Origin of the sequence: Enterococcus sp. FDAARGOS_375, assembly GCF_002393265.1 — a bacterium.
GTDB lineage: Bacteria > Bacillota > Bacilli > Lactobacillales > Enterococcaceae > Enterococcus_D > Enterococcus_D innesii.
In genome coordinates this window covers 922,746-980,416 of the sequence record NZ_CP023515.1, presented here as the reverse complement: position 1 = coordinate 980,416, position 57,671 = coordinate 922,746, and the positions used below count along the sequence as shown (strand labels likewise).

Sequence of the window (57,671 nt, the reverse complement as noted above, 5' to 3'; positions counted from 1 at the left end):
GCAAATATAATGCAGATGGGTCGCGCTATCGACCGCTGTATTCTAAGATAGGCAACGCTAATTATTCAACGATCGGTGTTGAAATGTGCTTGGATAAAAACGGCAATATCACTGAAAAAACATTCCAGAATACTGTTAAAGCTGTCAAAGAACTGATCGCAAAGTATCCAAACATCACTCGAAATAAGATTTGGCGCCATTATGATGTTACTGGCAAGAACTGTCCAGCTCCATGGGTAGCGAAACCAAGTGAGCTAGAACGCTTCAAAGATGCAGTGTTTGGCAAGACTAGCGGTTCTAATTCAGCAGCTAAACCTAGTACACCATCTGCAAAACCAAGTACCAATAAAATCCAAGAAGATGGCATGTTTGGTCCAAGCACTGCCAATAAAGCAATGAAATATGAGGGGATTACGCCAGATGATGAAATCAGCCACCAATACCGGCAGGCGTGCAACAAGAACCTTTATGCCGCACAATTCGATAATACACTAAAAGGATCCACGCTGATTCGTACATGGCAGAAACGGTTGAAAGCAAAAGGTTTATACAATGGTGCGATCGATGGACTATGCGGAACAGAAATGATCAAAGCTATGCAGCGAGCCTTGAAGACTACAGTTGATGGATTTATCAGCCCTGTATCTAATATGGTCAAAGCATTGCAAGTAGCATTGAACAACAACAAGCTTCCGTGGTAAACAAATAGCCCGCTTTGGCGGGCTTGTACATAAGAATTTTGGAGGTGAGAACATGGGGAATTTATTTGTATCAGCGTTTACTAGTTTTATCGTTTGTACCGTTTACTATACCTTATTCAAAATGGAGATGAACAAGTGGCTAATCAAGTTTTTTGAAGAAGAGACTAAGACAATTAAAGATTACCTAATTAAAGACAAGCAGCGCAAAAGTTGACTCCATAAGGGGTAACTTTTAAAATACCCTTCTGTAATTCTGGTCCTGTTAATACGGGTAAATCAGTACTAGTTATCTGTGGGTTTCGAGAATTAATCTCTCTAGTTCGGTCATGTTCGGCATTGGTTCTGATAATATATTCTGCTGCAGAAGAAAATTCTTCGGTATTTTTGAATATATCGTATACTGCTTCATTTGTATAAAATTCTTGGTAATCTATTTTAATCAATCCCATTCTTTTTAAATTTTCCAATGATGGACCAATAAGACTTTGATTACGTTGGTTGGGATTTCCTAAATATATGTTAGTGTAAAGTTTAAGGTAACCACCAGTTGATAAATCTGCTTTGATTTCGCAAATGCTTCCTTCATTGCCATTAAGATGAATATTCAGCATGTTATCCGCATCTATAGGGTTCATTTGTTTAATAATTTCAACAAATGAAGGGTGGATATAACTATCTTTTGAGGAATCCATAGATGACGCAATTAATTTAGCGAACATTATTCTGAGTGGCTCATCTTCAATGAAATATCTTGATGCTTCAAGTGCTGGTCCAAGAATATTAAGTTTAGGCTCTTTAATGTTTTCTGGCTTAATTTTGGAAGCTTCTTCTAGAAGTTCTCGTTTAAGTTTTTCAACACTTACTTCCCTTTCTACTTTCAGTAAATCTGCTGTTTTGCTAATATCATGTCCATAATTAACATACCACCAATCTTCAAGTGAGGTAATTGGACCTTTAAATACGCCAGCGGATACTGCACCACCTAAGAAACCTTGAACTATTGGCATAAATGATTCTACATTCATTTTCTTTCTCCTCTCTTCCAGCGTTGTAACACTGATAATAAGAGTATAATATTTTACACATACGAACAGAAAGAGAACAAAGAAACCCCTTTACTCGTTTGAGTAGGGGGCTTTTTTTGTTGCTCTAATTTCCACCGGGCTTGTAATTAATGCTTGGATCATACTTACGCAATATTTTGTCTTGGGTCCTAACATGATCAAAAATATAGTTTTCGCCCTCTATTTTGAAGACAAACGCTATTTCCTCTGGATAGCCGCTGTAGCTTGAGGGAACGGTGAAATAAGGCTTACCGAAGTTTTCCATAGTTTGTACAAACTGCTCATAAAGAAAGTGAGCTGGTCCCATTCTTTGAATGAACTCGTAATAGTATCTTTCTAGTGCATACGTCCGTTTATCTGCAAGTGGTATTTGCATATCAATCACTCCTTACCGAGAATATACGAACGTTTGTTCTTGTTGTAAAGCCATAAATAACAAAAATAACTACGTATCTATGGGCAGAAATGTGGGCATGATGTAAATAAAGTTAGATAAAACCTGTAAATATAAGGTTTGATATTTGCGATATACCAACGATATCTATCATAAAATAATTTATTTTTCTTTCTCGTAACGCGTAGGTCGTAGGTTCGATCCCTATAGCTGGCATAAGAAATGAAAAACCATGAATCTTCTTTTAGAGGATTCATGGTTTTTCTTTTGCAGGCGATAAGTAATCTAAATTTTTCCTGATTTACCCGACAACTGTTCTTATTCGCCCATTAGCATTACATGGCATGTCCTATTTCGCACACGATTTTGATCGAAATCAACAAAATAGATATAGCCTACAGAGCCGATCTCTAGCTTGCCATTACTTAAAATAAAGCTTTCGCTTGCACCGAAAAAACTCGAGCGAATATGTGCATCGCCGTTTAAAATCGTTGCTGGATCTGTTGGGTAGTTTGGATCGTCCAGACTCATCAAAAATTCTAAATGCTTTGGTCCAGGATAACGATAATCGGTATTTTCTGATAGTTCACGAGGAATAATTTTATCGAGAATTCGGTTTAAATCAACTTGAAGAAATTCATCTCCGTTAAAGTCTGTATCATGCATGTATTCTTCAAAGATAACAGAACAAGTCGTATGGGGAGACTGTACGAGACAGATTCCATTTGAAATTCCGCTTTTTTCAACCATTGCTTTCACTTCTTCTGTGATGTTGTGGTAAGACACTCGATTCCCGTTAGAAGTTAACGTCAGTTGCTCTTTTAAAAATTTCACAGTCTTAATCCTCCTTTTTGTGCTTCACCGCTTGTTTGATCATTTCTGTAAGGGTTTGAACTGGATCATCTGCTTGCACAATACCGCTTGTCCCTCCGGTACCATCAGCACCTGACGACAAAGCTTTTTCAACATCGGCAGCACTAGATATACCAGCAGCCTGCAAAATCAGGATTTCTGGATCAATTTCCCGAACAACACGATTTGTTTCCGTCATGTATTGAAGATCACTGGTTTGTCCTGTCCCAATTAGTTCGGTTGGCTCGCAAACCATCACATCGGGTTTTAGGGAAGCCGCGGCTCTCGCTTCACTCAATGAATTCGCACAGACAATTGTTAAGAGACCCAATTCATTTGAGCGCTGAATCGCTTTAGTCAGTTCTTGCAATGTCATGGGGTGTTCAGCATGGTTTAAAAAGGTAGCTTCAGCTCCGGCTTCTGCCACTGCTTCGGGTAAAACATAGCCCATTCCACGACCAATTCCGATTCCGTCTAAATGTTGGACAGTGACGAATAAATGTGTTGTTGCCTGTTTAATTAAAGAAACGTCTGCATGCTGAACAGTAAATAGAATGTCGATGTCATACAAAGATGACAACTCATCAGCAGCTTTTGCCAATGCCAATGCTTGTTTTCCATAAAGATAGGCTTTGGGATTGATGACAAAGAATGGCGTTCTTAAAGTTCTTTTTTTCATTAGCTTTCTCCTTCACGGTAAGGTTTGGTATGAAAGACTGTAAAATAGTGCTCGAGTGTCTTGGACATTCCATTGCTTGCTGAATGAAGTAAATCGAAATAGTCATTTGGTTGATTTTTGTGAATTTCATTCATAGCAGCAGTGACAAAGTCAGTAAAAATATTTATTTTCCGGATACCTTCTAAGGCACATTTTTCAAGGTTTTCATCGCCAGAAGAGGATCCGCCATGCAGAACAAGAGGAACATTGTCGGCATGGTGTATTTCCTTTAAAACGTCAAAATTTATTTTGGGTATCCCTTGATAATGTCCGTGAGAGGTGCCAATAGAAACTGCCAACGAATCAACCCCGGTTAATTTGGCAAATGCAACAGCCTCAGAAGGTTCTGTGTAAATAGATTGACTATTTACGGCTGATTCCAGACTGTTTTCCGACCCAACGTGCCCGATTTCGGCTTCAACAACGACACCATTTTTATGAGCGTAATCGGCGATCTCCTTTGACCGACGGACATTTTCTTCGAATGACTCCTCAGAAGCGTCGATCATTACGGAAGTAAAACCTAAATGAATGGCTCTTTTGATGACCTCTTCATCGGTACCGTGATCTAAGTGCAAAGCGATAGGTGTAGTGCTTTTTTTTGCTAAAAATTTTCCAATCATGGCAGCCTCTTCTAAAGTCAACATGTTCATATGGGACTGAGCGAAGGCCAATATCAAAGGCTTGTTTAAACGTTCAGCAGTCTCCGCGTATGTTCTTGCACTAGTTAAGTCGAAAAAATTTGCTGCGGGTAATGCATAATTGTGTTTTTCTGCATGTGCGAATAGTTCTTTTGTTGTGACCAACATAGGGCATTCTCCTTATTCTTTGATTTTCTTTTCGATTTCCGCGTACATTTCTTCTGTACCAATCCCTGTTAAGAGTGGCAGCCCCATAATTACGCGATCTTTGATTGAGTCTGGAACAACCGTTGTACTCACCACGATGTCATAGTTATCAATTTTATTCATCTCATCTGCCACTTTGGATTGATACAGTTTCACTTGATCAGTCATCCCTTTTTCTTTCAGCCATTCTTTTACCTTATTTGTTACAATTGTTGAAGTTGCAACACCTGTACCGCACATAATCAATAGTTTTTTCATTATCATTTCCTCCTATAATTTCGATGTTTGTTTCTTGGGACGAATTTTATTTACATAAATCAATCCAAACAAAACAGAGACGCCAATTATGGCTAAACCGCCCCAGCTTAATATTTTTGTTAAGCCGACATAAAGGAATGTGGTCCATAAACCACCTTCAGCCATAGCAGTGATCATAGAGTTTCCTTGTAGATCAAAGTTTGCGGATCGAGCAGCAGTAGTGACAAGCGGTGCTGCCCACGAAGTAATATAGAGAATGCTTACCATATAAATCGTTCCAGCAATTACTGTTCGAATGATGTTTCCTCCAAAAACAGCAGCCATCAAGCAAATCAGAAAGGGAATGGTTGCTAAATCACCAAAAGGCAAGGTCGTATTGCCAGGTAGAACTACGGCTAACAAAATAGTGATTGGAACTAGTAGCAATGAGGAAGATAGGACAGCTGGATGACCAACCGATAATGCTGCATCCATACCGATGTAAAGCTCTCTTCCAGGAAACCGTTTTTTGACGAATTCATTTGCAGATTCAGAAATAGGCGTTAGACCTTCCATCAGTAAAGCAACCATTTTAGGCATCAAAACCATCACAGCGCCTGTTTGGACGGCTAATTGGCCGACACCTGCTGTGTCATATCCGGCAAGTATTCCCATGATGAGACCAATCAAAAAGCCCATAACAGTAGAATCACCAAAGACACCAAATTTTTTCTGAATGGTTTCTGGATCTGCTTTCCAATCTTTTAGTCCTGGAATACGATCAAAGAGCCAATTCATCGGAAGTGCAAAGATGAATCCTGGTGCGGCGGTACCATGAGGAAAAGTGATATTAGGAAATCCGTAGAACTTATTAATGATCGGACCTAAAATATCTCCCATTAAAAGAATCATCATCAAATAGATGACGGTGGCCGCGATCCCCATTGCAAAGTCTCCAGTGAGGGCATAAATCAGAGAAGAGATGAAGGCTGCGTGCCAAATATTCCAAATATCTACATTCAATACTTTAGTCAGCCCTAAAATGATGAGTAGAACATTTAGGACCACACCAATCGGAATGGCAAGACTTCCTAAAATCGTCCCGTAAGAAATTGCCGCTGCGGCAGGCCATCCGACATCAATCGTTGTCAAATTTAATCCTAGACGTTCAACCATATGCTGGGCGGCAGGACCCAAGCTGCTGCTTAGAAGGTCAATCACCAAATTCAATCCAACAAACCCGACACCAACAGTTAAGGCTGAAGTAAAGGCTTTGCCAGGCTTGGTTCCCAAAATTATTCCAAAAATAAAAATTAAAATAGGCAAAACAACGATTGAACCTAGATCAACGAACCACTGTAATGCATTTAACATAATTGTTCCTCCTTTTTATTGCAGGCCATTTTTTTCAATAATCGAAAGATACGCATCTTTAGTCGTTACTGAGGATAGGGCTTCCAAAACCCCTGGTGTTTGAAACATAGAGATAAGATTTTGTAGCATACCCAATTGCTCATGTGGTTCCTTCAATGCAAGCATGAACAACAGAGATACATTGATTTTCTTTTCTTGCGAACCCATTTCAATAAATGAAAGGGGAGAGGCAAGTGACATAAAAGCGACTTGGGATCGTAAAACAAATTTGCTGTCCGTATGTGGGATCGCTACCCCAATGCCGTTAATTTTTAAACCTGTAGGAAAGGTTTCTTCTCGCTGTACGATATTTTGATAGAACTGATCATTTACACAATGAGTTTTGATGAGTTCGTCTGCTAATAGTCGAAAAGCTTCCTCTTTTGTTTTAGAATCTTTTTCAAGTAACACGATTTGGTGATCAAAAAACATGATCAATTTCCTCCTCTTAACAATCTTTGATACAGTTCTTCTTGCGTTTGACTATTAACGATCCATTGAATTTCTTCGGCTGAGTTAAACAATCCGTAAATCGAAGCGATCAACTCTTTTGCCTCGATCATGTTTTCTTCAGCAATCGCAAGCAAAACAATTAGTTGGATTTTTGTGTCTCCCCAAGTAATTGGCGCATCGAGGGTGAGAAAAGCAAGTTTTGTTTCTTTCACTGTATGTGGATCAGCATGTGGAATGGCTACTCCCGTCTTTAAGCCAGTGCTTCCTAGTTCCTCTCGTTCAAATAGAGAATGCTTAAATTTTGTTGTAACAAGCTTTTTTTTCAGATAATCATCTGCTAAAAAATCCAGTACATCTTTTTTTGTTCGAAACTTGTTTTTGACAAAAAGGAAAGTAGGATCTAAATATTTTTGTAATAAAGTCGTTTTCTGGTATTTTTTTGAGTAAAAATTTTTCTCATTCTCATTAAGATTAGATATCTTTGCTGAGATTCTTCCTATTTCTTCGGTAGTAGGAAGCGGCGAAATATAAATAACTGGCGGTGCTGTAATGTCCAATGGAATAGTTGATATGATCAGATCAACAGCTTCAAGAGATGTACTGGCCAGTTTACTCAAAGGAATGATCTCCAATACGGTATCAGCAGCGATCGTCTGTTTGATACGGTTAAAAATCAACTCCGATGTAGCAAAACCAGATTGGCAAACAATTAGTATATGGTTAGTAATTTTTATCTTTTCAAAGGCTAGCTGAAAATGGATCGTCAGAAAAGAAACTTCGTCTTCTGTTAATAAGATTTGAAATCGCTCCTCTAAATCTCCAATTGCATATTTGGTCAATGTATACATTGTTGAGTATTGTTTTTTGATACTTTTTATCAGTGGGTTTTTCAATAAAATTCCTGTCTTTGATCGATGGATCATGGGAACGATATGAGCCAATAATGTTTGCAGCAATAATTTATCTTGTGTCAGATCTGCGTTTAACATATGTGACATTTTTTGAATAATTTGTTTCGTACAATTTGTGATAGTAGATTCGTGAGGCTCATCCATTTGACCAAAAGGTTCGATGCCGTGTGCTAATAACAAGGAACATACATATTGAATATCTGTATCACTAAATTGAACAGGTAGTTGCTGTTGGATCATTTCAGAAAAATCAACCGCGATCATATAGAATTTCATTCGTCTAAGTTCGTCAAATACTAGCTGCTCTTGTTTTTCAATGTGTTTATCTATAAGAAGTCTTGAAAGAAAAATTCGCAATGAAAGTTTCAAGGATTCAATAGAATAATTATTGACTGGATGGCCGATTGTTTGAGTCATGTCTGAGACAAATTTCTTCGTTAAATCGAGAACCTTAGAGTCAAAGAGATTGTTGACCAAAAGATTTTCACTGGCTTTGGCGTCGGTATACTTCTCTAAAAAAGATTTGAATACGTTTTGAGCAGCAGATTCAACTGAGGTTAGCTTGAGTCCGCTAGTAGTCATTTTTGTTGATACTTGATGGAATCGACAGAAAGCAACGATTTCATCAACATCTTTCTTTATTGACTGGTTGCTAATATAAAAATATTCAGAGAATTCCTGATAATGCATTGGTTTTACTGAAAACAGATAGTTAGCGAAAATAAAGATTTTACGATAATTAGGTGAAAATAGTTCGAGTTTAGTCTCTTTTTTTGCTAACAATCGATAACCATTCTGTTTTGCTGATTCAGAACCAGATAAAAAGATTCCTTTTCTTGGTACTTTTTTGATAGCTAGTCCCGAATCTTTTAGTTTCTTTTCTAAAGTCGTTAAATTGTTATAAACCGTTTTTTGGGATACATTTAACTGCTTTTGAAAAAAAGAGGCAGGGCGAAACTCCGTTTGTTCTAATAGTAGTTGCAACAGTAGTTGTTCTCGATTATTTAAAATCATTGGTTCACCTCCGGAAGCGCTTCCTTAATTGTATTCTAGTGAAATTATGTGGTGGCGTAAATAACATTTCATTACCACATTAATGTGGTAAATAGGCTCGTCTTGCATCAATTTATATTTTGGACAAAGTAGTTAAGAGTAGTCATATGTTGCTATATATTTGAAACGAAAACTAGGTGGCGATCTATCATGGAGTTAAAGTTGCTTTATTCTGTTACATTGAGGAAAGATTTATCAAAAATAAAGAAGAATACTTAGAATAAGATATTTTTATTAAGTAAGGAGAATAGACGAATTCAGCGAGTTTTCATTGAAAAGTATGTCGCTGAACTTCCTATCTAGTACATATACGATCGTTTTACTCTGATTGATCAGATATGAATCAGAATATAGCCCTTCTTTCATTGTAATTCTAAACAATTTCAGATTGTTTTTAACCCTCTTTTCCCGAAAATCATTAAAGTTTCTAAATTTTTTGTGAATGCTCGTGGACAATCCTTTCTTTTCTCCTCAAATATCACTATAATGGATAAAGATTCTACAGAAGAGAGTGTGGACATGGAAAATTCACGAATAAAAACGAACGATAATCGAATTGACTACGGTGTGATTCTACCCGTATTTTTATTATGTCTGATTGGTGTGGCGTCCTTGTATGTGGCGTTGACCCACGATCCAAATAACCCGAATATGTTGCGAACGTTAGGGTTTCAAGCTTTATGGTATGTGCTAGGTATTATTGCGGTGATTATTATCATGCAGATCAAATCAAAATGGCTTTGGAAATTGACTCCCTATATTTATGGAGCCGGATTAGCCGTCATGTTGGCGCTTTTGAAATTTTACGACCGGACAATGGCTGCCTCGACAGGGTCAAAAAACTGGTTCCGTTTTGGGGCCTTTACTCTCCAGCCGTCAGAGTTGATGAAGATCGCCTATATTATGATGTTGGCCTTAGTCGTCACACAGCACAATGTCAAGCATCGGGAACGAGATCTGAAAACAGATGGGTTGCTGATTGCGAAAATGTTGGCCGTCACGATTCCAGTACTGATCCTGATCACCTTGCAAAACGACTTTGGTACGATGTTGGTCTTTCTGGCGATTTTCGGTGGGGTCTTCTTGATGTCGGGGATCTCTTGGCGAATCGTTGTGCCAGTGATTGCGGCATTCGTGATTCTCGGCGGCGGAACGATTTTCTTAGTGACTACCGATGTTGGTCGTGAGTTGCTGTACAATACAGGGATCTTTAAAGAGTACCAGTTCGCCCGTATCGATTCGTGGCTAGATCCTTTTCATGATACCCAAGGGCAATCCTTCCAATTGGCGTACGCTCTGATGGCGATCGCCTCTGGCGGGATGTTCGGGAAAGGATTTAATGTCAGCGATGTGTATGTACCAGTCCGAGAATCCGATATGATTTTTTCGGTGATCGGTGAGAATTTTGGGTTTATTGGCAGCGCGTTTGTCATTTTATTGTATTTTATTTTGATCTATCGGATGATCCGCGTATGTTTCGATACCAACAATGAATTTTATGCTTACTTGGCAACTGGGATCATTATGATGATTCTCTTCCATGTGTTTGAAAACATTGGCGCAAACATCGGTCTTTTACCGTTGACGGGGATTCCACTGCCGTTTATTAGCCAAGGAGGATCTGCCCTATTAAGCAATATGATTGGGATCGGTTTGATTTTATCGATGCGCTATCAAGCTGAGACCGCACCAAAAACACTTTAAGGAGTTCACATGATTACATTTTATTGGTACCCAAAATGCAGTACATGCCGAAATGCGAAGCGTTGGTTAGAAGAGCACGAGATTCCCTTTGAAGCGATCGATATGGTTACCACACCGCCTCAACCGGAACAATTGCTGGCTTGGATCCAATCAAGCGAAGCACCGTTAACCCGTTTCTTTAACACAAGCGGCATGAAATACCGTGAATTGCAATTAAAAGAAAAAGTGCCGACCATGGCTGCCCAAGACGCAGCCGACGTGCTGGCAACCGATGGTATGTTGATCAAGCGCCCACTGCTAGTTAGCGGCGACCGCTTTTTGATTAATGGATTTAAAGAAAATGAATATGAAGGAGTCTTACTAGAATCATGGAAAAGAAATGCTTAAGAAAAAAAGATAATTTGTGGGTTTTGTTTAACGGGAAAGAATATTGTGTCGGTTTAACAAAAGAAGCGCAAGAAGAACTTGGTGCGGTCACGTTTGCTTCGATTCAAAAAGCAGGAACTGCTTTAAAACAAGGAGAGACCCTTGTTGAGCTGGAAGCGGAAAAAGCAGTCAGTGAATTTCCAAGTCCATTGACGGGCGTGATTTCTTCCGTAAATGAAAAAATCGATCAATCCATTGATACCTTAAATGATGAAGACGAAATGAACGCTTGGCTGGTCAGCTTCAAAGAGGTTGACCCAAGTCAATTTGAAGCCTTGTAAGTCAAATCTGTAAAAACGACTATTTTTTCAAAAAGAATTGACAGTCGGATAAGACGTTGCTATAATTTGCTCAATAAATGAATGCTTTGAAAAGAAGAGTACATGTTCTTAACGTACACAGAGAGCCCTGTTTGGTGCAAATGGGCAACGGAGAGAGGATGGAAGATGGTCTTTGAGCATGAGAGGTGAGTGGAAACAAGCCTATCACGGGAGGCACCCGTTACAGTGCAGCAGTATGCGAAGCAATTCAAGTACTGAGCGAGGCTGTTGATGTGAATCGACAGTAAATCAAGGTGGTAACGCGGAAGTTGTGCTTTCGTCCTTTGTAACAGTATAATGTACAGAGGATGAAAGCTTTTTTTGTGTTTAACCAACCAAAGAGGAAAGATGGGAATAACATGGCATTAATCGAATTGTCGCATGTAAAAAAGTCATTCGGCAAAAAGCAAACGGCTGTCCACGCCGTCAATGATGTTTCACTGCAAGTGGAAAAAGGCGATATCTATGGAATCGTCGGCTACTCTGGTGCTGGGAAAAGTACATTAGTTCGTTTGTTGAACGGCTTAGAATTGCCGACAGCAGGAGATGTAGTCATTAACGGTCAAAATATTTTGGCATTAAAAAACAAAGAATTGAGAAACTTCCGCAAAAAAATCGGCATGATTTTTCAGCACTTTAATCTATTATGGTCTCGTACGGTGGCGGAGAACATCGAATTGCCATTGGAGTTGGCAGGCGTTGAAAAAGCAAAACGCCGGCAACGAGCACAAGAGCTGATCAAGTTAGTTGGGTTGGAAGGACGGGAAACTGCCTATCCGGCACAATTGTCTGGCGGACAAAAGCAAAGAGTCGGGATTGCTCGTGCATTAGCGAATGAACCAGAAATTTTGCTGTGTGATGAAGCAACGAGTGCGTTAGATCCACAAACAACAGAAGAAGTGCTGGATCTCTTGCTTTCTATCAATAAAAAATTGCATTTGACGATCGTCCTGATTACCCATGAAATGAACGTCATTCGCAAAATCTGCAACAAAGTCGCGGTGATGGAGCATGGGCAGATCGTGGAAGAAGGATCAGTACAATCGGTTTTCCGTAACCCGCAGCAAGAAGTGACCAAACGTTTTGTTCAGCAAGATTTGGAACCAGAAGAAGATGTCGAAGAACTACGGCAAGCCTTCTTACGAGAAAATCCGCAAGGGCATTTAGTGACCTTAACATTCACACAAGACAACGCCAATGAACCAGTCATTTCACAAGCAATTCGCCGCTTCCAGATCGATGTCAATGTCGTTTATGGAAAGATCCAACAAACCAATGAAGGATCCTTTGGCGGCTTGACGGTCTTATTGACAGGTGAAGCAAGTGAGATCGAAAAAGCGATCGCCTTTTTCAAAGAGCAGCAAGTAGGCGTGGAGGTGATTGAACGTGGATAAGTCATTTGTAGAAACCTATTTTAATTTTGAAAAAGTCGATTGGGCCAACATGCAGCAAGCAACCCTAGACACCTTGTTTATGACTTTCTTCTCCATGGTTTTAGTGGTTGTGATCGGTTTGCTTCTAGGATTGGCGCTTTATTCACTAGGGCGTAAACAAACGGCGGGAGCCAACATTTTCTATAATGTGGTTTCCATCATCAGTAACGCCTTTCGCTCAACACCATTCATGATTTTAATGGTCTTGATCATTCCCTTTACAACGTTATTAGTCGGTTCGTTCCTAGGGGCAAAAGCAGCGATCCCAGCATTAGTATTATCGGCAGCACCGTTTTATGCTCGGATGGTGGAAATTGCTTTTCGTGAAGTCAATCCCGGTGTGATTGAAGCAGCAGAAGCGATGGGCGCTAGTTACTGGGAGATCATTTATAAGATCGTGATCCCAGAAAGTGTTCCGGCATTGATTTCAGGACTGACAGTCACAACGATCTCAATGATTGGTTATACCGCCATGGCAGGCGCGATCGGTGCCGGTGGGCTAGGCGCTTTGGCTTGGCAAGAAGGATTTCAACGTGGAAATTACACTGTTACCCTTGTCGCAACAGTGATTATTTTAATTATCGTTTTCATTATCCAAGGGGTCGGCGATTTCCTTGCGAAGGCCACCGACAAACGGTAAATGAAACGAAGAACAAAAAGTGGAAAATATGGGAGGAAATGGATATGAAAAAGATTTTTGGTATTGCAACAACGTTATTATTAACTGCCGCTTTAGCTGCTTGCGGAACAGGCTCAAATTCAGGAAGCTCTGACTCATCTGCGGCTGAGGGAGAATCAACAAAATTAGTGATCGGTGCATCAGTTACCCCTCATGCGGAAATTTTAGAACAAGCCAAACCTTTACTAGCAGAAGAAGGCATTGACCTTGAAATCAAAACCTTCGATGATTATGTGTTGCCAAACAAAGCATTGGAAAATGGTGATATCGATGCCAATTACTTCCAACACATTCCTTATCTAAACAAACAAATCGCAGACAATGGCTATGACTTTGTCAATGCCGGTGCGATCCATATCGAGCCAATGGGTCTTTACTCAAAACGAATCTCTGATATTTCAGAACTAGAAGATGGTGCAACGGTTCTTACCTCCACTTCTGAATCTGACTGGGGTCGTATCCTAACGATTTTACAAGATGCTGACTTGATCACCTTAAAAGACGGCGTTGATACAGAAACGGCAACCTTTGATGATATTGCTGAAAATCCGAAAAACTTAGAATTTAAACATGACGTCGATCCATCTCTTTTGGCGACTGCTTATCAAAACGACGAAGCAGACCTAATTGCCATCAATGCGAACTTCGCATTCGGAATCGATTTGAATCCAGCGGATGATTCTGTTTTGTTAGAAGCGGATAATTCTCCTTATGTCAACGTGATCGCTGTCCGCAGTGGTGATGAAGATAGCGACAAAATCAAGAAATTGATCGAAGTGTTGCATTCAGACGAAATCAAAGACTTTGTTGAAAAACAATGGCAAGGTTCAGTGAAAATCGTTGATGCTGACGCACAATAATTTACTGATAGTAAAATGATTTTAAAAAGAGCGTACCGCTATTCAAGCGGGCGCTCTTTTTGTTGGGGAAAGGCAATGATCGGTTGGAAAAAAGAGAGCTCTTGCCAAATGCATTCATAAAGCAAGGGAAGCTCAGGGTGCTTCTTTAAAAGTTTTTCGTAATGGGGAAGCTGTGTCAATAAAGCCTGGACCAAACGTCGGGAACGTTCAGATAAGCGAGTGTTTAGTGGCGGATAGACAAATAAATTGCCTTCCAACAATGCCCCCAGCAGATGGGCTTGAAAAAAATTCGGCAAAAGAACCTCTAACGGCTGTTGGAGCGGATGCTCCAACAAAATCGGCGTGATGATTCGTCGCAAAAGGAAGGCTTCTTCTGTTGGCACATAGAAAGGTTCCAGTGTTAGCAGTTGTTTCCATAAAAATAAGTAGCTGCGTTCATCGACTAAATAAAAACGCGGCACAAAACATGTTGGATAAATTTGCTGAGTAAACGTGGAAGGGGTGTTGGGATAAAAAGCGTTTGCGCGCAACTGATGGATCTGCTTCAGTTCTTGAAACGCTTGTTTGGGGGAAAGCGTTGGGTTTGCTAAGAGGGTAAGGCGAAAAAGCAAATAGCGCAGTTGTCGTTCATTGCCAGTAATCAAAGGATAGCTGCGGCGATCGATAGCTAGTTGATAAGGTGCTAAAAAGCTGGAAAAGGCTGAAAAGCGCCGATGCAAACTGGATGGGCTAAGATAATAGCGTTTGTAGAGATCTGCAAAGGAAATAGTCGGCATTTTTAACAAGAGCAAGAGCAGCTGATAATTCACGCTTTTGTTGAACAGTGCAGCAATCATTTCTGTATGGGACAGGGAGTGGCCGGTTGATGGCTGCTGCAAACGATGGTTTGCGCGAATATGTCCTTGTTCTACATCATAGTGGAAGGAAAGATCCTCGTTTAAATAGCTTGATAACAGTCGACGGATCGTTTTGACAGAGAGATTTTGGGCGGCAGCAGCTTTACTCAAGGGGAGGGGATTTTCGGTTAAGAGTGTTGTGGACAGTCGCAGCATTTGCATAATATCTTTTTCAAGAATATTTTTCAACATCATGCACCTCTTTCAGCTGAATTTTACAACTGTCCTTATTATAAGGGAAATTCACTCGTTATTTTAACGCACAAAAAATAGTCAATAAAACGTAATAAAAAACGAGGTTTTTGTCGAGCATTTATTTGAAATTGCTGCTAGATAAAATTAAATGAGAGGAGGTATGCAAAAAAAAACCACCTTCTAAAACAAAAAGGGTGGTTTTTTATATAGGTATTGTTATAAAAAATCAATATGAATGGACGTTAACGGGTCTCACTAGGCAATAAAATCGTTTGCCGTTGCCCATCGTCATATACATAGACTTTTTGGGGATACAGGTCGGAATACCGGTACGGTAGATCAACACCAAGTTCGATTTGACTTTGGGCTTGAGAAAAAAGCAGGGTGACACGACCATGATTGTTTTGGACTTCAAAGGTGAGCAGATTTGTCAACGGAATAAACCCTTTTAAATCAAGATCAATGATTAACCATATACTATCGATCAGTTCGCTAGGTAGTGTTTGAACAATACCGCCAGAAGCGTAACGACTGCGGTGATCATCAAATGTTTCAAACATAATAAATCCCTCCTTCAAGTAGGCTTGCCATTAACATCAAATTTGTCTATTTATCATAATGAAGAACCGTCAAAAATGCAACTACTTCTGCTTTTCTTTTTGGTCAGCGACGCATTTTAAATATTCTCTTAAAAATTTGTTGGGATGGTTGGACAAAGTTTTGCAATGACGCCTTTCAGCGGAAAATAGCCAGTTGCAGCGCACTAGCCCTTCGTAAGAATGAAAAAGACTCTTAAAGGGAAAGCCCTTCAAGAGTCTTACATTTCTTAGAACTGTCTGTTGATTGAAGACGCGATTATAAGAATGTCGGTCTATGATTATTCTTCGTCTTCACCGATAACTGCTGGCTCAGCAGCTTCGCCGGCTTCTTCATCTTCAGAGATTTCTTGTGGTTCAGTAACCGCAACGATTTGTTCTTCTGGATCGGTCACGATCGTGTACTCGTCGTTCTTAGGCAGATCAGCCACTGTTAATGAATCACCGATCTCTAATGACGTTACATCGATCTCAACACGTTCCGGCAATTTGTCTGGTGTTGCTGATACAACGACTGTATACAAGTTTTGTGCTAGAACACCACCAGCTTTGACACCAGCAGATTCGCCAATCAAGGTTACTTCTGCTTCTACTTCGGTTTCTTCATTCATATCGACAGATAGGAATTCAACGTGGGTTAAATTGCGTGTGAAGGTATCTGATTGATACTCTTTGATCAGTGTATTGACTTTTTTACCTTCTAAACTGATCGTAATAACGGTATTCAATCCATTTTCACGCAAGATCTTTTCTAATTCTGCTGCATTGACAGCAATCGGTGTGCTTTCTACTTTGTACCCATTGACAATTGCAGGTACTTTTCCTTCGTGACGCAACTTGTTCCGTAAAGAACGTGGGCGAACTTCTCTTTTCGTAACTTCTAATGATACTGACATAACTCAATTCCTCCTAAAATTTTCTCGTTAATAACGAGATTTTTTAAGCAAATTTTGTTAACTCTGCACATTAAGTGGTACGTGAGTGAAAACACGCAAAAGGGCAGTTGTGTACACAACTGCCCCAGAAAGTTTTGGTTCAACTTTTCTCCACCAGGTCATAACGCTGTGTATGAGAAACTATATTTACTTTACTCTTTAACCTTACGCAAAAAGACAAAGAAAGTCAAATCATATGAAATCCCGGCAGTTTCCTTTCGCTAGATCCTGAGCTATAATAGCCACTATGGAGAAGAACTTATGCGTTTAGATAAAGTGATCGAGCAACAATTGAATACTTCTCGGAAAGAGATGAAGCGGTTGTTCCAGCAAGGAAAGGTCCTTGTGGATCAAAGGATTGAGCGAAGACCCGAGCGCAATGTCGATAGCGCCTTGCATCAAGTCATGGTTGCAGGGCGACAGCTGGAAACACAGGAACGCTATTATATCGTCAATAAGCCCAATGGTGTCGTTACAGCCAATCTGGATCAACAGCACCAGACAGTGATCGATTTGATTGCACCAAAGGATCAACATCCTGATCTTTATGCCGTCGGGCGGCTGGATCGGGACACGGAAGGATTGGTATTGGTAACAACGAATGGTCAGTTAGGCTATGACTTGCTACATCCCACCAAAAAAGTGACCAAGCGGTATGAAGTGGTGGTCAATGACTTGGTGACCCCTGAGGATGTGACAGCATTTGCCGCAGGGATCACCTTTCATGGCGGTGTCACCTGCAAACCAGCTGACTTAACGATCATCGATGCCCGAGTGGATCGTTCCTTTGTTTCGTTAGAAATTGCTGAAGGCAAATTCCATCAAGTGAAGAAGATGTTTCTAGCTCGGGGAAAAAAAGTGATTCAGCTGAAACGAACAGCGATGGGTTCGCTGGTTCTACCAGATGATTTAGCAGTGGGCAGTTATCGCTCGTTGACGCAAGAAGAATTAAAAGGATTGGCGGCGCATTTCCGCTGAGAAAGAGGGAGAAAATGAAGTATAAAACATTATTATTTGATGTCGATGACACGATCCTCGACTTTCAAGATACCGAAGATCAAGCCTTAAAAGCACTATTTGAAGCTCATGGCTTGGAAATGACCCCAGAGCGCAAACAAAGCTATCAAACCATCAATCATGATTTGTGGCAGCAGTTTGAGCAAGGAAAAATCACGAGAGACCAAGTCATCAATGAGCGTTTCGGCTTGTTTTTTGAAACGCAAGGCATTCAGGTCGATAGCCCAGCAGTTGAATTGGCGTACCGAGAATTTCTAAATGAAGGACATAAACTGTTAGACAATAGTGATGAGGTCTTAGCGGAGTTAGCGCAACATTTTGACCTATACGTGGTGACCAACGGGGTTTCTGAAACCCAACACCGCCGCTTGGAAGATGCCAAATTAAAGCCCTATTTCCGTGATATCTTTGTTTCAGAAGATACGGGTTATCAAAAACCAATGAAAGAATATTTTGACTATGTGTTTGCTCGCATACCAAACGTAAAAAAACAAGAAACAGTCATCATTGGCGATTCACTGACTTCAGATATCTTAGGCGGACAACTGGCAGGGATCGATACGATTTGGTTCAATCCAAAGAAAAAAAACAGCGGTGAGATTCAGCCTACTTATGAGATCGAACGTTTGCAGCAATTACTTCCTTTATTACAGCACTGATTCTACAGAAACAGTAGTAATTTGCCGAATTTTCGCTATAATAGAACCAGTGTGAATTTTTTAAGATGAAAGAGGTTAATTGAATGACGAATGGCAAGCCCATTATTATTGGTGTGACAGGTGGATCAGGTAGTGGAAAAACAAGCGTGAGTCGGGCGATCTTTAATCATTTCCCCAACCATTCTATTATGATGCTTGAACAAGACTCCTACTATAAAGACCAAAGTGATCTGAGCTTTGAAGAACGGTTGAACACCAACTATGACCATCCTTTTGCATTTGATACTGATTTGTTGATCGATCACTTGCAGCAGCTGCTTGCATATCAAACGATCGAAAAACCTGTCTATGATTATGTCGCTCATACTCGCAGCGAAGCAACGATCATTCAAGAACCCAAAGAAGTCATTATCTTGGAAGGGATCTTGATTCTAGAAGATGAGCGATTACGTAATTTAATGGATATTAAACTTTATGTTGATACAGACGATGATATTCGGATTATTCGCCGAATCAAACGTGATATGGAAGAACGTGGCCGGACGTTGGATTCTGTGATCGAACAATACTTGACGGTGGTAAAACCAATGTATCATCAATTCATCGAACCGACAAAACGGTATGCTGATGTCATCGTACCAGAAGGCGGCGAAAACCACGTAGCCATCGATTTGATTACGACCAAAGTAGCGACCTTCTTATCCTAAGTTTTTAAACCGTCGATGGGAATGTTTCTATTGAAAAGTAACCATTGATTCATGAAAAACTGCTGATAGGCACTCTTTCTTGAGAAATGCGTATCAGCAGTTTTAATTTTATAAAAAACAGTAGTATTCCGACTAATTTTATGGTAAAGTAATCCTCATGCGACGAGTCGAGAAGGTCTAGCATTAGCTGACCAGATTGATAGCAGAGGCACACCGCGTAAGCAACCTACCGGATTTGTAGGGTGTCGGAATATTCCTTTTGTGGAGATAGGGTATTCTACTAGCAATAGTACTGTGAGTGAAGAAAGCTGTGAACATTTTTGTTCACAGCTTTTTTTGTTTATTTAAGTGAGGGAACAGCGATAAATGGTGGAAGATTCTCCCCAAGGATGGTAACCAGTGCCAATCGGTTCAAAAGCAAACTGCTCATAAAAAGTAGAAAGATCCGTACATAGATACAGAGAATCAAAACCAGCTCCAGCAGCACGTTGCTTGGCTGTTTCGATCAAAAGGCGGGCACCGCCTTGGCCACGCCACAAAGGGTCCACATACAAGGCGCAAAGCCAAGGGGTCAAATCCATCCGACTGATGAAGTCGTTGGGGATCAAGCCGCCGCAGCCGATGATTTGATAACGTCCGTCTGCTGCGATTTCTTCGTTGACCAGCAGCAGCCATTGCGGCAAAGGATTTGCTGAAAAACTATGGGTCAGGCTATCCTCATAAACCATGAGGGAGTTGGGGCTAGCCCACTGATTTTGGAAGTAACGAATGGCTTCTGCTAAGTATTCAGGGTGTTCTTTAAGGGTGATGACCTGCATTTGTTTTTCTCCTTTATCCTTCTTTAGGTAAGCGAATCTGAAAAATAACCCCTCGTGGCTGCAAATCTTTGACCTGGATTTGTCCTTTGTGCTCTTCGACGATTTGCTTGGCGATTGCTAAGCCTAAACCATAGCCGCCGGTCTCCTTGGAGCGGGAACGATCCTCGCGGTAGAAGCGGTCAAAGATGCGAGCTTTCTCTTCATCGGAAATAGTTGGGCCAGTATTTTTGACCTCGAGCAGCCATTGCTTGTTAGAAATCTCCGATAAGAGCGTAATTTTATCACCGCTGCTGGTATATTTTAAGGCATTATCTAGGAGAATCACGAGGACTTGATGAATTTTCTTTTGGTCAAAGCAAGCGGTCGTTTTGGCAAAATTTTCGACAATAAAATGTTTTTGATCCAATTCGGCAATTTCTTTGAAAGGTTTGACTAAGTCATCGATAAACGGAGCTAATTCGACGGTTTCTTTCGTTAACAGCAGTTGATTGGAATCACTGCGGGCGATCGTCAGCAGGTCCGCCGTTAAACCAGTCAGCCGCCGGGTTTCCGCTAACGCTTGGGCAATGCTTTCAGATTCTTCAATGATCGTATGATTGGGCTTGGTAAACAGGCGCTCCAGACTGTTTTGAATGATCGTCAATGGTGTGCGCAGCTCGTGAGAAGCATTTTCGACAAATTCTTGTTGTTTCTTCCACGAGGCTAAAATCGGGCGCATGTTCAAGCTGGAAAGCAAGTAGCTGATCCCGATCGAGAGAATCCAGAAAAAAATCATCGATAAAATCAAGATGGTTTGGAAATTGTTCATGGCATTTTTGATTTGATTGGTGTTCGCTAAGACTTGGATATAGCCGACCCCGGCGTCATTGGTTGGGGCTTTAGTGGTGATTGAGCGAAACAAAAGGGTTTCTTCTTCCTCTGACAAGGACTGATCCACCACTGAAAAAGACGTGATACTGTCTAAGTGTCTCGTATCTAAAGATAGACTTGCCAATTGTGAAAAACGGCCGCCTAAGGTCTGTTTGTTTAAAATCTCGCCGTCCTCAGACCAGAGGATCAACTGGGTATTGAAGCGATTGGTCCCAGGGATCTTTGGCATGGCACTATCCGGCGGCAATACCTCTAGATTGGATTGCGAAGCGCTGATCTCAGCTTGGATCAAGCGAGTATCTTTGATTGCTTGTTCCAAAGAAATATCGGTTTGTCGATAAGCCGATTGGTTGAATAATTGGAGGACGATGGTTCCTAAAAGTAAGAAAACCAAGGCAAAGGCACTGACATTTAGGAGAAAAGAGTGCAGTCGTTGTCTCTTAGTGCGTTCTTTGTTCATAGACTAGGCTCCTTGCATGATATAGCCGACATTTCGCAACGTGCGGATCTCTTTGTCGATTCCTGTCTGGCGCAAGTGTTTTCGCAGATTGCTCATGTAGACTTCGACGACAGTCAGGGTCGTTTCTGAATCAAATCCCCAGATGCGATCAAAAATCTGTTCCTTGGTCAAAATAATGTTTCTATTTTGTAGAAAATAAAGCAGTAGCTCAAATTCTTTCCCTTGAATCGGTAAAAGCTCCCCTTGGTAGCTGACCTCGTTGGTGCCAAGATTACAGAGCAATCCATTATATTCCAGTGTATTTTCATTGAACAAACCTAAGGAGCGTTTTAGTAACGCTTTGATCCGCATCAATAACTCTTCCCGATAAAAAGGCTTAGTCAAATAATCATCAGCCCCTTTTTGAAAGCCGGTTACTTTGTCTTCTAAGCCGTCTTTGGCGGTCAAAATCAGGACGGGTGTTTGGAGTCCTTTTTTTCGCAATGCTGAAAGCACCTCGTAGCCGTTCATCTCAGGCATCATCAAGTCAAGAATAATCAAGTCATAGATCCCCGTTTCTGCCTCGTACAAGCCTTCGCTGCCATCATATGCTTGCGTGACTTCACCGATTTCGCTGATGATTTCTTTCATATTTTCAGATAATGTTTTGTCATCTTCGATTACTAATAATTTAATCATGTTCCCACCTCTTTAAGGATAAGAATAGCACGAATAGCATAAAAAATGCTTAAAAAAACTGTTTTGTCTTAAGCTGCATTTAAGATAGCTGCCGTAAATTCAGTGCATGGATTTCAAGGGAGGAACATTTTATGAAATTAAAAAAAGTCTTTCAAAGAAAAGAGACGAAATATCTATTAACTAAGGAGCAATTTCCAGCATTTATTGGCGAGTTGCAGCAAAAAATGGCGATCGATGAATATGGGCAACACACGATTATGTCCTTGTATTACGATACCCAGGATTACCGCTTTATTCGTCATTCCATGGACAAACCGAAATACAAAGAAAAATTTCGGGTCCGTAGCTATGGGGTACCAACAGAACAACAGTTGATTTTTTTAGAGATCAAGAAGAAAGTCAGTGGCGTGGTCTACAAACGCCGCGTTCCGATGCCCTATGCTGACTATTGCCGCTGGATGCAAACGGGGGTCTTGCCGTCAATGGAGGAAGCCCCGCAAATCGCTGCGGAGATCCACTGGTTATTTAAGAAAAACCCGGACCTGCTGCCGAAAGTATTGATTGCCTATGATCGCCTGTCGCTGTTTGTTGATGATGATAGTGAATTTCGTGTGACGTTCGATCAAAACATTCGCTTTCGCACCTGTGATCTCATGTTAGGTTCTGGCAGTGACGGTGCGCTAGTCGCACCGGAAGTCGGAGTGTTGATGGAAGTCAAAGCCCTCGGCTCTTATCCAATATGGTTTGTGGAACTACTGAACAAATACAGTGTGCGCAAAGGCAGCTTTTCAAAGTATGCCCAAACCTATCAACGGCATTTATTCAAGAAGGAGGAACGGTTACATGTTATCTAGTCTATTTTCTGGCGATACGAGCACCCTTGAATGGAGTAGCTTATTGATATGTATCGCTGCCTCATTGCTTTTAGGGTTATTAGTGGCAGCGATCCATATGATCCGCAATGTCTATACGAAAAACTTCGTCATTACCTTGGCAGTCTTACCGATTCTCGTTCAATCGGTGATCATGTTAGTCAATGGCAATCTTGGCACAGGGGTGGCGATCTTAGGCGCTTTCAGTTTGATTCGTTTCCGCTCGGTTCCCGGGGGTTCTAGAGAGATCACCAGCGTCTTTTGGTCGATGGGGATCGGTCTGGCAACTGGGATGGGGTATGTCGGCTATGTGGTCATTTTTTCCATTATCGTGGCGCTTTTCTTGACCCTTTTATATACGGTGCCCTTTGGCGATCGACAAGCTACGAGTGAACGGGAACTGAAGGTCACGATTCCGGAAGATTTGGATTATCCGCAATTATTCGATGATCTCTTTGAAAAATATACGCATTCTGCCAAACTGACATCGGTTCGAACGACGACGATGGGAAGCTTGTATGAATTGCGCTATCAGTTGCTGTTAAAAGACCAAGCGCAAGAAAAGCAAATCATTGATGAAGTTCGGGTTCGTAATGGCAATTTACCTGTTGTTTTAGGCAAGCTCACCGCTAACCGCGATGAGCTGTAGAAGGAGGAACCTTTTATGAAAAAACTCATTTATCCACTCTTGCTCTCATCACTGCTCTTAGGCGCTTGCGGGCAAACCGATAGTACTAGCACGAGCAGCAGTTCCAGTTCCGCAGCAGCTGTTTCTGGTTCGGCCGCAGTGACCAACGTTTCAACGACCCTTGATGATTCTGTGGACTATTACGGTAGTTACGAAGAAGAAGATGTTGATGCTTCCTACGATGAGGCAACTGCTACGCAACTTGAATTGAATGGCAGCGACACGACGGCTGTTGATGGCGTTTCAGTGGAAGACCAAACCGTGACGATCACCCAAGCCGGCACCTATGTCGTCAGCGGGTCGTTAAGTAATGGGCAACTGGTTGTCAACGTCAACAAAGAAGAAAAAGTCCATCTGATCTTTGCAGGTGTCACGATCACCAATGAAGACGGGGCGGCCGTCGTCATCGAACAAGCAGAAAAAGTCATCACGACCTTAGCCAGTGATACGACGAATACTCTGACGGATGGCAGCAGCTACACCTTGGCAGAAGGCGAGACAGAACCAGATGCTGCCTTTTATAGTAAAGAAGATTTGTCCATCAATGGCGATGGGACGCTGGTGATCACAGGAAATTACAGCAACGGACTGCGCAGCAAAGATGATTTGGTTTTAGCAGGTGGTACGATTGAAATCACAGCGAAAAACAACGCCATCAAAGGAAAAGATTCCGTATCGATCTTGGCGGGGAACTACACACTGAACACCACTGAAGGAGATGGTATCCAAGCGAATAATACGGAAGATGCGGAAAAAGGCTACGTTGCGATCGATGGTGGTACTTTTTCGATCCAAAGTGGTCGTGACGGGATTCAAGCAGAAACAAATTTAAGCGTACAATCAGCTGATATTACGATCAAAACGGCTGATGGGGCACAAAGTCAGTCGCTAGTGACGGATGAAAGTTACAAAGGATTGAAAGCTGGCGGTGTGATGACCATCACCAGTGGTACCTTTGCGATCGATAGTGCGGATGATAGCTTGCATGCCAATGATACGATCAACATTGCAGGTGGTACGATCACTGCCAGCAGTGGCGATGATGGGATCCACGCCGACAATGAATTGACGATCTCCGACGGAACGATTTCTATCGAAGAATCCTATGAAGGACTAGAAGCAAGTGTAATCACGATTGCTGGTGGCACGACACACGTCGTGGCTAGCGATGACGGGATCAATGCCGGTGGTGGCAGTGATACGGATGAAACAACGGGACAATTTGGTCAAGACAGTTTTGGTGGCGGCCCTGGCGGTGGCGATACCGCGGATGACAGTAAACAGATCACGATCACTGGTGGAACGTTGGTCATTGATGCCGAAGGGGACGGCCTAGATAGTAATGGCAATGTCACCATGAGTGATGGCGTCGTCATCGTAAATGGTCCAACGACCGGAGGTAATGGTGCTTTGGACTATAACGGCACATTTGAACTCACCGGCGGCGTCTTGTTAGCGGCAGGCACGACCGATATGGCCATGAACGTTAGCGGTGGTAGTCAACAGTCGATCGGAATCAGTTTCGATCAAACCCAATCAGCAGAGACCCTAGTGACCTTAAAGGATAGTCAAGGACAGACGATCTTGTCTTATGCACCAAGCAAAAGCTACCAACACGTGGTTCTTTCTAGCCCAGATTTGACCGATAGCAGCTATACATTGGTCAGTGGGGGAACAAATGATGCACAAGCAGTCTCCGGTTATTATGCTGGCGGAACCCTTAGTGATGGGACAGAATTAGGAACATTGTCCGTCACGGATACGATCGCTAACTTGACCCAATCAGGTGCAACGGCGACAACCAATCAGATGGGCGGTGGTTTTGGTCGTTAGTTGAAGTTTCGCCAATCATCACCAAATGTTTATCCAAAAAATCAACAGATCGCAGGAAGCAGATGCGGTCTGTTTCTACGATTCAAAAAATCAGGAGATGGTTTAAGGTCAATTTAAGCTAGGATCCTTATAGTCGAAAGACAATAAATAGCTATTCAGGAGGAACAAAGATGAATTTTTTGAAACGAGGTCTTCAAAGTTTATGGGCGAAAAAAGGCCGGAGCCTGTTGCTGATCGCTGTATTTTCTGCAATCTTGATTTTTGTATTGGCGGGTTTGACGATTCGCAGTGCAGCGCTAGTAGCGACTGAAAATGCTCAGAAAAGTGTCGGCGCAACCGTGACGTTGCAAGCCAACCGTGAGCAGGCTTTTCAGCAAAGAAGTTCTTCATCTGACAGCGATGACCAGAGCACCCGACCAGATCCAGGGAGTTTTCAATCGACACCCGTAGCGATCACAGATGCCCAAGCAATCGCTGATTTAGACGGGGTTGCTTCATATAGTTTTGAAGTCAGTACCTCCGCTGATGCCGTCAGCGGGATCGAACCGATCTCTAGCAGTGACTCCTCGACAGAGTCAGAAGCAACCGATAGCAGCGAGTCGGGGCAAATGGGCGGTATGCCAGGAGGTATGCCTGGTGGGAGTATGAGTACAGGTGATTTCCAAATCACTGGCGTATCAACCAGTGCGGCGTATACGACTTTTTCGGAAGGAACAGCGACGATCACGGATGGGGAAGGCATTACTTCTGAGGATGAAGGTACGAACCAAGTCCTGATCGAATCCTCACTAGCTGAAGCGAATGATTTGGCGGTCGGAGATACGTTTTCGATCACTGATGCAGAGGACAATGAAGTAGAAGTGACTATCAAAGGGATCTATGAAACGAGTGAAGTTGGCAACAGCATGAGCCAAATGTTTAACTTTCTCAACCCAGCCAACACGATCTTTGCTTCTTATACCCTTGCCAATACGTTGAGCGGCAATGAGGACACCATTGATTCGGCAACTTATACCTTGAGTGATCCGTCTGAAATGACAGCATTCGTGGAAGAAGCAGAAGGGTTGATCGATACAGAAACCTACAGCATCCAAACCAACGATCAAATGTATCAATCGATGCTGACACCGTTGAATAATGTCGCTAGCTTTGCAAAAAATATTATTGTCTTAGTTGCTGCTGCCGGTATCATTATTTTGACGTTGATCGTGATGATGTCGATTCGGGAACGTCGCTATGAGATTGGCGTATTGCTCTCTTTAGGTGAGTCACGGGCCAAAGTGATTCTACAATTTTTCACAGAGATTTTTGTCTGTATGGTGTTTGCTTTAGGGATTGCGGCCGCTAGCGGCAATCTTGTCGGTAATGCTGTCGGAGAGCAATTATTGGCGCAACAAACGGAGACGACGACTGACCAAGCAGCCACTGAAAACGCTGGTCCTGGAGGCGGGGAGATGCCGCAAATGGGCGGCAATCGTGGTGGTTCTTTCCCATCCTTCACCCAATCAGCAGAAGTGGAGTCCTTAGAAATCACCGTTTCCCCTCAACAAATTGGTCTATTGGCATTACTCGGTCTAGGGATCAGTTTTGGCTCGATCATACTCTCTTCCGCGGGCATTTTGCGGTTGAATCCGAAAAAAATCTTGGTTTCTTAGGAGGAACGACATGACATTACGAACAGAACAATTAGGCTATTGGTATCAAAGCGAAGCAGAAGCGCTGTTTCGTGGCGTTGATTTGACCTTTGAACCTGGCAAGATGTATGCGATCTTAGGTTCCAGCGGATCGGGGAAAACAACCTTCTTGTCGCTGATCACGGGCCTAGATACCCCGAAAGAAGGAAAGATCCTTTACAACGAAGAAACGTTAGCGAAAATCGGATTGCGGGAATATCGTCGCAAAGATGTTTCCATCGTGTTCCAAGCCTATAATCTACTGCCTTATATGTCGGCACTGGACAATGTGATCACAGCCATGGCGATCGCCAAGTCACAGCAAGCCGATAAAAAGGCCTATGCTTTAGCCAACTTAGCCAAAGTTGGCATCACAGAAGAGCTGGCACTGAAAAAAGTGACCCAATTATCGGGTGGGCAACAGCAGCGGGTCGCTATCGTTCGCGCGTTGTGCTGTGAGCATGAGCTGATCGTAGCCGATGAACCGACTGGAAACTTGGATGAAACGACCTCCAAAGAAATCGTTAAACTGTTTCAAGAAATTGCCCATGAGCAAAAAAAATGTATTATCTTAGTGACCCATGAACAAGAAGTAGCAAAGGCTTGCGATGTCGTTTATGAGCTGAAGGAACGAGCCTTTTCTAAAGTTGATAGGTGAGCTTAACTGCTCGTTAGTGAAAGAAAGATCGTCATTCTAGTTCCCTCATTGAGCAAGACTGAAATGAAAATACCGCAAAGTCTGCTTGCATCTTCTAGGTGCTCCTCTTACAATAGAAGTAATTGTAAACGAAGAAATTTGTGAGAGGAGCAAGCAGATGCGGCTTTTTATTGACGGCGACGGTTCGCCAGTGAAAAATGAAGTGATTGAACTGGCTCAGCAGTATCAGCTGCCGGTAGTGATCGTGACCAGTGTCGATCATTATACGACCAAAGATTATCCTGCCCACGTTCACTTTGTCTATGTCGACAAAGGCTCGGATCGCGCGGATTATGAAATCGTGAAGGAAATAGAACCCGGCGATTTTCTCGTCACCCAAGATTATGGCTTAGCCTCGTTGGTCTTGCCGAAAAAAGCGCGGGTTTTTCACCATAATGGCACAGAGTATTTGCCAGAAACGATCGATTTTTTACTCGGACAACGCTACTTAGGTGCGCAGATGCGTAAAGCAGGCAAGCGCACAAAAGGACCGAAGCCTTTTACGAAAGAGGATCGGGAAGCCTTCAAACGAATCTTTGAAAACGAATTGCGACAGACCCTTGCAAAATAAGCACCCTCAAGACCCAGCTTCTGCATGAAACACGGGAATTGAAGGTGCTTATTTATTTCTTACGAAAACGATCATAGAAGTATTTACCAACTAAAGCCACAATCGCGAAAAATGCCAAGGTATATCCGAAGATCCCCATCTGATGGACGAAAGCTCCTTGTTGCGGACTGGCCACCACCAATAAAGAAGAACCAAGGATGACCGCAGCTAGAATAATACCGATCACCAGTCGATTGACCATCTGATCAAAGCGGTCCAATAGCTGTTTTTGTTCGCGGATTTCTAGATTCAACCGGTGTTTACCAGTCGCAAACGTGTCTAAGACAGCCAAGGTCCGATCAGGAAGATGGCTAAGTGCCCGCAAGCTTTTTGCGGTTGCCAAGGCGCTTTTTTTCACCTCATCTTCAATACTCAGCTGCTGTAGGAAATATTTTTGTGCAAAGGGCTGAGTGACTTCCATCATTGACAATTCGGGGTCTAAAGCTTTGATTACACCTTCCAAGGTGCCAAAAGCCTTGATCAGCAAGGTGATGTCTCGATGCATCTGCAGTTGGTTATCATGGCAGATTGTGATGACTTCCGCCATCACTTTTTGCAAGTCGATATCCTTTAGCGGCATATTATAGTAATTTTCAACAAATTTTTGTAGGTCTTGGTAGAAGGCGACTTCGTCAAAGGAACTGCCGCTGCTGTTGCACAACCGCAAGACAGCTTTACCGACTTCTTGGGTGTCTTGGGTATAAAGAGCAATCAACGCATCGGCTAAACGGCTGCGTAAAGACTGATCCAAATGCCCCATCATCCCAAAGTCCAAGAAAATCACTTGGTAAGGCGGCATGACCGCTTCTTCTTGCCATTTCAACGAATAATCGACACCACCAAGGACACCGACGCGCTGCTTGACCTGAAATGGTTTTGGTCGATTGGCTTGATCTGTGAAGACATGTAAAAAAAGATTGCCAGGATGCGGATCAGCGTGAAAGAAGCCATCTTCAAAGACTTGCTTCATAAAGTTTTCGACTAATAGCGTGCCCACTTGTTTTTTCACGGCTTTCACGGACTGATTGTCATAAACGATGTCTTGATTGTTGCGGGTCAGCAAGCAATTCAAGCTTTCACCGGCCATGTAATCCATGACTAATACTTTTTGAGTACACCATTCGGGATAAACTTTAGGCAATGCCAACTGCGGGTCTTGGTGATTGTTGCGGTAGAATTCCTGTGCATTTTTCATCTCTTGCAAAAAATTCGTTTCATTTGCAAGGGATCGTCGGACTTCGCTTAGCACGCTTTTTAAATCCACTACATTGGCTTCTGGAATTGCGCGAACCAACGGCAGGGCTTTTTCAAAAAGATCGAGATCCACTTGGATCGCCGCAATGATCCCCGGATGCTGTACTTTGACGATCACTTCTTTGCCGCTGAGCAAGTTTGCTCGATGGGCTTGTCCGATGGAAGCTGAGGCGACTGGAATTTCATCAAAAGCGGAAAAAACTTCCGTTAGCGGCTGCTGCAGTTCTGCTTCCAGCAGTGCTTTGACCTTGGGAAATGGATCACTTTTGACATTGTCCTGTAGCTGCTTGAAGGCATCAACGAAGGTGTTGGAAAGCAGATCATTGCGGACCGAAAGCATCTGCCCGATCTTGATAAATGTTGGTCCTAATTCTTCAAACGCTTGACGCACCATTTCGGGGTGCTGCTGTTTGCTGATATTTTGAACGACTTTGTATTTCAAAAAGACTTGAACGATTTGTTTTAATCGTCCTTTTCTAGAAGGAGCGGTTTGTTCTGTCATAAGTCCCACCTCTTTAAACGTGCCGTGATATATTCATAGTACTGACAAAATGAAAAACATTCAACTAACGACTGTGTAAGCTTAAAGAAATTTCTGCAAGATTTAATGCCGGTTGGTCGATTTTGTGCTAAAATGTGGAAGACTTAGTTTGGTAGAATCAATGAATACAGGAGGAAATTCTTTTGAAAATCATTTTATTATACGGGGGACGCAGTGCAGAACATGAGGTATCACTGTTATCCGCTTTTTCAGTTGTTAATGCTGTATATTATAATTACTACCAAGTTCAATTAGTAATGATCACCAAAGAAGGACGCTGGTTAAAAGGCCCATTATTGACTGAGGCGCCAACGTCTCCAGATACTTTGGCATTGACCAATGAAGAAACCAAAGGGGAAGAAATTTCACCTGGGGCAATCTACGAAGAAGACGCGATCGTCTTTCCTTTACTTCACGGACCAAACGGCGAAGACGGCACGATCCAAGGGTTTTTAGAAACCATCGGAATGCCTTATGTCGGAGCCGGTGTCTTGACTAGTGCCTGTGGGATGGACAAAATCATGACCAAGTATATCTTGCAAGCTGCGGGGATTCCGCAAGTTCCCTATGTACCAGTCTTGAAAAATGCGTGGAAAGAAAATCCGAAAAAGATTTTCGATCAATGTGAAGGCAGTCTGCTTTATCCAATGTTTGTCAAACCTGCCAACATGGGCTCAAGTGTCGGTATCTCGAAAGCCGAGAACCGTGAAGAACTGCAAAATGCGCTACAAGAAGCGTATCGCTACGATACCCGAGCGATCGTTGAACAAGGAATCGAAGCCCGTGAGATCGAAGTAGCCGTTCTTGGAAACGAAGACGTTCGGACCACAATGCCGGGAGAAATCGTAAAAGATGTTGCCTTTTATGATTACAATTCCAAATACATTGACAACCGAATCGAGATGCAGATTCCTGCACAAATTCCAGAAGAAACACAAGCCAAAGCTCAAGAGTTTGCGAAAAAAGCCTATACGATGTTAGGCGGCAGCGGATTGAGCCGTTGTGATTTCTTTTTGACCAATAAAAATGAGCTCTTTTTAAATGAGCTGAACACGATGCCAGGGTTCACTGAATTCAGCATGTACCCACTGCTATGGGAGAAGACCGGCTTGCCTTATGGGGATTTGATCGAAGAATTGATCCAATTAGGGATGAATCGTTTCAACCAAAGACGTTCGTTCTTGACCAATGTAGAAGCAACAGAAAACGAAGCAGAATAAATAGCAGGAAGAAAGCCAGCTCAACTCAAGGAAAATACTTGAAGCGATCTTGTGCTTTCTTTTTTTAGGAAAAAGGAGCGAACCTGATGAATTTTACTGTAAAAGAAGCCGCTGCCGTATTTGGTCAGCAAATTGAAAATGAAACGCCACTTGCCTCTGTGGAATTCGACAGCCGTCTGATCAAAGAAAACAGTCTCTTTGTTCCCTTAGCGGGGACCCGTGACGGACATGAATTTGCCCAACAAGCCAAAGACAATGGGGCGATCGCCACACTGTGGAGCCACCCTACGATCGAACCGCCGCAAGACATCCTTGTGATTCCTGTCACGGATACCGTCAAAGCGTTTCAACAATTGGCACGAGCGTATAAAGAAAAGCTTGCACCGAAAATCATCGGTATTACTGGAAGTAACGGGAAAACGACCACCAAAGATATGGTGGAAGCGGTCATGGCCCAAAAGTACCAGACCTATAAAACCCAAGGCAACCACAACAATGAACTAGGCGTGCCTTTGACTATCTTGCATGCGCCAGAAGATACCCAAGTGTTGATTTTAGAAATGGGAATGGATCATGCAGGTGAAATCGAAGTCCTTTCGCGCTTAGCAGAACCTGACGCTGCCGCTATCACGTTGATAGGCGAAGCCCACATTGAAAACTTAGGGTCCAGAGAAGGGATCGCCAAAGCCAAAATGGAGATCACCGCAGGATTGAAAAAAGACGGCTTCTTTATGATGCCAGCTGATGAACCATTGTTAGAGCCCTTTGTTCCCAATTTAACGCAGACCATTGAAACTTTTGGCTTAACTGAGGGAGATCTACAAGGAGACATCGTGGAGGAATCGCAAGATCAGACGATTTTTACGGTAGCAGGTACGACCTTTACCTTACCGGTCTTAGGCGGCTATAATGTCAAAAATGCCTTGATCGCGATTGGGTTAGGACGTCATTTTGGTGTAGCAGATGAAGCGATCAAGGAAGGCTTGGCGCATTTTCAATTGACGAAAAATCGTACCCAATGGGTGACTGCCGATAATGGGGCAGCGATTTTAAGCGATATTTACAATGCCAATCCGACGGCCATGGGTCTTGTATTGGATAGCTTCCGCAAACTGCCCTTAGCAGGACGACGGATCGCCGTATTGGCAGATATGCTTGAATTAGGACCAGATTCTGCACAAATGCATGAGCAGATGGCCGCACACTTGGATGACTCGTTCCAGCTAGTTTTCCTTTATGGCAAAGAAATGCAGGCATTGCAAAAACGACTAGCGAACACTGCCCTTGCTGACAAGGTGCGCTATTTTGCGATTGATGAAAAACCACAGCTGATCGCCTCCTTAATAGAAACTTTAGAACCTTCCGATAGCCTAGTGATCAAAGGCAGCAATGGCATGGGCCTGAGTGAAGTCGTTGATGCACTAAAAGGAATGTAAAAGGGAGTTGAAATCTTGCTGAAATTTTCAAAGCGTGTTATACTTATCTAACGCCGAAAGATGAAGCACAGAATGATTACTGTAAAAAACATTGACGTTTTGAGATAAAATGATGGCTGAGACAAACAACACTTGTTTTAGCCTTTTATAATGCCTTCGTGAAGCGGTTTTTCGGTACCAAGAGAAAGATAAGAGTAAATGGGACTACTCTTGTGTTTCTGAAGAACTAACCTACGCTTCGATGATAGAAAAACAGGCATCGAAAAGATGACCAGCCTAGGAGGATCCATTTGAAATTTAAAGATCTAGAATTATCCAACGAATTATTGACTTCTGTTGAGCGTGCCGGCTTTGAAGAAGCAACACCCATCCAAGAAGCAACGATTCCATTAGCCTTAGCAGGCAAAGACGTGATCGGTCAAGCACAGACCGGTACTGGTAAAACCGCCGCATTTGGTTTGCCAATGTTAGAAAAAATTGACCCAACGAACCATCAACTACAAGGATTAGTGATTGCCCCAACCCGTGAATTAGCGATCCAAACCCAAGAAGAATTGTATCGTCTTGGTAAAGACAAAAAAATTCGTGTACAAGCAGTTTACGGTGGAGCCGATATCGGCCGTCAAATCCGTCAACTAAAAGATCGTCCCCATATCGTAGTTGGTACGCCAGGACGTATGTTAGACCATATCAACCGCCACACCTTGAAATTAGGCACCGTTGAAACGCTTGTATTAGATGAAGCGGATGAAATGTTGAACATGGGCTTCTTGGAAGATATTGAAAAAATCATCAGCCAAGTACCAGATGTTCGTCAAACATTACTATTTTCAGCAACAATGCCGCCAGCAATCAAAAACATCGGTGTGAAATTCATGAAAGAGCCTGAACATGTACAGATCAAAGCCAAAGAAATGACCGCTGATTTGATTGATCAATACTATGTTCGTTCAAAAGATTACGAAAAATTTGATATCATGACTCGCTTATTGGATGTGCAAACACCAGAATTGACCATCGTTTTCGGTCGTACGAAACGTCGTGTCGATGAATTGGCGCGCGGCTTAGAAGCCCGCGGCTATAAAGCAGAAGGCATTCATGGAGACCTTTCTCAACAAAAACGGATGAGCGTTTTGCGTTCATTCAAGAGTGGTCAACTAGATATCTTAGTTGCCACAGACGTTGCAGCTCGTGGATTGGATATCTCTGGCGTGACACACGTATATAACTACGATATTCCTCAAGACCCTGAAAGCTATGTTCACCGGATCGGACGTACTGGCCGTGCTGGAAAAGGCGGAATGTCTGTGACTTTCGTTACACCAAACGAAATGAGCTATCTGCACGTCATTGAAAACTTAACGAAAAAACGGATGACACCAATGCGCCCACCGACCGAAAAAGAAGCATTCAAAGGTCAACTAGGTGCCGCAATCGAATCTGTTGAAACCAAATTGGATGAAAATGGTTTGGATAAATACTTGCAAGCAGCCGACGATCTATTAGAACGTTATTCTGCACAAGATTTAGCAGCATTGCTTCTAAAAACTATGGCGAAAGATCCTGCTGATTTAGCACCAGTCAAGATCACACCAGAGCGTCCATTGCCTCAAGGGAAAAAATCATTCAACAAAAATGGTCGTCGCAGCAATAACAGCAATGGCGGCAATCGTAACCGCAAAGAAAACGGTGGGAACCGTGGCGGCGGCAACGGCAACAAAGCTCGCGGCAACTATTCAAAAGATGGTGCCCGTAAAAACAATCGCCGCAGCAACGACAAAAAACGCGGTTTTGTTATCAGAAATAACCAAGACTAATTGTTTTTTTGAATTACAATAAGAATGAGCTTTTTATTAAAAGAACATGAATGGCGAGCTTCGCTCACTTCATGTTCTTTTTTTATGTTAAAAATTACAAGATTTCTATTAATAGAAATATAGATAAATTAGATAGTTTTTATTTATATTTTTATGTTAGCTTCGTTGCTAAAGTTGTTGTTGACATAATTATGAAAGCGTTATATATTATTTTTAATGATATGACGTCATAACATTTAAAAATTCTTGGAGGAAAACAGATGGATGAATTGGGGATTATGCTTTTAGAGTTGATGGGTGGTTCTGGTAATATTTCTAGTCTGACTCATTGTGCCACAAGATTAAGACCAACATTCAAAGATAGAAGTAAAGTTGATGCTGAGGGAATCGAGAATTTAGCTGAAGTCATAGGGATCGTAGACAACGATAAAAGTTTTCAAATCATTATAGGAACAAATGTAGGGGAAGTTTATGAAGCAGTACGAGCACATATGAGTAATCATTCAGAATTGGAAAGTGGAGAAACAGGGAATGAAAGTTTGATCAACCGATTTGTTTCGTTAGTAGTCAGTATCTTTTCTCCATTATTGCCGCTTCTCGCTGGTGCGGGTCTTTTAAGAGGATTTACTATCTTAGCAAATGAACTAGGAATATTGAGTGTAGAGAGTGACACGAATACTTTGCTAACTCTAGCTGCAACATCGGTATTTTATTTTTTCCCATTGCTAGTAGCTATCACTTCTGCTAAGAAATTCAAAACCAGTGCATATATCGCTATTGCTGTTTTAGGGGTACTGATTATGCCGGATTTTGTAGCGATGATGAATGATCAACCAGGAACAATCATTCAATTCATGGGTATGCCGATTCGATTATTTAGCTATACAGGACAAGTGATTCCATCAATTATTCTTGTTTGGCTTCAATCAAAAATGGAGTTCTTTCTAAAGAAAGTAATTCCGCAAAGTTTGCATATGGTTGTTATACCGACCATACTTTTGTTTTTATTAGTACCGATTGCAGCCGGTATTATTGGACCAATTGGAAATTATGCTAGTCTATTTATTGCCGATGTTGTTGGGAGACTAACAGCGATAAACAGCATTGTTACTGGAGCAATTATTGGAGGCATTTGGAATATTTTGATTATGTTTGGATTCCATTGGGCTCCTAATACGATGATCATTATTCCTGAAATTGCTGCGACAGGTACTTCTGCTCTTATTGCTTATGGCGCCAACGCAAATTTTGGGATGGCCGGTGCTGCGTTAGCTATTTTTATTATGACTAAGAATAAAGATTTAAAAAATTTTTCTGTGTCGGCTATTACTTCTGTTTTTCTATCTGGAATAGTCGAACCAGCGATCTATGGTATTGGAGTGAAGTATAAGACGCCATTAGCGGCAGGATGTATCGGTGCAGCGATTGGTGGTGCTTTTATGGGTGCTTTTGATGTTATTGGGAATGCGTTTGTATTTGGGGGACTGACAACGATCCCTGCATTTGCTGGACCTACCTTATGGGCATACTTAGTTGGTTTACTGCTATCGTTTATTGGTGGACTTGTCTTAACTTTTGTGTTTGGGGTCAAAGGACTTGAATAAGTAAAATGGATGGGAGAATTGATTACATGATTGAGAGGATTTTAGGATCTTTAACAATGGCAGCGATTGGAGACGCAATGGGGGCTGCGACAGAAAATCTGCCTTTTGATGAAATTCGGTTAAAATTTGCTGGACCATTGGAAAAGCTAGTTGAACCCGGCAAAACAGCATTCGCATATGGAAATAAGGCAGGTGAAGTCACTGATGATTTTTCACAAATATATTTAATCTGTCAAAATATTCTTAAGAACCAAGGAATGATTGACCGAGATATTATAAAGAAAAGTATTATTGAATGGTCTGATATTCCGCATTATTTTAATCGTTTTGCTGGACCTACAACAAGAAGTGCGATTGAAATGTACAAAAATGATTTATCGGAAATAAAAGCACTTCCTGGGGCAGTAACAGTAGATTATGCTTCTAAAGCTACAAATGGTTCCGCAATGAAGATTTCTCCGGCGGGACTATTTCATCCAGGTGACTATGAAAAGGCTTTAGAAGATGCTATTATAATTACAAAAGTCACCCATGATAATTCATTGTCAATCTCAGGTGCTTGTGCGGTTGCCCTAAGTGTGTCGGAATCATTGAAGGAAAGTGCTACAATGGATAGTGTGATTGAAGCTGGCTTACTAGGTGCAAAACTCGGAGAAGAACAAGGAAAAAAATATTCTAAGCATGTTCCAGGACCAAGTGTTTATCGAAGAATACAGCTTGCTTTAGATATAGCGAATGGCAGTGGTGAAAAAGTTGATAAGTTGTTGAAACTTTATGAAGTTGTTGGGAGTGGACTTCATGTTTCAGAAGCGGTTCCCTGTGCGTATGGAATCGTAGCCCTAAATAAGGAAACGCCCTATCAAGCAACGATCGATGCTGTAAATATCGGCTATGACACCGATACGATTGCTACAATCGTCGGTTCTATGACAGGTGCGCTCGTATCAGTAGATGAGACGGTCAAGAGTAAATTATCAGTGATAGAAAAAGCGAATGAAATGGACATAAGAGGGTTAGCCTCTAATATTGCAGAAATAGTGAAATGAGAGTAGGTCAGGGATAATTTGAGTAATAATAGTAATTCTAAATATTATCAAATCTATGAAGAATTGAAAAAAAGCATCATTGCAAAGAAATATGTGGAAAATGATTTTTTTCCAACTGAAGTTGATTTGCAAAAAAAATATGGTGTCAGCAGAATAACGATTCGTTCCGCACTGCAACTGTTAGAATCGGATGGATACATCAAAAAGGTTCCTGGATTGGGAACAATCGTCAACAGCAATAAGCGAACATTACAATTGAATCGCTTGATAAGTTTTAATGATGAGCATAGTGAGCATATTACTTCATCTAAGCTAGTTGATTTTAGAAGAGAACCTGCACCTGAAAAAGTAAGGTTACAGTTAAAATTATCTCCAATGGAAGAAGTTTATGTGAATGAACGGATACGAATCATTGATGATGAGAATATCGGTTTTCAGCGTGTATATGTGCCGAAAAATTATATAGAGTTGAATGAAGAGGACTTTAATTCTCCAGAAGCTTCACTCTATAAAATTTTTGAAGATAAATCTATTCTGATCGAAAGTGCTACCGAAATTATTGAGTCTATCGTAGCAGATGATGTACTGGCTGATCATTTAAAGATCAAAACGGGAGAACCATTGTTGTATATAACTAGAAATACAATCGATGATAAAAATAGAAATATCGAATATGCGGAAATTTATTATCGGGCTGATAGATATAGATATGAAATTCAATTGAATAGATAGAGTAATATTTATAATATGAATGCTTAGCATTATCCCCGTCTTTCTTTTCTATGATTTTATTTAGAAAATAGAGAACGAATGATTAGGCCCAATTCAATCAAATGTTCCATTTGATTGAATTGGCTTTTTTGAGTTCTTTTAGCTAAAGCAACTTAATTAAATAGTAGTAGAAGGGATAATAATGCGGTAAATATTTTTTTAATGTTCATTTATTGCAAAAATTTTCGAATCGTCGAAAAATATGATTTAACTGAATCTTTCTTTTTTAAATCTTAATCTCCGTATAAACTCGTCAGATTTGAATGGTAATTCGCCATTTTTTTGGTAGAATGGTAACTAGCTAAACAAGGGCCAATTCCAATTTGGAAACCCCTATCTTAAGTAAAGGTAGCGAGAAGAATGATCAAAGGAATCGGGATCGATGCAGTCGAGCTGCCTCGAATGAAAGAATTAATTGAAAAAAAACCGCAGTTTATAACGCGTATTTTAACAGAGAAGGAAGCAAGATTATTTGCCCGTTTGCCCCTGAAACGACAAGTTGAGTTCCTCGGTGGGCGCTATGCCTGCAAAGAAGCGTTCTCGAAAGCTTGGGGGACAGGGATCGGCAAAGTTTCTTTTCACGATATTGAAGTCTTGACCAATAAATTCGGTGCACCGATCGTCACCAAAGCACCGCACCCTTTAGAAAAAATTTTTGTCAGTATCACTCATACAAACGATACTGCCTTTGCACAAATTATCTTAGAAGTATCGGATAGCGAGTAATCTGAGTGGAAGTCGTCACTTGGTGAAGAAAAGTACGATACTTTATGGACGAACAGACGACTACATAAAACCAACTTAATTTGTTTGTCTGATCAAGCACTAGTAGAAAGAAGGAACTGGAAATGGTGGTTGCTTACCATAGACCAACGAAAGCGATTATTGATACAACAGCGATTACCGAAAACATCAAAAATGAGATTGCTCACTTACCAAGTGAGACGTTTCTTTTTGCGGTAGTCAAAGCTAACGGGTACGGACACGGAGCGGTACAAACGGCTCAAGCAGCCAAAGAAGGCGGCGCAGTAGGTTTTTGCGTTGCGACGATTGATGAAGCGATCGAATTGCGAGAAGCAGGGATCAATGAGCCGCTACTGATTTTAGGAGTTGTGAACGTGCATGACATTCCCTTACTTGCGGAATACGATTTTTCTTTTCCAGTCGCTTCGATGGACTGGTTGGTAGAAGCTGATACTTATTTAAAGGAAAATCCTATAAAGACATCCCTTAAAGTACATGTCAAAGTGGATACCGGCATGGGGAGAATCGGCTTTTTAACCCCAGAAGAAGTGCGTCAAGCCGTTCTTTGGTTGGAAGATCATCCCTCTTTTGATTGGGAAGGAATCTTTACCCATTTCTCTACAGCCGATCAAGCTGATACGACTTATTGGGAAACTCAGCACCAGCGATTTAAAGAAGTCTTAACTGTTTTGCCTTATTTGCCAACATATATACATACAGGCAATAGTGCCACCTCCTTGTGGCACAAAGAGGCTGTTGGGAATATGGTCCGTTTTGGGATCGCGATGTATGGATTGAATCCGTCAGGTCATACATTGAAGGAACCATTCTCCTTAAAACCAGCCCTTTCACTTGTTTCTGAACTGATCCAAGTGAAATTACTTGAAAAAGGAGCGGGGATTGGCTATGGTGAAACATATATCACGCCCCGTCAGGAATGGATCGGCACCGTGCCTATCGGTTATGCGGATGGCTGGTTACGAAAAATGCAAGGATTCTCGATCTTAGTAGAAGGCGAACCTTGTGAAATCGTCGGTCGGGTGTGTATGGATCAACTGATGATTCGTTTGCCACGAGCCTTTGCTGTCGGTACAACGGTCACGTTGATTGGTGAGAATCATGGGAAACGAATTACGATGCAGGATGTTGCAGACCAGTTAGAAACGATTCACTATGAAGTAGCGTGCACCCTCTCAGCAAGGGTTCCGCGAGAATATAAAAGTTAGGGTGGTCCTATGGTAAAAAGGGGAGATATTTATTTTGCCGATCTTTCACCAGTCGTTGGATCGGAGCAAGGCGGAATACGACCGGTCTTGATCATTCAAAATGACTTGGGCAATCACTTCAGTCCCACCGTGATCATTGCGGCGATCACGGCAAAAATGGCGAAGCCGAAATTACCAACCCACATTGGGATTTCCGCTTCTTGCACAGGGATTGGCAAAGACTCCGTCATTTTGATGGAACAGATCCGCACGATCGACAAAAGTCGGTTAAAAGAAAAGGTTTGTCATTTAGATGATAAAGTGATGTGTGAAGTCGATGCTGCTTTGATGATCAGTATTGGTGTGGAGCCGACCTTTGCCACATCAACGATCGAGGTGTAAAACAGCAATGGGGTATTTATTTTTAATAGCAGTTGTCATTTTATTGATTCTCTTTACTTATAAACATATTCGCCGTTTTCTTTCAGAAACCAAAAAGCGCAATGAAACCATGGAACAAGGGTATTACCTTGTGAGTCATACATATGAAGAGAAACGGGAACAGACCTATTATTATGGCGTTTTTCAACAAGGAGACAAAGAACTAATATTAGAAATGTCACTCCAGCTTTATTTACAGCTACAGCCACCGCAACGGGGGATGTTGACCGCAAAAGAAGGCCGAGTCCTTTCTTTTGAAGGGTGATCTTGTCAATAAAGCAACGCTCATGGGGAAAGAGCCGAAATAAGCAGGAAAGAACCGCTCTATTTTGTTCATAGGAGTAGGTTCGGTTCCTGCTTTTTTTGTGCATGTCTTTGTGAGAGTGTTTCTATGGATAAATGAACCGTTAAGCGGAATAAAAGAGACCTTTAAAAAAAGAGCAATGCAACAAAAAATTGCTGCTGAAAGACTGAGAGGAAGGGACAAGGAACGGTTGCTTTTCACAAAGAATTCAGTTATAGTATGTAGCGACTAGTTTGAAAAGAGGGAAAAAAGTGAACCCATCGATTTATGGACTTACCAAATCAGATTTATCTTTGTGGATAACTGAACAAAATGAAAAGAAATTCCGGGCCAACCAAGTGTGGGAGTGGCTCTATGAAAAACGAGTAACTACCTTTGAAGAAATGACCAATCTACCGAAGCCTTTGATTGAGAAACTGTCGGCAGCCTTTGTGATCAATCCCCTGAAACAGATGGTGGTACAAGAAGCCAGTGATGGGACCGTCAAATATTTATTCCAATTGCCAGACAATCACATGATTGAAACGGTCTTGATGCGTCAAGAATATGGCATGTCCGTTTGTGTGACGACCCAAGTCGGCTGCAACATCGGCTGTACCTTTTGTGCTAGTGGGTTATTAAAGAAACAACGAGACTTAACGGCAGGCGAGATCGTGGCTCAAATCATGTTAGTGCAACACTATTTTGATGAACGCAACGAGGGAGAACGAGTCTCTCACGTAGTCGTCATGGGGATCGGCGAACCTTTTGATAACTATGACAATGTGATGCATTTCTTACAGATTATCAACGACCCGAAAGGCTTAGCGATCGGCGCGCGGCATATTACCGTGTCAACCAGCGGCTTAGCGCATAAAATCAGAGAGTTTGCGGAGAACGGCTTGCAAGTGAACTTGGCCATTTCGCTGCATGCCCCAAATAACGAAGTCAGAACCTCTATGATGCGGATCAATCGGAGCTTCCCAATTGAAAAACTGATGGCAGCGGTCGATTATTATTTAGAAAAAACCAATCGCCGCATCACGTTTGAGTATATCATGCTGGATCATGTCAACGACCGACCGGAACATGCCCGTCAGTTGGCAGCATTATTGAAGGATAAAAAGAAATTGTCTTACGTCAACTTGATTCCTTATAACCCAGTGAGTGAGCATGACCAATATGCTCGAAGTAAAAAAGCCGATGTGTTAGCTTTTTATGACATTTTAAAGAAAAACGGCATCAACTGTGTGATTCGTAAAGAACATGGGACAGATATCGACGCAGCTTGCGGACAGCTGCGAAGCAAACAAATGAAAAAAGAAGCCTCTGCTTCTTAAACACGTAAAATAAAAGAAGGACTGCACAAGCGCAGTTCTTCTTTTTGTTTTTTATTATCTAAACATTTAAAAAACGCCTTAAAGAAAGCGCATTCCCACAAAGAAAATTCAAAAAATATTGTTTTACAAGAAAAAAATAGATTATACTAAAGGCTGGTATTCATTAAAAATAACTTATCGTGAAAGGATGATTTGATGGAATGGATTAAATTAATTGGTATTCTAGTTATTTTAGTCGGCTTTTTGCTGAAGCTAGATACTATTGCTGTCGTAATCGTTGCTGGTTTTGTCACCGCGCTTGTGTCGGGGATTTCTGTTGTTGATTTTTTAACAATGTTAGGAGAAGCGTTTGTCAATAATCGACTCGTGACACTGTTCTTGCTGACGCTACCAATGGTTGGCTTGTCGGAACGTTTTGGCTTGAAACAGCAGGCTGTCATATTGATTGAAAAAATCAAAGGCTTGACACCAGGGAAGTTTTTGAGTTTGTACTTATTTATTCGAGAACTTGCTGGCTTTTTCTCTATTCGGATCCAAGGACATACGCAATTTATTCGCCCAATCGTCAACCCGATGGCGCAAGCTGCTGGGGAAAATAAATTTGGGGAACTAGATGAAAAAGATCAGGAAAAAATCAAAGCCCGAGCTGCCGCCAACGAAAACTTCGGGAATTTCTTTGCGCAAAATACCTTCGTGGCTGCTTCTGGTGTGCTATTGATCGTAGGAACATTGCAATCTCTTGGGTATGATGTGGCAGCTAGTTCAATCGCGCAAGCCTCATTGCCGATCGCATTGATCGTCTTAGTCATTGCCACGTTATCGAACTTGCTCTTTGATCGCAAATTAGCAAAAAAATATGGCAAGAAGGAGGAGAAATAGATGGAAGGAATCGTTAACGGATTACTAGAATTCTTTTATATCTTGATCGGATTGCTGTCGATCATGACGGCTGTACGGGTTTTTCGTGAAGCGGATCATCCCACCCGATTAGGCACCTCTGCCTTTTGGTTACTGCTAGGGATCGTCTTTGCTTTCGGAAATTTCTTGCCGTATCTTGTGGACGGGATTTTGATCGTTTTGATGGGCTGTTTGACCTTCTTCAAACAAGTGCAGATTGGTAAAATCGTGGACGTTGATGATGAAAAAGCCGAAGCGTCAGCAAAACGGATCGGTAGTACGATCTTCATACCATGTATCAGCTTAGCATTGATCGCTGTGGTGATTTCTTATACACCATTAGGGGGCCAAGTGGGGATCGGGATCGCGTCGATCTTAGCACTCTTGTTGGCAGTCGTGCTAACTTCCGCTAAACCAAAAACAGTGTTAGACGATTCCGACCGGATGCTTCGTCAAGTCGGAACTGCCGGTATCTTGCCACAGTTATTAGCAGCACTAGGTGTCATTTTTAACGCTGCTGGTGTTGGTGACGTGATTTCTCAAGGAATCTCTGGCGTCGTGCCAGAAGGTAATCGTTTTATCGGTGTCGTGGCTTACTGTTTAGGAATGATGATCTTTACTATGATCATGGGAAATGGCTTTGCGGCATTTACTGTTATTACCGCCGGCATTGGTGTACCTTTCGTAATGGCGCAAGGTGGCGACCCCGTCGTTGCTGGTGCGTTGGCAATGACCGCTGGTTTTTGTGGCACATTGCTGACTCCGATGGCAGCCAATTTCAACGCATTGCCAGTGGCCTTGTTAGAGATGAAAGACCCCAATGGTGTCATTAAAGCACAAGCCCCAATTGCTTTAATATTGTTAGTGATTCACATCGCTTTAATGTACTTTTGGGCATTTTAGTGGTAAAACAGAGATGGAAGGATGATGGAAATGAAATTATTAATTACCGGATTTGATCCATTTGGCGGAGAAGCAATCAATCCTGCCTTAGAAGCAGTGAAATTACTGCCAGATACAATTCATGGTGCACAGATCGTGAAAGCAGAGATCCCCACTGTATTTGGGAAATCAGCGGCGATCGTCGAAGAGAAAATTGAAGAGATCCACCCAGATGTCGTTTTAAACATCGGTCAAGCGGGCGGACGGTTTGCCATCTCACCAGAACGAGTGGCAATCAATGTGGATGATGCCCGGATTCCTGATAATGAAGGCAATCAACCCGTCGATGAAGTGATCCAAACAGAAGGAAAGCCTGCCTACTTCACACAACTGCCGATCAAAGCAATGGTAGAAAATATGAAAAAAGCCGGAATACCGGCAGCCGTTTCTAATACTGCTGGAACCTTTGTCTGCAACCACATCATGTATCAAGTACAATACATGATCGATACAAAATACCCGGAAATGAAAGGCGGTTTTATCCACGTGCCGTTTATTCCTCAGCAAGTCGTCGATAAAGCAGGACAGCCTGCAATGAGCATCGAAGACATCGCCAAAGGATTAACCGCAGCAGTGGAAGCCATCGTTGATTATGCCGACAAAGAAGATTTAAAAGCGATTGGCGGCGCGATCCATTAATCATTGAAGGACATCCTTTCGGGGAGGCAACAAGTGTCCTTAAAGCGAGAAGACCTGATCCTATGCGATCAGGTCTTTTTTTGGACTATTTGGATAAAATTCATTGGTGATTGCTGTATATTTACACTTCTATCAGGGGTTTCTCATTTTGACGGATCAAATGAAAAAGAAAGACAGAAAACGAATGTAAGTTACATTTAACCATGTTTTTTTATTATTATTTTTGCATTATTTCTTATAAATAAAGAAAGGGAAAATAGCATTTAACGAGTGTTTGATGAGAGTAAGGTAAGTAAATACCAAGAAAACTTTCTTCCAAAGGTGTTTTTTATCGAAAAAGGGATTGCTTTTTTAATAATTATTAATTAAAATCTTATCTAACTTCAGAAATCGAATGATTATTCTGAAAATTAATTCAATTAAGGGGTAGGACAGGATGAAAAATAAATGGGCCTATGGTTTAGTAGCTGTGTGTGGCGTGGTGTTAGCCGGCTGTACAACAGGCGGAACAAATAGTTCAAGCAATGACACAGCAACTAGCGGCGATAGCAACGCAGAACAAGTATTTAACGTAGTGGTTTCACAAGAAATGCCAAGTGCGGATCTCTCATTAGCAACCGATACGATCAGCTTCAGTGCATTGAACAATGTATATGAAGGACTGTATCGTTTGGATGCTGACAGCACACCACAACCTGCTGGTGCAGCTGAAGCAGCTGAAGTCAGCGAGGATGGACTAACTTACAAGATCAAACTGCGTGAAGATGCGAAATGGTCAAACGGTGACCCTGTTACAGCAGCGGATTATGTCTATGGCTGGCAACGGACGGTCAAACCTGAAACTGCATCAGAATATGCGTATCTATTTTCACCAGTCAAAAATGCGGATGCCATCACAGCTGGCGATACGGATCCATCAGAGCTAGGCATCAAAGCAGTGGGGGATTACGAATTAGAAATCACCCTAGAAAAAGCAACACCTTACTTTGATTACTTATTAGCATTTCCATCCTTCTTCCCACAAAATCAAAAAGTAGTGGAAGAAAATGGCGATCAATATGCATCAACCAGCGACAATGCCGTTTATAATGGACCATTTGTCTTGACTGGGTTTGATGGACCAGGAACGGATACGGAATGGGCTTATGAAAAGAACGACCAATATTGGGACAAAGATACTGTTAAATTACAAACGATCAACGTAAGCGTCGTGAAAGAATCCTCAACTGCCTTGAACCTTTTCCAAGATGGTCAAGCAGATGATGTCATCCTAACAGGTGAACTGGCGCAACAGATGGCTAACGATGAAGCCTTCGTTTCTCAACCAGAAGCAACGACTTCTTACCTAGAATTGAACCAACGTGATGAAGATTCACCTTTCCGTAACGAAAACTTACGTAAAGCGATCTCTTATGCGATCGACCGTGATGCCTTAGTGACATCGATCTTAGGGGATGGTTCGATTGCTTCAACTGGGTTGGTACCAGAAGGTATGACCTTCAGCCCTGGCGATCATACAGACTTCACAGAAGCAGCTGGCAGCGTCATTAGCTACGATCAAGAGAAAGCAAAAGAATATTGGGAAAAAGCCAAAGAAGAGTTAGGAATCGATTCATTAGAATTTGATATCTTAGCTTCTGATACAGACTCAACCAAGAAAATCATTGAGTACTTGCAAGATACGATCGAAAAAACATTGGACGGTGTGAAAGTCACGTTAAGTCCAGTACCATTCTCTGTTCGTTTGGATCGTTCAAACGCTGGTGATTTTGATACAGTAATGGGCGGTTGGGGTGCTGACTATGCCGATGCAAGTAGCTTTACTGACTTGTTTACGACAGGCAACTCATACAACCGTGGTCAATGGAGCAGTGAAGAATACGATGCAGCTGTAAAAGCAGCAGGTACGACCAATGCCAATGACCCTGACAAACGTTGGGAAGATTTAGTCAATGCAGAAAAAATCATTATGAATGAACAAGGTGTCATTCCAGTTTATCAAAAAGCGGAAGCACACTTACGTGCAACAAAAGTCAAAGGTGTTGTTGCTCACGCAGCAGGCGCACAATACGACTACAAGTGGACATCAATCGAATAATCACGAGTAGTTGACTTGAAATGCCGAAGAAAAGGCTGGGACAATTTCTTGTCTCAGCCTTTTGCTTCTCATTTCAATGAGTAAAACTATAAGAATGAAATTAACTAGTAGCAATCATTAAAAAGAGCAATGAAAGGAATAACAAGAAGACACCAGGCCATAACCAAAAGGCGTAGCTCTGTTTGCCGACTTGGGATAATTTCAGATAATCTGTTTTATTTTTGGAAAAAGCTTTCTTCATGGAATATTGAAAATGGTCAAAGAAACCAGAAGCAAATACCCATAAAAAACCGCCAATGATCAAAAAGAACAGCGCCCATAAGAAAAGGGCATCTGAAAGAGCTGCTATGGAAAATTCATTTTTTATGGCTAACCATCCGCCAGAAATTGCGAGGCATAGGAGGGGTATGAGCCCACTACTTTTTTTTATTTTCATGATCTGACTCCTTTTTAATGATTCGTACTATGTTAATTTACATAATTATTGAATAGAAGTCAAAATACTTAAGGGGGAAACTGCGTGAACAGCTTTTTGAAATATTTATTGAAACGAGTGTTCTATATGGTCTTAACATTATGGCTGATTGCCACGATCACCTTTTTCTTGATGCAATTTTTGCCAGGAACACCATATACGAATGCTGAAAAATTAAGTCCAGAACAAATTGCCTTGCTAAATGAGCAAGCAGGATTGGACAAACCGATCATTACCCAATATTGGCTTTATTTGACCAATCTACTAAAAGGTGACTTTGGGATCTCTTTCCAATTTAAAAACCAGCCAGTAGCGAATTTACTATCAGGAAGAATCGGACCTTCACTGCAACTAGGGCTACAAGCGATCATCTTTGGTACCTTCTTTGGGATCATTTTAGGAACGATCTCTGCGATGAAGCAAAATACTTGGATCGATACAACGTCTACCTTAGTGGCGATCTTAGGGCGTTCGATCCCTAACTTTGTCTTTGCCGTTTTGCTGCAATACATTTTTGCCATCAAACTAGGGATCTTGCCGATTGCTAAGTGGGAGACCTTTGCTAGCACGATCCTACCGACCGTCGCCTTAGCGATGTCGCCGTTAGCGGATTCCGCCAGGTTTATTCGAACCGAGATGGTGGAAGTGCTGCATAGTGATTATGTCGAGTTGGCACGAGCAAAAGGGTTGAGCCGCTGGGAAATTGCCTTCAAGCACGGTTTGCGGAATAGTTTGATTCCGTTATTGACGTTGTTAGGACCGCTAGCTGTCGGTTTGATGACTGGTTCCCTTGTCGTAGAAAATATTTTTGCGATCCCGGGTATCGGTGAACAGTTCGTAAAATCAATCATGACCAATGACTATCCAACGATCATGGCGGTAACAATTCTTTATTCCGCGATGTTGGTCTTTGTGATTCTTGTTGTTGATATTTTATATGGAATCGTTGATCCGCGGATCCGAGTTTCAGAAGGGAGTCGTGGCTAATGGCAGAGAAACCTTACACAGCAAATGATGTTGCTGCCATCGATGCAGCCAAATTTCAACCGTTACAAAAAAATACCAATGAAGAGCGTGAAGCGATCGCAACCCCTTCATTAACCTTTTTCCAAGATTCATGGCGTCGTTTGAAAAAGAACAAAGCCGCGGTTTTCTCAATCATTTTGTTGCTGATCATTATTGCGATCTCAATCATTACGATTTTTGTCTCGCCACATGATCCAACTGCACAAAATGTGACCTTTACGAATCTGCCGCCGAAAATTCCCGGTATCAACATCAATGGCTTAAACGGCTATGCGATGGTGGGGGGCGAGCTAGTAGATAAGTATGCAGCTGCCAATGTTCCTGACGGGACGTATTTCCTTTTAGGAACGGATGGATTAGGTCGTGACTTATTGAGTCGTTTATTTGTAGGAACACGTATCTCCTTATTGATTGCGTTTATCGCAGCGATGCTAGATATCATCTTTGGTGTAACCTATGGCTTGATCTCTGGTCTTTTAGGTGGACGGATCGATAATGTGATGCAACGTTTCTTAGAGATCTTATCTGGTATTCCCAACTTAGTGGTAATGATCTTGATGCTGGTAGTTTTCGAACCAGGGATCTTCTCGATCGTGGCAGCAATGGCGATCACTAACTGGATTCCAATGGCGCGGATCGTACGGGCCCAAACAATGAAACTAAAAGATCAGGAATTCGTTTTAGCCGCAACGACACTGGGGGAAAGTCGTCTCAAGATTGCGATGAAACACGTATTACCAAATATTTCCAGCGTGATCATCGTACAAATGATGTTCAGTATTCCCTCGGCGATTTTCTTCGAGGCCTTCCTAAGCTTTATCGGGCTAGGACTAAAACCACCTTCAGCATCTTTAGGGATGTTACTAAGCGATGGCTACAAAACCTTCTTGTTCCTGCCTTACCAAATGTGGGTGCCGGCTGTGACCTTGTCTGTGATTATGATTGGGTTCAACTTGCTGGCAGACGGTTTGCGTGATGCCTTTGATCCGAAAATGAAAGAGTGATTGCGATGAAAAAAGTCTTAGAAGTGAAAAACTTAGAAATTTCTTTTGACACCTTTGCTGGGAAAGTCCAAGCGATCCGTGATGTCAGTTTCGATCTATACAAAGGAGAAACCTTGGCGATCGTGGGCGAATCCGGGAGCGGCAAGTCCGTGACAACCCGTAGTATCATGGGGTTGTTAGCCAGCAATGCCAATGTCGATAATGGCCAGATCCTCTTCAATGGGACGGACATTTTGAAAAAATCCGAAAAAGAACTGCAAAAAATCCGTGGCAAGGAAATCGCCATGATTTTCCAAGATCCAATGACTTCACTAGACCCAACGATGCCGATTGGTAAGCAAGTAGCAGAGTCATTGATGAAGCACAACAAAATCAGTAAAAAAGAAGGCTTGCGACAAGCGTTGGAATTACTGAACCTTGTCGGTATCCCGAATGCTGAGAAACGCTTGAAAAATTATCCGCATCAATTTTCCGGTGGTCAGCGGCAGCGGATCGTTATTGCGATCGCGTTGATCTGCTACCCACAGATCTTGATTGCAGATGAACCGACGACTGCATTGGATGTAACGATCCAAGCACAGATCTTAGAGTTATTAAAAGATATTCAGAAGAAAATCAATTCGTCCATCGTCTTTATTACCCATGACTTAGGTGTCGTTGCCAATGTGGCTGACCGAGTAGCCGTGATGTATGGTGGGAAAATCGTCGAAGTGGGGACCGCAGAAGAAATCTTCTACAACCCGCAACATCCGTATACTTGGGGTTTGTTAGGCTCGATGCCGACGTTAGAAGGGACAGGCGATCGGTTGTACGCGATTCCTGGTTCACCACCGGATCTGTTGGACCCGCCAACAGGGGACGCTTTTTATCCACGAAACGAATTTGCTTTGCAGATCGATGCAGAACAGCAACCACCGTTCTTTGATGTTTCACCGACTCACAAAGCAGCAACGTGGCTGTTAGCGCCGCAAGCACCGAAGGTAACTCCGCCGGATGAGATCTTGATTCGCTGGAAAAAATTCCAAGAAAAAAATACTCAGGCATCTGTCTAAAGGAGGAGAAACGGTTGGAAAAAGTTTTACTTGAAGTAAAGAATCTTAAACAATATTTTAACGTTGGCCGCAAAGACGAAGTCAAAGCCGTCGATGATATCTCCTTCCAAATCTATGAAGGAGAAACCTTTGGTCTAGTAGGCGAATCCGGAAGTGGAAAATCGACCACTGGACGGACGGTGATTCGTTTGAATAACCCTACCGGAGGCGAAGTTCTTTTTGATGGACAAGATGTTATGAAAATCAAAGGCAAGAAACCGCTGGCTGATTTTCGCCGGGAAGTCCAAATGGTCTTCCAAGATCCTTATGCCTCCTTGAATCCCCGGATGAAAGTTCGGGACATTATTGCTGAAGGGATCGATATCAACGGATTAGCTAAAAATGAAAAAGAACGCAATGATCGGGTGGATGAACTTTTGCGAACGGTCGGACTCAACCCAAGTCACGGGACCCGTTATCCCCATGAATTTTCAGGGGGACAACGTCAACGGATCGGGATCGCCCGCGCGTTAGCCGTCGATCCAAAATTCATTATCTGTGATGAACCGATCTCGGCATTGGATGTTTCGATCCAAGCCCAAGTCGTTAACTTGCTGCAAGATCTGCAAGAAGAACATAAATTGACGTACTTGTTTATCGCCCATGATTTATCGATGGTAAAACACATTAGCGATCGGATCGGCGTGATGCACAACGGCAAACTACTAGAAGTGGGAACTAGTGATGAAATCTATCATTACGGGGTTCATCCATATACTGAAAGTCTGTTATCAGCGATTCCACTGCCAGATCCTGACCATGAGCGTCAACGTAAACGGATCAAATACGTCAGTGAACCAAACGATAACCAAGAACGAGCAATGGAAGAAATCGCACCAGGACATTTCGTTTATGCCACGAAACAAGAAGCCAAGATCTACCAAGAAAAGTTAGCACAAAAAAAGGGGAACTAGCGTCAAAGGTATAGGGAGTGTTAGGAGGAGATGAAACTGGGTGTTTTAAAAGCATACAAATTTCGGATCTATCCTAATGGACAGCAAAAACAGTTTTTCATCGAAACCTTCGGCTGTGTACGGTTTACGTACAATCAACTGTTGGAGGCGAAGATGGAAGAGCTGGCCAACAATGAAGCAAAGCAAGGGTTGACGCCAGCCAAACTAAAAAAGGAGTATCCTTTTTTGAAGGAGACCGATAGTTTGGCATTGGCGAATGCACAACGGAATCTGGACCGAGCGTTTCGAAATTACTTTCAAAAGCGGGCTGGCTTTCCAAAAATGAAAACCAAAAAAAGTATCTGGCAATCGTATACCACCAATAATCAGCAGCACACCATTTATTTTGAAGAGGATCAAATCAAGCTGCCAAAGCTTAAAACACTGGTTCCCGTAAAAAAGCATCGGGAGATCAAAGGGAAAATCAAGTCGGCAACGATCTCAGCAAAAAACAACGAAGAGTTTTACATCTCGATCCTTTGTTTGGAAGAGATCACGCCACTCCCGAAACAGCAAGCATCTATCGCGGTTGTTTATGATCCACAGCAGTTGGTCAAAGCCAACCAGCCGGTACCTATCACCTGTGAACATGCCATCCAAACGAAGCAAAAGCTGACACGAGCAGAACGCAAACTTCAGGTGAAAGCTACGGCGGTCAAACGGAAAAAAATCCTTTTGACTCAGGCACGAAATTATCAGAAGCTAAAAGGAAAGGTCGCTCGCCTTTATCGTTTTCACTGCTGTCAAAAGCGGGAATTCATCGATCAAGTCAGCTACCATCTCGTAAAACAGTATGATACGATCTATTTGGAACAAATCGCAGAAGATACGGTTTTAAAAGCTGGTCATTACAGCATCAGTGATTGGCATCAATTCGTTCGCAAAATCCAGTACAAAGCGCAGTGGTACGGTAAAGAACTGCGTTTTGTCACGTTGGATACGCAGGACCAACAGAAGCTAGAACGACTCTCAGGCGAAATGAGGAGCTGAGCCACTTGAACTGGAAGGAACGCCAGGGATCGCCTAGGGTATAGAAAAAATCTTTAAGATTTTTGTTTCTAGGAACCACGTTCACTAATTATGATTAACCAGCAACCCCCTGCCAAACTAAGGTCTGACAGGGGGTTGTATTTTTTTACATTTTATCACCTAAAAATGCGTCATTTAAGCGATAGATCTTTGAGGGACGCCCGATGCCGACGGGCTTTTCGCCGACTTCCGTAAAATATTGGAGCATGGATTTTTTGAAGTTGGAATGATCGATCATTTTAAAATCGATCCCTAAAAACTTGGCGAATACTTTACGGGCTTCCGTGATCGTAAAGTCTTTGCCTAACACAAGAAGCACTTGCGGCTCGTGCTCCATCTTATTGGCAACCCGTTTGAAGGCTTTGAGAATGATCGCGCTGTGGTCAAAAGCCAACGTATCTTTTCCAACAGAGGCGCCAGTCACCAGGTCAAGAATGATCTCGATCTCACCGCTGGTCAAATAGATTTGATTGGCTTTTCTTTCCAGAGAGAACCAGCGCACTTGATTCGCATCGTCCCCAGCACTCAAGGGCTCTTCACCAATAAATGCCAAATAGCTGACGGTGATGACCCACCCACGTGGATCACGACCAGGGGTGCTGAAGGTATGCAGCTGTTCGATGTTTTGTTTGGAGATGGTGACCCCAATCTCTTCTTGGGTCTCACGGATCACACTTTGGCCTGTCGATTCATTGGGATTGACGAAGCCCCCTGGCAATGCCCAAGAATTACGGAAAGGATGCCCTTTTCTTTGGATCAGCGCAATTTTGAGTTGTTCTTCTTCTTTGTTGTAACACATCAACACCATATCGACGGTTACGGAGGGTTTCTCGTATTTTGGCTGATCTTGTGCCTGATACCACGTAAGAAAGTCTGCTTCAGAAGCTTCTTTTTCATAGTAGTGCTTTTCAGCTGATTTTGAGGTAAATTCTTTCATTGGTTTCTCCTGCCTTAGATAAAGTAAGTAACTGAGCGCGATGGTTTTCCTTAACGGAAAAAATAAGGAACGATCAAATTAATGAAAAACAATGCGAGATAAAGCCAAGAAGACCGAGGGTGTTCTTTGAGCGCTGAATAACCCCAAAGAGCGATCCAGAGCAGAAAAGCTACCCGTAGGATTGCCAGCGCTGTCGCAAAAAGCGCCGCGTAATCATTGCTGTTGAAGTAAGCAAACAAAAAGGGGTAACCTGTGGTTGAAAAGAGCAAGTGCCCCACAGAAAGCACGATTAAAAGCAAAAAATGCTGTTTGTTTTTTCGGGTCATAGCGTTCCTTTCTATAAGTGAAGTCTTCCTCATTATAGCAAAAGAAGTACCTGTTAATCAAAGAGAGATAAAACAGCTTTATTTCCTATGAGATTTGTTGTCAGGATCAGATTCTTCCCTTAGAACATTGAAGTGAACGGCTATCTGCGCTATGATAACTAGTAGAAAAGAAATACTCAAATCTGCTGGTTTATTTGCTGCGTTTTAAGGACCAAAACGATTCCTTTGCTTCTTTTAGAGCATGAAGAAAGGTCTTAGGTTGTCCGCTTTTTTGATTAAATTTATAGCATTTTTGGGTTGCGAACTGTATACTACCTAAGTATACACTTTACTAGTGAAAAGGAGGACTTGCGTCCATGGCTGAAAAAGAAACATTCTATATTACGACGCCAATTTATTATCCAAGCGGCAAGCTGCATATCGGGAATTCTTACACGACGATCGCTTGTGATGCGGTAGCACGATACAAACGATTGATGGGCTTTGATGTCTTTTATTTGACGGGTGTCGATGAGCACGGTCAAAAAATCGAGAAAAAAGCAGAAGAACTTGGCGTAGATCCGCAAGAATATGTCGACAAAATGGCAGCTGACGTTAAGAAATTATGGAACACACTAGACATTAGTTATGACAAATTTATCCGTACAACGGATGACTACCATAAAACAGCCGTTCAAAAAATCTTCCAGCAATTGCTTGATCAAGGCGATATCTATCTTGGGGAATACGAAGGCTGGTATTCCGTTTCTGATGAAGAATACTTTACCGAAACGCAACTAGCAGAAGTTTACCGCGATGAAGAGGGCAAAGTCATCGGCGGTAAAGCGCCAAGCGGTCATGAGGTAGAATTGGTGAAGGAATCTTCTTATTTCTTCCGCATGAGCAAATATGCCGATCGTTTGGTTGAATACTATGATGAACACCCAGAGTTCATTCAACCAGAATCACGTAAAAATGAAATGATGAATAATTTTATCAAACCCGGCTTAGAAGACTTGGCTGTTTCCAGAACGACCTTTAAATGGGGCATCCCAGTCACTGCTAGTCCTGAACACGTGGTATATGTGTGGATCGATGCGTTATCCAACTATATTACGGCATTAGGCTATGGCTCAGACGACGATTCCTTGTTCCAAAAATACTGGCCAGCTGACGTGCATATGGTTGGGAAAGAAATCGTGCGTTTCCATACGATCTATTGGCCAATCATGCTGATGGCCTTAGACTTGCCATTACCGAAAAAAATCTTTGGCCATGGCTGGTTGATGATGAAAGACGGCAAGATGTCGAAATCAAAAGGCAATGTCGTTTATCCAGAAATGTTAGTGGAACGCTATAGCTTAGATGCGTTGCGTTACTATCTATTACGAGCGGTTCCTTTTGGGAGCGATGGTGTATTTACACCAGAAGATTTCGTCTCTCGTTTGAACTACGATCTAGCCAATGACTTAGGAAACTTGCTGAATCGGACGATCGCTATGATTAATAAATATTGTGATGGTTTAGTGCCGGACTATGCCTCAAAAGTGACACCTTTTGATAGCGAGTTGTCAACGACTGCTGCCAATGTGGTCGGTCGTTACCATGAAGCCATGGACAAAATGGAATTCAGTACGGCATTATCCGAAGTTTGGACATTGATTTCTCGCGCCAATAAATACATTGACGAAACCCAACCATGGGTGCTAGCCAAAGAAGAAGAAAAGCGCGCAGAATTAAATAGTGTGATGGTTCATTTAGCGGAAAGCTTACGCATCGTCGCGATCTTATTGCAACCGGTGATGACAGAAACACCAGCCAACATTTTCCAACAATTAGGGTTAGCCTCTGTTGCCATGGATCTGAAAGATTTACGCTTTGGTGAATTTCCAAGTGGCACGAAAGTCGTTGCCAAAGGCACACCGATTTTCCCTCGTTTGGAACTTGAAACAGAAGTAGCCTACATCCAAAAGAAAATGGCTGAAGGGACACAAAGTCCAGAAGAAACGGTGAAATGGGATCCAGAAGAAACCACACTGCAATCAGAGAAAGCCGAAATCAAATACGAAGACTTCGATAAGATCGAATTAAAAGTGGCAGAAGTCGTTGACTGTCAAAAAGTCAAAGGCGCCGACAAGCTGCTGCAATTCCGCTTAGCTGCTGGGGATGATCAAGATCGTCAAATTTTATCGGGGATCGCTGAATTTTATCCAGAACCACAAGATTTGATCGGCAAAAAAGTCGTGATCGTTGCCAACTTAAAACCACGGAAAATGCGGGGGCAAGTCAGCCAAGGAATGATCCTTTCGGCAGAAGACAATGATGGTCGTCTGCAAATCGTGGAAGCACCAAAAGGCATGCCAAACGGCTCGATCATCGCTTGATTTTTAGGAGAAATCCTTTGTTGAATTTCAGCGAAAATAAAATTGCCAGACCCGAAAAGTTTTTGTATAATGTAGGTTATTGATATGAACATGAGGGAGTAATTGGCGGATTTTATCTGCGGCAGTATCACCATCCTGAAAGAAATTTCTGGTGCTGTCTTAAACAGTGAGACTTATGTATGCTTAGACAGTGCATACATAAGTCTATTTTTTTTCATATCATGTACAATAAAGGAAGAGTAACTATAAAAGGAGGAGAAGCATGTCAGAAGAAAATAAAAAGGAACAGCTTTCGCAGGCGTTTTATGCGCAAGAAGCGCAGCATGTTCTGGAAGAAATGCAAACAGATGCCAATGGATTAACGAACGATGAAGCGCAAAAACGCTTATCTGAGTATGGTCCCAACGAATTAGAAGAAGGCAAAAAGAAATCGATGGCACAAAAATTCTTTGAGCAATTCAAAGATTTGATGATCATCGTTTTGCTAGCGGCGGCGATTATCTCAGCAGTCGTTTCCCATGAAGTCGTGGACTCAATTATTATTTTAGCAGTTGTCATTATCAACGCGATCATGGGTGTTGTTCAAGAGGCAAAGGCAGAGCAGGCCATCGAAGCGCTAAGGGAAATGTCCACCCCAAATGCCAACGTCTTGCGTAATGGTCATACCGTCACCATCAAGAGCGATGAATTGGTTCCGGGGGATATTGTCCTATTAGAAGCTGGCGATGTCGTACCGGCGGATTTACGCCTCTTAGAAGCAAGTTCGTTAAAAATTGAAGAAGCCGCTTTGACCGGTGAATCCGTACCAGTCGAAAAAGAATTGACTGTCATCGACGGGACGGATGTCGGGATCGGCGATCGCGTCAATATGGCTTATTCAAACAGTAATGTGACCTATGGCCGCGGAAAAGGGGTCGTGGTCAATACAGGGATGGGAACTGAAGTTGGGAAAATCGCTGGCATGCTGGCTAGCGCCCAAGAAACCGAAACACCGTTGAAGCGTAACTTAAATGAACTAGGAAAATTCCTGACGATCGCCATCATTATCATTGCAGTGATCATGTTCTTTGTTGGAACGATCTTTAACAATACGTCATGGGTCGACATGCTATTGACTTCGATCTCATTAGCAGTAGCGGCGATCCCAGAAGGGCTGCCAGCGATCGTAACGATCATCTTAGCCTTAGGTACGCAAGTCATGGCGAAACGAAATGCAGTGATCCGTAAATTGCCTGCGGTTGAAACCCTTGGGGCAACGGACATTATCGCTTCTGATAAAACTGGTACTTTGACGTTGAATCAAATGACCGTGGAAAAATTGTTTGTCAATAACAAACAACATGCTGCTTCAGAAGATATTCCGTTAGACAACATGGCATTAAAAGTCATGAATTTTGCCAATGATACAAAATTTGGTGAAGAAGGCAACTTGATCGGTGATCCGACCGAAACTGCCTTGGTACAATTTGGGATGGATCAAGGATTCCATGTGCGGGATCTCGTCAATCAAGAACCACGGATAGCGGATCTGCCATTTGATTCTGACCGAAAACTAATGAGTACGATCCACCAACAAGAAGACGGACGCTATTTAGTTGCTGTCAAAGGTGCGCCGGATGTCTTGCTAGGCAGAACCTCCAAAGTGCTATTGGATGGCCAAGAGCTGCCAATGACCGATGAGGAAAAAGAAAAAATCTTATTCAACAATACCGATCTGGCAAAACAAGCGTTACGGGTATTGGGGATGGCCTACAAATACGTAGACCAAGTACCAGAAAACTTAGAATCAGAAATTGTCGAAAATGACCTCGTCTTTGCTGGCTTAGTCGGAATGATCGATCCAGAACGTGCAGAAGCAGCCGATGCGGTACGTTTAGCCAAAGAAGCTGGAATTCGTCCAATCATGATCACCGGAGACC

Annotated in this window: 58 protein-coding genes and 1 other annotated feature (2 of these 59 cut by a window edge); of the genes, 39 read left to right on the top strand and 19 right to left on the bottom strand. The window is 42.2% G+C overall.

The window, feature by feature from the left end; genetic code table 11:
• Together CO692_RS05605 and CO692_RS17655 are read left to right on the top strand one after the other, a co-directional pair.
• Positions 1 to 701, top strand: partial view of an N-acetylmuramoyl-L-alanine amidase gene (locus tag CO692_RS05605; RefSeq protein WP_096741790.1) — the 3' portion only. Its footprint begins 244 nt before the window's first position; the window shows 701 of its 945 coding nt (coding positions 245-945); its start codon lies off the left edge, out of view; its stop codon occupies positions 699 to 701.
• A 52-nt stretch (positions 702 to 753) separates the two neighbouring features.
• Positions 754 to 915, top strand: coding sequence for a hypothetical protein (locus tag CO692_RS17655; protein ID WP_192940722.1), 162 nt, complete (start codon positions 754 to 756; stop codon positions 913 to 915).
• Here CO692_RS17655 and CO692_RS05600 read toward each other — a convergent pair.
• From CO692_RS05600 to CO692_RS05560, 9 genes are all read right to left on the bottom strand, one after another.
• Positions 890 to 1,726: a DUF4393 domain-containing protein gene (locus CO692_RS05600; RefSeq protein WP_096741789.1), complete on the bottom strand. Its 837-nt coding sequence runs from the start codon at positions 1,724 to 1,726 to the stop codon at positions 890 to 892. The genes CO692_RS17655 and CO692_RS05600 overlap by 26 nt on opposite strands.
• 124 nt (positions 1,727 to 1,850) lie before the next feature.
• Positions 1,851 to 2,141 (bottom strand): DUF5960 family protein, encoded by a 291-nt coding sequence (locus CO692_RS05595; RefSeq protein WP_096741788.1) that lies wholly within the window; start codon positions 2,139 to 2,141, stop codon positions 1,851 to 1,853.
• Between the two features lie 336 nt (positions 2,142 to 2,477).
• The gene (locus CO692_RS05590) at positions 2,478 to 2,993 is read right to left on the bottom strand and encodes a YjbQ family protein (RefSeq protein ID WP_008379364.1); all 516 of its coding nucleotides are present in this window, start codon (positions 2,991 to 2,993) and stop codon (positions 2,478 to 2,480) included.
• 4 nt (positions 2,994 to 2,997) lie between these two features.
• Positions 2,998 to 3,690, bottom strand: coding sequence for a triose-phosphate isomerase (locus CO692_RS05585; RefSeq protein WP_096741787.1), 693 nt, complete (start codon positions 3,688 to 3,690; stop codon positions 2,998 to 3,000).
• Positions 3,690 to 4,538, bottom strand: coding sequence for a class II fructose-bisphosphate aldolase (locus CO692_RS05580; RefSeq protein WP_096741786.1), 849 nt, complete (start codon positions 4,536 to 4,538; stop codon positions 3,690 to 3,692). Before CO692_RS05580 ends, CO692_RS05585 begins: the two co-directional genes overlap by 1 nt.
• 12 nt (positions 4,539 to 4,550) lie before the next feature.
• Complete coding sequence (locus tag CO692_RS05575; protein ID WP_010749080.1) at positions 4,551 to 4,835, bottom strand: PTS sugar transporter subunit IIB; 285 nt, start codon at positions 4,833 to 4,835, stop codon at positions 4,551 to 4,553.
• Between the two features lie 12 nt (positions 4,836 to 4,847).
• The gene (locus tag CO692_RS05570; RefSeq protein WP_016612941.1) at positions 4,848 to 6,188 is read right to left on the bottom strand and encodes a PTS galactitol transporter subunit IIC; all 1,341 of its coding nucleotides are present in this window, start codon (positions 6,186 to 6,188) and stop codon (positions 4,848 to 4,850) included.
• A 15-nt stretch (positions 6,189 to 6,203) separates the two neighbouring features.
• Positions 6,204 to 6,659: a PTS sugar transporter subunit IIA gene (locus tag CO692_RS05565; RefSeq protein ID WP_096741785.1), complete on the bottom strand. Its 456-nt coding sequence runs from the start codon at positions 6,657 to 6,659 to the stop codon at positions 6,204 to 6,206.
• 2 nt (positions 6,660 to 6,661) lie between these two features.
• Positions 6,662 to 8,605: a BglG family transcription antiterminator gene (locus CO692_RS05560; protein WP_096741784.1), complete on the bottom strand. Its 1,944-nt coding sequence runs from the start codon at positions 8,603 to 8,605 to the stop codon at positions 6,662 to 6,664.
• A gap of 558 nt (positions 8,606 to 9,163) precedes the next feature.
• On the opposite strand from CO692_RS05560, the gene CO692_RS05550 reads away from it, so the two are divergent.
• From CO692_RS05550 to CO692_RS05525, 6 genes are all read left to right on the top strand, one after another.
• Positions 9,164 to 10,348: an FtsW/RodA/SpoVE family cell cycle protein gene (locus CO692_RS05550; protein ID WP_034872154.1), complete on the top strand. Its 1,185-nt coding sequence runs from the start codon at positions 9,164 to 9,166 to the stop codon at positions 10,346 to 10,348.
• Positions 10,349 to 10,357: 9 nt separating this feature from the next.
• Positions 10,358 to 10,735, top strand: coding sequence for an arsenate reductase family protein (locus CO692_RS05545; RefSeq protein WP_096741782.1), 378 nt, complete (start codon positions 10,358 to 10,360; stop codon positions 10,733 to 10,735).
• Positions 10,717 to 11,055, top strand: a complete 339-nt coding sequence (locus CO692_RS05540; RefSeq protein ID WP_010749086.1) for a glycine cleavage system protein H — start codon at positions 10,717 to 10,719, stop codon at positions 11,053 to 11,055. The genes CO692_RS05545 and CO692_RS05540 overlap by 19 nt, the downstream gene beginning before the upstream one ends.
• A gap of 77 nt (positions 11,056 to 11,132) precedes the next feature.
• Positions 11,133 to 11,382, top strand: a binding site (T-box leader).
• A gap of 71 nt (positions 11,383 to 11,453) precedes the next feature.
• On the top strand, positions 11,454 to 12,488 hold the full coding sequence (locus tag CO692_RS05535; protein ID WP_096741781.1) for a methionine ABC transporter ATP-binding protein: 1,035 nt from the start codon (positions 11,454 to 11,456) through the stop codon (positions 12,486 to 12,488).
• A complete protein-coding gene (locus CO692_RS05530; protein ID WP_060791558.1) occupies positions 12,481 to 13,167 on the top strand; it encodes a methionine ABC transporter permease in 687 nt (228 codons plus the stop codon). The genes CO692_RS05535 and CO692_RS05530 overlap by 8 nt, the downstream gene beginning before the upstream one ends.
• A gap of 44 nt (positions 13,168 to 13,211) precedes the next feature.
• A complete protein-coding gene (locus CO692_RS05525; protein WP_077452288.1) occupies positions 13,212 to 14,066 on the top strand; it encodes a MetQ/NlpA family ABC transporter substrate-binding protein in 855 nt (284 codons plus the stop codon).
• A gap of 38 nt (positions 14,067 to 14,104) precedes the next feature.
• Here CO692_RS05525 and CO692_RS05520 read toward each other — a convergent pair whose 3' ends face one another.
• The 3 genes from CO692_RS05520 to CO692_RS05510 form a co-directional block, all read right to left on the bottom strand.
• Positions 14,105 to 15,157, bottom strand: coding sequence for a helix-turn-helix domain-containing protein (locus CO692_RS05520; protein WP_096741780.1), 1,053 nt, complete (start codon positions 15,155 to 15,157; stop codon positions 14,105 to 14,107).
• Between the two features lie 242 nt (positions 15,158 to 15,399).
• A complete protein-coding gene (locus CO692_RS05515) occupies positions 15,400 to 15,717 on the bottom strand; it encodes a DUF960 domain-containing protein (protein WP_005233624.1) in 318 nt (105 codons plus the stop codon).
• Positions 15,718 to 16,034: 317 nt separating this feature from the next.
• Positions 16,035 to 16,649, bottom strand: coding sequence for a 50S ribosomal protein L25/general stress protein Ctc (locus CO692_RS05510; RefSeq protein ID WP_005227923.1), 615 nt, complete (start codon positions 16,647 to 16,649; stop codon positions 16,035 to 16,037).
• 300 nt (positions 16,650 to 16,949) lie between these two features.
• Between CO692_RS05510 and CO692_RS05505 the strand changes: the two genes are divergently transcribed.
• The 3 genes from CO692_RS05505 to udk all read left to right on the top strand — a co-directional run bounded on the left by CO692_RS05505 (position 16,950) and on the right by udk (position 19,071).
• Entirely contained in the window at positions 16,950 to 17,666 is a 717-nt protein-coding gene (locus CO692_RS05505; RefSeq protein WP_081117787.1) for a 16S rRNA pseudouridine(516) synthase, read from the top strand.
• A gap of 14 nt (positions 17,667 to 17,680) precedes the next feature.
• On the top strand, positions 17,681 to 18,364 hold the full coding sequence (locus CO692_RS05500; RefSeq protein WP_077452286.1) for a YjjG family noncanonical pyrimidine nucleotidase: 684 nt from the start codon (positions 17,681 to 17,683) through the stop codon (positions 18,362 to 18,364).
• 83 nt (positions 18,365 to 18,447) lie between these two features.
• Positions 18,448 to 19,071, top strand: coding sequence for a uridine kinase (gene udk / locus CO692_RS05495; RefSeq protein ID WP_005227927.1), 624 nt, complete (start codon positions 18,448 to 18,450; stop codon positions 19,069 to 19,071).
• Between the two features lie 344 nt (positions 19,072 to 19,415).
• Here the strand turns inward: udk and CO692_RS05490 are convergent, their stop codons facing one another.
• The 3 genes from CO692_RS05490 to CO692_RS05480 are packed head-to-tail and all read right to left on the bottom strand — an operon-like array spanning position 19,416 to position 21,897.
• Positions 19,416 to 19,889: a GNAT family N-acetyltransferase gene (locus CO692_RS05490; protein ID WP_081117786.1), complete on the bottom strand. Its 474-nt coding sequence runs from the start codon at positions 19,887 to 19,889 to the stop codon at positions 19,416 to 19,418.
• A gap of 13 nt (positions 19,890 to 19,902) precedes the next feature.
• On the bottom strand, positions 19,903 to 21,219 hold the full coding sequence (locus CO692_RS05485; protein WP_096741779.1) for a sensor histidine kinase: 1,317 nt from the start codon (positions 21,217 to 21,219) through the stop codon (positions 19,903 to 19,905).
• A gap of 3 nt (positions 21,220 to 21,222) precedes the next feature.
• The gene (locus CO692_RS05480) at positions 21,223 to 21,897 is read right to left on the bottom strand and encodes a response regulator transcription factor (RefSeq protein WP_077452283.1); all 675 of its coding nucleotides are present in this window, start codon (positions 21,895 to 21,897) and stop codon (positions 21,223 to 21,225) included.
• A 131-nt stretch (positions 21,898 to 22,028) separates the two neighbouring features.
• Here CO692_RS05480 and CO692_RS05475 point away from each other — a divergent pair, with 131 nt between their 5' ends.
• The 6 genes from CO692_RS05475 (at position 22,029) to CO692_RS05450 (ending at position 28,231) form a co-directional block, all read left to right on the top strand.
• Positions 22,029 to 22,751, top strand: a complete 723-nt coding sequence (locus CO692_RS05475; RefSeq protein ID WP_096741778.1) for a polyphosphate polymerase domain-containing protein — start codon at positions 22,029 to 22,031, stop codon at positions 22,749 to 22,751.
• On the top strand, positions 22,741 to 23,418 hold the full coding sequence (locus CO692_RS05470) for a DUF4956 domain-containing protein (protein WP_077452281.1): 678 nt from the start codon (positions 22,741 to 22,743) through the stop codon (positions 23,416 to 23,418). Before CO692_RS05475 ends, CO692_RS05470 begins: the two co-directional genes overlap by 11 nt.
• 15 nt (positions 23,419 to 23,433) lie before the next feature.
• A complete protein-coding gene (locus tag CO692_RS05465; RefSeq protein WP_096741777.1) occupies positions 23,434 to 25,290 on the top strand; it encodes a carbohydrate-binding domain-containing protein in 1,857 nt (618 codons plus the stop codon).
• A gap of 170 nt (positions 25,291 to 25,460) precedes the next feature.
• A complete protein-coding gene (locus tag CO692_RS05460) occupies positions 25,461 to 26,945 on the top strand; it encodes an ABC transporter permease (protein ID WP_096741776.1) in 1,485 nt (494 codons plus the stop codon).
• Positions 26,946 to 26,955: 10 nt separating this feature from the next.
• Entirely contained in the window at positions 26,956 to 27,621 is a 666-nt protein-coding gene (locus tag CO692_RS05455) for an ABC transporter ATP-binding protein (protein ID WP_081117782.1), read from the top strand.
• Between the two features lie 157 nt (positions 27,622 to 27,778).
• Positions 27,779 to 28,231: a YaiI/YqxD family protein gene (locus CO692_RS05450; RefSeq protein WP_015510428.1), complete on the top strand. Its 453-nt coding sequence runs from the start codon at positions 27,779 to 27,781 to the stop codon at positions 28,229 to 28,231.
• A 52-nt stretch (positions 28,232 to 28,283) separates the two neighbouring features.
• On the opposite strand, the gene CO692_RS05445 is transcribed toward CO692_RS05450, so the two are convergent.
• A complete protein-coding gene (locus CO692_RS05445) occupies positions 28,284 to 30,026 on the bottom strand; it encodes an ABC1 kinase family protein (protein ID WP_081117781.1) in 1,743 nt (580 codons plus the stop codon).
• A 182-nt stretch (positions 30,027 to 30,208) separates the two neighbouring features.
• On the opposite strand from CO692_RS05445, the gene CO692_RS05440 reads away from it, so the two are divergent.
• The 15 genes from CO692_RS05440 to CO692_RS05365 all read left to right on the top strand — a co-directional run bounded on the left by CO692_RS05440 (position 30,209) and on the right by CO692_RS05365 (position 46,548).
• Positions 30,209 to 31,285 (top strand): D-alanine--D-alanine ligase, encoded by a 1,077-nt coding sequence (locus tag CO692_RS05440; protein ID WP_096741775.1) that lies wholly within the window; start codon positions 30,209 to 30,211, stop codon positions 31,283 to 31,285.
• A gap of 86 nt (positions 31,286 to 31,371) precedes the next feature.
• Positions 31,372 to 32,721 (top strand): UDP-N-acetylmuramoyl-tripeptide--D-alanyl-D-alanine ligase, encoded by a 1,350-nt coding sequence (locus tag CO692_RS05435; protein WP_096741774.1) that lies wholly within the window; start codon positions 31,372 to 31,374, stop codon positions 32,719 to 32,721.
• Positions 32,722 to 33,011: 290 nt separating this feature from the next.
• Positions 33,012 to 34,538, top strand: coding sequence for a degradosome RNA helicase CshA (gene cshA / locus CO692_RS05430; RefSeq protein ID WP_077452275.1), 1,527 nt, complete (start codon positions 33,012 to 33,014; stop codon positions 34,536 to 34,538).
• A gap of 260 nt (positions 34,539 to 34,798) precedes the next feature.
• Positions 34,799 to 36,142 carry a PTS transporter subunit EIIC gene (locus tag CO692_RS05420; protein WP_096741772.1) on the top strand — a complete coding sequence of 448 codons (1,344 nt, stop codon included), beginning with the start codon at positions 34,799 to 34,801 and terminating at the stop codon, positions 36,140 to 36,142.
• A gap of 56 nt (positions 36,143 to 36,198) precedes the next feature.
• Positions 36,199 to 37,188 (top strand): ADP-ribosylglycohydrolase family protein, encoded by a 990-nt coding sequence (locus CO692_RS05415; RefSeq protein WP_244353137.1) that lies wholly within the window; start codon positions 36,199 to 36,201, stop codon positions 37,186 to 37,188.
• 18 nt (positions 37,189 to 37,206) lie between these two features.
• Positions 37,207 to 37,920, top strand: coding sequence for a GntR family transcriptional regulator (locus CO692_RS05410; protein ID WP_096741770.1), 714 nt, complete (start codon positions 37,207 to 37,209; stop codon positions 37,918 to 37,920).
• 399 nt (positions 37,921 to 38,319) lie between these two features.
• A complete protein-coding gene (gene acpS / locus CO692_RS05405; RefSeq protein ID WP_096741769.1) occupies positions 38,320 to 38,685 on the top strand; it encodes a holo-ACP synthase in 366 nt (121 codons plus the stop codon).
• Between the two features lie 122 nt (positions 38,686 to 38,807).
• Positions 38,808 to 39,929: an alanine racemase gene (gene alr / locus CO692_RS05400; protein WP_086291642.1), complete on the top strand. Its 1,122-nt coding sequence runs from the start codon at positions 38,808 to 38,810 to the stop codon at positions 39,927 to 39,929.
• Positions 39,930 to 39,938: 9 nt separating this feature from the next.
• Entirely contained in the window at positions 39,939 to 40,310 is a 372-nt protein-coding gene (locus tag CO692_RS05395) for a type II toxin-antitoxin system PemK/MazF family toxin (RefSeq protein WP_005227961.1), read from the top strand.
• Positions 40,311 to 40,317: 7 nt separating this feature from the next.
• Positions 40,318 to 40,614 carry a hypothetical protein gene (locus tag CO692_RS05390; RefSeq protein ID WP_077452272.1) on the top strand — a complete coding sequence of 99 codons (297 nt, stop codon included), beginning with the start codon at positions 40,318 to 40,320 and terminating at the stop codon, positions 40,612 to 40,614.
• Positions 40,615 to 40,904: 290 nt separating this feature from the next.
• Positions 40,905 to 41,972: a 23S rRNA (adenine(2503)-C(2))-methyltransferase RlmN gene (gene rlmN, locus CO692_RS05385; RefSeq protein ID WP_244353136.1), complete on the top strand. Its 1,068-nt coding sequence runs from the start codon at positions 40,905 to 40,907 to the stop codon at positions 41,970 to 41,972.
• 195 nt (positions 41,973 to 42,167) lie between these two features.
• On the top strand, positions 42,168 to 42,851 hold the full coding sequence (locus CO692_RS05380; RefSeq protein ID WP_005233676.1) for a DUF969 domain-containing protein: 684 nt from the start codon (positions 42,168 to 42,170) through the stop codon (positions 42,849 to 42,851).
• The gene (locus tag CO692_RS05375; protein ID WP_096741768.1) at positions 42,852 to 43,772 is read left to right on the top strand and encodes a DUF979 domain-containing protein; all 921 of its coding nucleotides are present in this window, start codon (positions 42,852 to 42,854) and stop codon (positions 43,770 to 43,772) included.
• 30 nt (positions 43,773 to 43,802) lie between these two features.
• Complete coding sequence (gene pcp / locus CO692_RS05370) at positions 43,803 to 44,450, top strand: pyroglutamyl-peptidase I (RefSeq protein WP_081117776.1); 648 nt, start codon at positions 43,803 to 43,805, stop codon at positions 44,448 to 44,450.
• 436 nt (positions 44,451 to 44,886) lie between these two features.
• Entirely contained in the window at positions 44,887 to 46,548 is a 1,662-nt protein-coding gene (locus CO692_RS05365; protein WP_077452269.1) for a peptide ABC transporter substrate-binding protein, read from the top strand.
• A 100-nt stretch (positions 46,549 to 46,648) separates the two neighbouring features.
• Here CO692_RS05365 and CO692_RS05360 read toward each other — a convergent pair whose 3' ends face one another.
• Positions 46,649 to 46,984: a DUF3899 domain-containing protein gene (locus CO692_RS05360; protein ID WP_005227990.1), complete on the bottom strand. Its 336-nt coding sequence runs from the start codon at positions 46,982 to 46,984 to the stop codon at positions 46,649 to 46,651.
• 84 nt (positions 46,985 to 47,068) lie between these two features.
• Here CO692_RS05360 and opp3b point away from each other — a divergent pair, with 84 nt between their 5' ends.
• From opp3b to CO692_RS05335, 5 genes are read left to right on the top strand one after another with little or no spacing between them, the layout of a single operon-like run.
• Positions 47,069 to 48,010 carry an oligopeptide ABC transporter permease gene (opp3b, locus tag CO692_RS05355; RefSeq protein ID WP_005227991.1) on the top strand — a complete coding sequence of 314 codons (942 nt, stop codon included), beginning with the start codon at positions 47,069 to 47,071 and terminating at the stop codon, positions 48,008 to 48,010.
• A complete protein-coding gene (locus tag CO692_RS05350) occupies positions 48,010 to 49,053 on the top strand; it encodes an ABC transporter permease (RefSeq protein ID WP_005227994.1) in 1,044 nt (347 codons plus the stop codon). The genes opp3b and CO692_RS05350 overlap by 1 nt, the downstream gene beginning before the upstream one ends.
• Entirely contained in the window at positions 49,053 to 50,105 is a 1,053-nt protein-coding gene (locus tag CO692_RS05345) for an ABC transporter ATP-binding protein (RefSeq protein WP_216593164.1), read from the top strand. The genes CO692_RS05350 and CO692_RS05345 overlap by 1 nt, the downstream gene beginning before the upstream one ends.
• Positions 50,106 to 50,119: 14 nt before the next feature.
• Positions 50,120 to 51,058, top strand: coding sequence for an ABC transporter ATP-binding protein (locus CO692_RS05340; protein ID WP_005233685.1), 939 nt, complete (start codon positions 50,120 to 50,122; stop codon positions 51,056 to 51,058).
• Positions 51,059 to 51,088: 30 nt separating this feature from the next.
• Complete coding sequence (locus CO692_RS05335) at positions 51,089 to 52,087, top strand: RNA-guided endonuclease TnpB family protein (RefSeq protein ID WP_096741767.1); 999 nt, start codon at positions 51,089 to 51,091, stop codon at positions 52,085 to 52,087.
• Positions 52,088 to 52,232: 145 nt separating this feature from the next.
• Here the strand turns inward: CO692_RS05335 and CO692_RS05330 are convergent, their stop codons facing one another.
• Entirely contained in the window at positions 52,233 to 53,063 is an 831-nt protein-coding gene (locus CO692_RS05330; RefSeq protein ID WP_005233702.1) for an NUDIX domain-containing protein, read from the bottom strand.
• Between the two features lie 50 nt (positions 53,064 to 53,113).
• Positions 53,114 to 53,389, bottom strand: a complete 276-nt coding sequence (locus CO692_RS05325; RefSeq protein WP_096741766.1) for a hypothetical protein — start codon at positions 53,387 to 53,389, stop codon at positions 53,114 to 53,116.
• A 356-nt stretch (positions 53,390 to 53,745) separates the two neighbouring features.
• On the opposite strand from CO692_RS05325, the gene metG reads away from it, so the two are divergent.
• Together metG and CO692_RS05315 are read left to right on the top strand one after the other, a co-directional pair.
• Positions 53,746 to 55,752, top strand: a complete 2,007-nt coding sequence (metG, locus tag CO692_RS05320) for a methionine--tRNA ligase (RefSeq protein ID WP_096741765.1) — start codon at positions 53,746 to 53,748, stop codon at positions 55,750 to 55,752.
• Between the two features lie 262 nt (positions 55,753 to 56,014).
• Positions 56,015 to 57,671 carry the 5' portion of a cation-translocating P-type ATPase gene (locus CO692_RS05315; protein WP_096741764.1) on the top strand. It continues 1,022 nt past the right edge of the window, so the window shows 1,657 of its 2,679 coding nt (coding positions 1-1,657); it begins with the start codon at positions 56,015 to 56,017; its stop codon lies off the right edge, out of view.

Coding starts and splice junctions, on each gene's coding strand:
- CO692_RS05535 (WP_096741781.1), top strand. CDS start 11,454: ATGGCATTAATCGAATTGTCGCATGTAAAAAAGTCATTCGGCAAAAAG.
- CO692_RS05515 (WP_005233624.1), bottom strand. CDS start 15,717: ATGTTTGAAACATTTGATGATCACCGCAGTCGTTACGCTTCTGGCGGT.
- CO692_RS05335 (WP_096741767.1), top strand. CDS start 51,089: ATGAAACTGGGTGTTTTAAAAGCATACAAATTTCGGATCTATCCTAAT.
- CO692_RS05550 (WP_034872154.1), top strand. CDS start 9,164: ATGGAAAATTCACGAATAAAAACGAACGATAATCGAATTGACTACGGT.
- CO692_RS05500 (WP_077452286.1), top strand. CDS start 17,681: ATGAAGTATAAAACATTATTATTTGATGTCGATGACACGATCCTCGAC.
- CO692_RS05545 (WP_096741782.1), top strand. CDS start 10,358: ATGATTACATTTTATTGGTACCCAAAATGCAGTACATGCCGAAATGCG.
- CO692_RS05580 (WP_096741786.1), bottom strand. CDS start 4,538: ATGTTGGTCACAACAAAAGAACTATTCGCACATGCAGAAAAACACAAT.
- CO692_RS05420 (WP_096741772.1), top strand. CDS start 34,799: ATGGATGAATTGGGGATTATGCTTTTAGAGTTGATGGGTGGTTCTGGT.
- CO692_RS05350 (WP_005227994.1), top strand. CDS start 48,010: ATGGCAGAGAAACCTTACACAGCAAATGATGTTGCTGCCATCGATGCA.
- CO692_RS05450 (WP_015510428.1), top strand. CDS start 27,779: ATGCGGCTTTTTATTGACGGCGACGGTTCGCCAGTGAAAAATGAAGTG.
- CO692_RS05585 (WP_096741787.1), bottom strand. CDS start 3,690: ATGAAAAAAAGAACTTTAAGAACGCCATTCTTTGTCATCAATCCCAAA.
- CO692_RS05470 (WP_077452281.1), top strand. CDS start 22,741: ATGTTATCTAGTCTATTTTCTGGCGATACGAGCACCCTTGAATGGAGT.
- CO692_RS05465 (WP_096741777.1), top strand. CDS start 23,434: ATGAAAAAACTCATTTATCCACTCTTGCTCTCATCACTGCTCTTAGGC.
- metG (WP_096741765.1), top strand. CDS start 53,746: ATGGCTGAAAAAGAAACATTCTATATTACGACGCCAATTTATTATCCA.
- CO692_RS05415 (WP_244353137.1), top strand. CDS start 36,199: ATGGCAGCGATTGGAGACGCAATGGGGGCTGCGACAGAAAATCTGCCT.
- CO692_RS05390 (WP_077452272.1), top strand. CDS start 40,318: ATGGGGTATTTATTTTTAATAGCAGTTGTCATTTTATTGATTCTCTTT.
- CO692_RS05485 (WP_096741779.1), bottom strand. CDS start 21,219: ATGAACAAAGAACGCACTAAGAGACAACGACTGCACTCTTTTCTCCTA.
- CO692_RS17655 (WP_192940722.1), top strand. CDS start 754: ATGGGGAATTTATTTGTATCAGCGTTTACTAGTTTTATCGTTTGTACC.
- CO692_RS05540 (WP_010749086.1), top strand. CDS start 10,717: ATGGAAAAGAAATGCTTAAGAAAAAAAGATAATTTGTGGGTTTTGTTT.
- CO692_RS05395 (WP_005227961.1), top strand. CDS start 39,939: ATGGTAAAAAGGGGAGATATTTATTTTGCCGATCTTTCACCAGTCGTT.
- CO692_RS05520 (WP_096741780.1), bottom strand. CDS start 15,157: ATGATGTTGAAAAATATTCTTGAAAAAGATATTATGCAAATGCTGCGA.
- acpS (WP_096741769.1), top strand. CDS start 38,320: ATGATCAAAGGAATCGGGATCGATGCAGTCGAGCTGCCTCGAATGAAA.
- CO692_RS05490 (WP_081117786.1), bottom strand. CDS start 19,889: ATGCAGGTCATCACCCTTAAAGAACACCCTGAATACTTAGCAGAAGCC.
- CO692_RS05365 (WP_077452269.1), top strand. CDS start 44,887: ATGAAAAATAAATGGGCCTATGGTTTAGTAGCTGTGTGTGGCGTGGTG.
- CO692_RS05565 (WP_096741785.1), bottom strand. CDS start 6,659: ATGTTTTTTGATCACCAAATCGTGTTACTTGAAAAAGATTCTAAAACA.
- CO692_RS05600 (WP_096741789.1), bottom strand. CDS start 1,726: ATGAATGTAGAATCATTTATGCCAATAGTTCAAGGTTTCTTAGGTGGT.
- udk (WP_005227927.1), top strand. CDS start 18,448: ATGACGAATGGCAAGCCCATTATTATTGGTGTGACAGGTGGATCAGGT.
- CO692_RS05575 (WP_010749080.1), bottom strand. CDS start 4,835: ATGAAAAAACTATTGATTATGTGCGGTACAGGTGTTGCAACTTCAACA.
- CO692_RS05380 (WP_005233676.1), top strand. CDS start 42,168: ATGGAATGGATTAAATTAATTGGTATTCTAGTTATTTTAGTCGGCTTT.
- CO692_RS05525 (WP_077452288.1), top strand. CDS start 13,212: ATGAAAAAGATTTTTGGTATTGCAACAACGTTATTATTAACTGCCGCT.
- CO692_RS05325 (WP_096741766.1), bottom strand. CDS start 53,389: ATGACCCGAAAAAACAAACAGCATTTTTTGCTTTTAATCGTGCTTTCT.
- CO692_RS05360 (WP_005227990.1), bottom strand. CDS start 46,984: ATGAAAATAAAAAAAAGTAGTGGGCTCATACCCCTCCTATGCCTCGCA.
- CO692_RS05330 (WP_005233702.1), bottom strand. CDS start 53,063: ATGAAAGAATTTACCTCAAAATCAGCTGAAAAGCACTACTATGAAAAA.
- pcp (WP_081117776.1), top strand. CDS start 43,803: ATGAAATTATTAATTACCGGATTTGATCCATTTGGCGGAGAAGCAATC.
- CO692_RS05480 (WP_077452283.1), bottom strand. CDS start 21,897: ATGATTAAATTATTAGTAATCGAAGATGACAAAACATTATCTGAAAAT.
- CO692_RS05510 (WP_005227923.1), bottom strand. CDS start 16,649: ATGTCAGTATCATTAGAAGTTACGAAAAGAGAAGTTCGCCCACGTTCT.
- CO692_RS05570 (WP_016612941.1), bottom strand. CDS start 6,188: ATGTTAAATGCATTACAGTGGTTCGTTGATCTAGGTTCAATCGTTGTT.
- CO692_RS05560 (WP_096741784.1), bottom strand. CDS start 8,605: ATGATTTTAAATAATCGAGAACAACTACTGTTGCAACTACTATTAGAA.
- CO692_RS05435 (WP_096741774.1), top strand. CDS start 31,372: ATGAATTTTACTGTAAAAGAAGCCGCTGCCGTATTTGGTCAGCAAATT.
- CO692_RS05460 (WP_096741776.1), top strand. CDS start 25,461: ATGAATTTTTTGAAACGAGGTCTTCAAAGTTTATGGGCGAAAAAAGGC.
- CO692_RS05505 (WP_081117787.1), top strand. CDS start 16,950: ATGCGTTTAGATAAAGTGATCGAGCAACAATTGAATACTTCTCGGAAA.
- CO692_RS05595 (WP_096741788.1), bottom strand. CDS start 2,141: ATGCAAATACCACTTGCAGATAAACGGACGTATGCACTAGAAAGATAC.
- CO692_RS05445 (WP_081117781.1), bottom strand. CDS start 30,026: ATGACAGAACAAACCGCTCCTTCTAGAAAAGGACGATTAAAACAAATC.
- CO692_RS05455 (WP_081117782.1), top strand. CDS start 26,956: ATGACATTACGAACAGAACAATTAGGCTATTGGTATCAAAGCGAAGCA.
- CO692_RS05475 (WP_096741778.1), top strand. CDS start 22,029: ATGAAATTAAAAAAAGTCTTTCAAAGAAAAGAGACGAAATATCTATTA.
- alr (WP_086291642.1), top strand. CDS start 38,808: ATGGTGGTTGCTTACCATAGACCAACGAAAGCGATTATTGATACAACA.
- CO692_RS05375 (WP_096741768.1), top strand. CDS start 42,852: ATGGAAGGAATCGTTAACGGATTACTAGAATTCTTTTATATCTTGATC.